Source organism: Streptomyces thermospinosisporus (assembly GCF_039526425.1).
GTDB classification, from domain to species: Bacteria; Actinomycetota; Actinomycetes; order Streptomycetales; family Streptomycetaceae; genus Streptomyces; species Streptomyces thermocarboxydovorans.
Map to the genome: position 1 here is coordinate 16,268 of NZ_BAAAIZ010000032.1, position 44,353 is coordinate 60,620.

Annotated in this window: 41 protein-coding genes and 2 pseudogenes; 28 read left to right on the forward strand and 15 right to left on the reverse strand. The window is 71.9% G+C overall.

The window, feature by feature from the left end:
* Positions 1-61: 61 nt before the first annotated feature.
* On the reverse strand, positions 62-919 hold the full coding sequence (locus tag ABD207_RS12310; protein ID WP_344012455.1) for a thermonuclease family protein: 858 nt from the start codon (positions 917-919) through the stop codon (positions 62-64).
* Positions 920-1,239: 320 nt separating this feature from the next.
* Between ABD207_RS12310 and ABD207_RS12315 the strand changes: the two genes are divergently transcribed.
* From ABD207_RS12315 to ABD207_RS12330, 4 genes and pseudogenes are all read left to right on the forward strand, one after another.
* On the forward strand, positions 1,240-2,106 hold the full coding sequence (locus ABD207_RS12315) for a peptidoglycan-binding protein (RefSeq protein WP_344012457.1): 867 nt from the start codon (positions 1,240-1,242) through the stop codon (positions 2,104-2,106).
* A gap of 566 nt (positions 2,107-2,672) precedes the next feature.
* A pseudogene (locus tag ABD207_RS12320) lies at positions 2,673-3,059 on the forward strand (restriction endonuclease); the annotation flags it as partial.
* 209 nt (positions 3,060-3,268) lie between these two features.
* A complete protein-coding gene (locus tag ABD207_RS12325) occupies positions 3,269-5,014 on the forward strand; it encodes a hydroxysqualene dehydroxylase (protein ID WP_425580699.1) in 1,746 nt (581 codons plus the stop codon).
* A gap of 115 nt (positions 5,015-5,129) precedes the next feature.
* A complete protein-coding gene (locus ABD207_RS12330; RefSeq protein ID WP_344012462.1) occupies positions 5,130-6,545 on the forward strand; it encodes an FAD-binding oxidoreductase in 1,416 nt (471 codons plus the stop codon).
* Positions 6,546-6,570: 25 nt separating this feature from the next.
* Here ABD207_RS12330 and ABD207_RS12335 read toward each other — a convergent pair whose 3' ends face one another.
* Complete coding sequence (locus ABD207_RS12335) at positions 6,571-7,323, reverse strand: AfsR/SARP family transcriptional regulator (RefSeq protein ID WP_344012463.1); 753 nt, start codon at positions 7,321-7,323, stop codon at positions 6,571-6,573.
* 370 nt (positions 7,324-7,693) lie between these two features.
* On the opposite strand from ABD207_RS12335, the gene ABD207_RS12340 reads away from it, so the two are divergent.
* From ABD207_RS12340 to ABD207_RS12375, 8 genes are all read left to right on the forward strand, one after another.
* Entirely contained in the window at positions 7,694-8,383 is a 690-nt protein-coding gene (locus ABD207_RS12340; RefSeq protein WP_344012464.1) for a hypothetical protein, read from the forward strand.
* Positions 8,384-8,487: 104 nt separating this feature from the next.
* Entirely contained in the window at positions 8,488-9,204 is a 717-nt protein-coding gene (locus ABD207_RS12345; protein ID WP_344012466.1) for a peptidoglycan-binding protein, read from the forward strand.
* Positions 9,205-9,213: 9 nt separating this feature from the next.
* Positions 9,214-9,909, forward strand: a complete 696-nt coding sequence (locus ABD207_RS12350) for a peptidoglycan DD-metalloendopeptidase family protein (protein ID WP_344012469.1) — start codon at positions 9,214-9,216, stop codon at positions 9,907-9,909.
* Positions 9,910-9,916: 7 nt separating this feature from the next.
* On the forward strand, positions 9,917-11,881 hold the full coding sequence (locus ABD207_RS12355; RefSeq protein ID WP_344012472.1) for a DUF6603 domain-containing protein: 1,965 nt from the start codon (positions 9,917-9,919) through the stop codon (positions 11,879-11,881).
* Complete coding sequence (locus ABD207_RS12360) at positions 11,881-14,778, forward strand: hypothetical protein (protein ID WP_344012473.1); 2,898 nt, start codon at positions 11,881-11,883, stop codon at positions 14,776-14,778. The genes ABD207_RS12355 and ABD207_RS12360 overlap by 1 nt, the downstream gene beginning before the upstream one ends.
* A gap of 1 nt (position 14,779) precedes the next feature.
* Positions 14,780-19,609 (forward strand): hypothetical protein, encoded by a 4,830-nt coding sequence (locus tag ABD207_RS12365; RefSeq protein ID WP_344012474.1) that lies wholly within the window; start codon positions 14,780-14,782, stop codon positions 19,607-19,609.
* Between the two features lie 15 nt (positions 19,610-19,624).
* On the forward strand, positions 19,625-21,325 hold the full coding sequence (locus ABD207_RS12370) for a hypothetical protein (protein ID WP_344012476.1): 1,701 nt from the start codon (positions 19,625-19,627) through the stop codon (positions 21,323-21,325).
* Positions 21,326-21,335: 10 nt separating this feature from the next.
* The gene (locus ABD207_RS12375) at positions 21,336-22,037 is read left to right on the forward strand and encodes a hypothetical protein (RefSeq protein ID WP_344012477.1); all 702 of its coding nucleotides are present in this window, start codon (positions 21,336-21,338) and stop codon (positions 22,035-22,037) included.
* Between the two features lie 8 nt (positions 22,038-22,045).
* Here ABD207_RS12375 and ABD207_RS12380 read toward each other — a convergent pair whose 3' ends face one another.
* Both ABD207_RS12380 and ABD207_RS12385 read right to left on the reverse strand, forming a co-directional pair.
* On the reverse strand, positions 22,046-22,483 hold the full coding sequence (locus tag ABD207_RS12380; protein ID WP_344012478.1) for a hypothetical protein: 438 nt from the start codon (positions 22,481-22,483) through the stop codon (positions 22,046-22,048).
* 59 nt (positions 22,484-22,542) lie between these two features.
* Positions 22,543-23,274, reverse strand: a pseudogene (locus ABD207_RS12385) (DMT family transporter); the annotation flags it as partial.
* A 193-nt stretch (positions 23,275-23,467) separates the two neighbouring features.
* Here ABD207_RS12385 and ABD207_RS12390 point away from each other — a divergent pair.
* Complete coding sequence (locus tag ABD207_RS12390) at positions 23,468-23,893, forward strand: Hsp20/alpha crystallin family protein (RefSeq protein WP_344012480.1); 426 nt, start codon at positions 23,468-23,470, stop codon at positions 23,891-23,893.
* Between the two features lie 104 nt (positions 23,894-23,997).
* A complete protein-coding gene (locus ABD207_RS12395) occupies positions 23,998-24,159 on the forward strand; it encodes a hypothetical protein (RefSeq protein WP_344001819.1) in 162 nt (53 codons plus the stop codon).
* A gap of 103 nt (positions 24,160-24,262) precedes the next feature.
* On the opposite strand, the gene ABD207_RS12400 is transcribed toward ABD207_RS12395, so the two are convergent.
* The 10 genes from ABD207_RS12400 to ABD207_RS12445 all read right to left on the reverse strand — a co-directional run bounded on the left by ABD207_RS12400 (position 24,263) and on the right by ABD207_RS12445 (position 30,559).
* The gene (locus ABD207_RS12400) at positions 24,263-25,234 is read right to left on the reverse strand and encodes a hypothetical protein (protein ID WP_344012481.1); all 972 of its coding nucleotides are present in this window, start codon (positions 25,232-25,234) and stop codon (positions 24,263-24,265) included.
* 8 nt (positions 25,235-25,242) lie between these two features.
* Entirely contained in the window at positions 25,243-25,395 is a 153-nt protein-coding gene (locus ABD207_RS12405) for a hypothetical protein (protein WP_344012482.1), read from the reverse strand.
* A gap of 121 nt (positions 25,396-25,516) precedes the next feature.
* Positions 25,517-25,885, reverse strand: coding sequence for a gas vesicle structural protein GvpA (locus ABD207_RS12410; RefSeq protein WP_344012484.1), 369 nt, complete (start codon positions 25,883-25,885; stop codon positions 25,517-25,519).
* Positions 25,886-26,041: 156 nt separating this feature from the next.
* Positions 26,042-26,584 (reverse strand): putative immunity protein, encoded by a 543-nt coding sequence (locus ABD207_RS12415; protein ID WP_344012486.1) that lies wholly within the window; start codon positions 26,582-26,584, stop codon positions 26,042-26,044.
* Positions 26,585-26,633: 49 nt separating this feature from the next.
* Positions 26,634-27,455, reverse strand: coding sequence for a DUF8189 domain-containing protein (locus ABD207_RS12420; RefSeq protein WP_344012487.1), 822 nt, complete (start codon positions 27,453-27,455; stop codon positions 26,634-26,636).
* Between the two features lie 172 nt (positions 27,456-27,627).
* Positions 27,628-28,023 (reverse strand): hypothetical protein, encoded by a 396-nt coding sequence (locus tag ABD207_RS12425; protein WP_344012488.1) that lies wholly within the window; start codon positions 28,021-28,023, stop codon positions 27,628-27,630.
* Between the two features lie 211 nt (positions 28,024-28,234).
* Positions 28,235-28,606 (reverse strand): ATP-binding protein, encoded by a 372-nt coding sequence (locus ABD207_RS12430; protein WP_344012491.1) that lies wholly within the window; start codon positions 28,604-28,606, stop codon positions 28,235-28,237.
* A gap of 193 nt (positions 28,607-28,799) precedes the next feature.
* Positions 28,800-29,642: an RNA polymerase sigma factor SigF gene (locus tag ABD207_RS12435; RefSeq protein ID WP_344012492.1), complete on the reverse strand. Its 843-nt coding sequence runs from the start codon at positions 29,640-29,642 to the stop codon at positions 28,800-28,802.
* An 81-nt stretch (positions 29,643-29,723) separates the two neighbouring features.
* Positions 29,724-29,987: a hypothetical protein gene (locus ABD207_RS12440; RefSeq protein WP_344012494.1), complete on the reverse strand. Its 264-nt coding sequence runs from the start codon at positions 29,985-29,987 to the stop codon at positions 29,724-29,726.
* A 221-nt stretch (positions 29,988-30,208) separates the two neighbouring features.
* Positions 30,209-30,559 carry a hypothetical protein gene (locus ABD207_RS12445; RefSeq protein WP_344012496.1) on the reverse strand — a complete coding sequence of 117 codons (351 nt, stop codon included), beginning with the start codon at positions 30,557-30,559 and terminating at the stop codon, positions 30,209-30,211.
* A gap of 179 nt (positions 30,560-30,738) precedes the next feature.
* Between ABD207_RS12445 and ABD207_RS12450 the strand changes: the two genes are divergently transcribed.
* The 4 genes from ABD207_RS12450 to ABD207_RS12465 all read left to right on the forward strand — a co-directional run bounded on the left by ABD207_RS12450 (position 30,739) and on the right by ABD207_RS12465 (position 33,780).
* Positions 30,739-31,233 carry a hemerythrin domain-containing protein gene (locus tag ABD207_RS12450; protein ID WP_344012498.1) on the forward strand — a complete coding sequence of 165 codons (495 nt, stop codon included), beginning with the start codon at positions 30,739-30,741 and terminating at the stop codon, positions 31,231-31,233.
* Between the two features lie 56 nt (positions 31,234-31,289).
* Complete coding sequence (locus ABD207_RS12455) at positions 31,290-31,439, forward strand: hypothetical protein (RefSeq protein WP_344012500.1); 150 nt, start codon at positions 31,290-31,292, stop codon at positions 31,437-31,439.
* A gap of 257 nt (positions 31,440-31,696) precedes the next feature.
* The gene (gene ctaD, locus ABD207_RS12460) at positions 31,697-33,409 is read left to right on the forward strand and encodes an aa3-type cytochrome oxidase subunit I (RefSeq protein ID WP_344012501.1); all 1,713 of its coding nucleotides are present in this window, start codon (positions 31,697-31,699) and stop codon (positions 33,407-33,409) included.
* Positions 33,406-33,780: a hypothetical protein gene (locus tag ABD207_RS12465; protein ID WP_344012503.1), complete on the forward strand. Its 375-nt coding sequence runs from the start codon at positions 33,406-33,408 to the stop codon at positions 33,778-33,780. The genes ctaD and ABD207_RS12465 overlap by 4 nt, the downstream gene beginning before the upstream one ends.
* Positions 33,781-33,829: 49 nt before the next feature.
* Here the strand turns inward: ABD207_RS12465 and ABD207_RS12470 are convergent, their stop codons facing one another.
* On the reverse strand, positions 33,830-34,081 hold the full coding sequence (locus ABD207_RS12470) for a hypothetical protein (RefSeq protein ID WP_344012504.1): 252 nt from the start codon (positions 34,079-34,081) through the stop codon (positions 33,830-33,832).
* A 371-nt stretch (positions 34,082-34,452) separates the two neighbouring features.
* On the opposite strand from ABD207_RS12470, the gene ABD207_RS12475 reads away from it, so the two are divergent.
* The 10 genes from ABD207_RS12475 to ABD207_RS12520 form a co-directional block, all read left to right on the forward strand.
* Entirely contained in the window at positions 34,453-35,601 is a 1,149-nt protein-coding gene (locus ABD207_RS12475; protein ID WP_344012505.1) for a hemerythrin domain-containing protein, read from the forward strand.
* Positions 35,602-35,681: 80 nt separating this feature from the next.
* Positions 35,682-36,230, forward strand: coding sequence for a GNAT family N-acetyltransferase (locus ABD207_RS12480; protein ID WP_344012522.1), 549 nt, complete (start codon positions 35,682-35,684; stop codon positions 36,228-36,230).
* A 649-nt stretch (positions 36,231-36,879) separates the two neighbouring features.
* Positions 36,880-38,367, forward strand: a complete 1,488-nt coding sequence (locus ABD207_RS12485; protein ID WP_344012507.1) for an ATP-binding protein — start codon at positions 36,880-36,882, stop codon at positions 38,365-38,367.
* A gap of 2 nt (positions 38,368-38,369) precedes the next feature.
* The gene (locus ABD207_RS12490) at positions 38,370-38,792 is read left to right on the forward strand and encodes a roadblock/LC7 domain-containing protein (protein ID WP_344012508.1); all 423 of its coding nucleotides are present in this window, start codon (positions 38,370-38,372) and stop codon (positions 38,790-38,792) included.
* Positions 38,789-39,142, forward strand: coding sequence for a DUF742 domain-containing protein (locus ABD207_RS12495; protein ID WP_344012510.1), 354 nt, complete (start codon positions 38,789-38,791; stop codon positions 39,140-39,142). The genes ABD207_RS12490 and ABD207_RS12495 overlap by 4 nt, the downstream gene beginning before the upstream one ends.
* The gene (locus ABD207_RS12500; protein WP_344012512.1) at positions 39,120-39,740 is read left to right on the forward strand and encodes a GTP-binding protein; all 621 of its coding nucleotides are present in this window, start codon (positions 39,120-39,122) and stop codon (positions 39,738-39,740) included. Before ABD207_RS12495 ends, ABD207_RS12500 begins: the two co-directional genes overlap by 23 nt.
* A complete protein-coding gene (locus ABD207_RS12505; RefSeq protein ID WP_344012513.1) occupies positions 39,737-40,972 on the forward strand; it encodes a cytochrome P450 in 1,236 nt (411 codons plus the stop codon). Before ABD207_RS12500 ends, ABD207_RS12505 begins: the two co-directional genes overlap by 4 nt.
* Positions 40,969-42,186, forward strand: a complete 1,218-nt coding sequence (locus ABD207_RS12510; RefSeq protein ID WP_344012515.1) for a cytochrome P450 family protein — start codon at positions 40,969-40,971, stop codon at positions 42,184-42,186. Before ABD207_RS12505 ends, ABD207_RS12510 begins: the two co-directional genes overlap by 4 nt.
* A gap of 276 nt (positions 42,187-42,462) precedes the next feature.
* Positions 42,463-43,530: a fatty acid desaturase family protein gene (locus ABD207_RS12515; RefSeq protein ID WP_344012517.1), complete on the forward strand. Its 1,068-nt coding sequence runs from the start codon at positions 42,463-42,465 to the stop codon at positions 43,528-43,530.
* Positions 43,531-43,641: 111 nt separating this feature from the next.
* The coding region (locus ABD207_RS12520; RefSeq protein ID WP_344012518.1) for a hypothetical protein at positions 43,642-44,353 on the forward strand (712 nt) is incomplete at its 3' end.

Here is a 44,353-nt window from a genome sequence, read left to right on the forward strand (position 1 = left end):
CACCGGGGGTCCGACCGCGCGGGCACCGGGCGGTCGCTGAGCCGCCGTCAGGATGCGGCTGTCACGCGTCTTCGAAGAGGTAGTCCTCCGGCGGGTGTGTCATGCGTACCGTGTGGCCGTTCAGGACCTCGACGACGTGGTGCAGGCCGGGGCGCCGTTCGCCCGAGGAGAGGATGGAGAACTTGTCACCGCCACCGGCGAGATAGGCGCGGAAGCAGGACAGGGGCATCTCCAGGGGCAGGTAGTCCGCCAGGCGGCGGAAGAGTTTGGGCAGGATCACGACGTCGTCGGTGAGGGAGGTGAGACCGGTGATCTTCGCTCCGGTGGTGGTCACATCGGCCTGCCACAGGCCCCGGCCGGCCTCCCGTGCCGCCACGGCCGCGGCGGTCATCTCCACGCGCAGGCTGGTGAACAGGCTGCGGTAGAAGGTCGGGTACGCCAACCCCTCGGCGACCAGGTGGTGGTTGACCGTCGTGCGGAGCATGGCGGTGTCCACGTCGATCTCCAGCCCGCTGGGCCCGGGTGGGGTGCCGCGTCCGGCCAGCGCTATGCAGCGGCCGTTTATGTCGGCACCACGGGTGAGAATGAAGCCGGGGACCGTCTCCGGGGTGGTGGCGTCCACGGTCTCGTCCTCGCCGTGCTGGACCTCCGTGAATCCGAGCCAGTTCAGCAGCTCGTCCCGCGCGGCGTGCGCGAACTGCAGCGGCTGGTGGACCTTCTTCGGACCGTAGTGCGTCTCGAGCGCGTCGACCGCGTCGAGGCGTATGCTCGCTCGGCCCTGACTGTGCTTGACGGCGCGCCCGCGTCCGCCGCCGACGAGATCCCACTCGGTCGGGTTCTCGGCGATGAACGGGACCGTGTCCCCGTCGGGCGCGGAGCCCTTCACTCTGTAGACGCCCTTGATGAGCAGCATGGGCATGATGGCACCTCGGCTGTGGGAGAGCTTGATCGGATCCGGGGCCGTGAAAGGTGCGGCAGTACGCCGGATGCCCCGGCCGCCCCCTCCTCCATGGTGCTCTCGCGCGGGGCTTCCTGCACCTTTGCGCCTCTGCACGCGGCTTGGAGCGCCGGCTCCCGCTCCCGATTGCCGGGGGCGTGCACGCGGCGCATCCTGGACATGGAGGGCGAGTCCGTCTCCGGTCTCCGTCGTCGAACGTCCTTCCTCCGCCACACATCTGCCCGGCAACGATCGGTCACGCGCCGGTGAATGGGAGGAGCACGACGATGCCGAATTCCTGGATGCCTCAGGCTGTCAAGACGGATGTCGGGGACCATGCGCCGTGCGACTCCGGAATCCCCGCGAAGGCGGTCGCCCACATCACGGCGGACAGGCGCGCCACGGCCGAGGCCCCTCTCGATCTGGTGCCCTTCGCCAACCTCAAGTCCTTCTTCACGGGCGGCGGGATCGGCAGCGCCCCGCACATCCTCTGGGACCCCTTCACGGGGTCGTTCGCCCAGTTCTTCCCGGCGACGTCGCGCAGCAAGGCTCTGGCCGACGCACCGGGTGGTGTGCGGACGAACCGGGCCGGCAAGGTCGTCATCCAGATCGAGGCGCTGTTCTTCCCCCACTGCCGCGTCGACGGCAAGGTATTCGCGAGGCTCGTGGACACTCCTTGCAAGGGGTGGAGCGAACTCAACGCGTGGGTCAAGTCCTGGGGTGTGCCCGATGTGTGGCCCATGGGCCGCCCGACCGCCCTGTCCCGCAATACGTCTCCGGCCGGCGTGTGGACTTCTCGGGGCGGGTGGTACGCCCACGCCCACGTCCCGGAGAACGATCATGTCGACCCCGGTTCCTGGCCGCAGTTCGTCGCGCCGGGGCCCGACGGGGATCTGCCGGAACCGTCTCCCGGCGAGGGGCGATTCGTTCCCTTCCCCGGCCCCGCCTTCTTCGTGGCCGGCCGCAGGTCACCGGTGATCGCGGCGATGCATCAGCGGCTCGTCGCCGAGGACTGCGACCGTTACACGTCCAGTAGCGGCATCGACGTGTGGGGTCCGGGCGATGTCCGGTCCTACGCCGCCTGGCAGCAGAAGCTGGGGTTCACGGGCAGCGCGGCCGACGGAATGCCCGGCCGGGGCAGCTGGGACCGGCTGCGCGTGCCCGCCTGACCGACCCGGCCACGGGAGATCAGCGTCAGCCTTTCCGTCAGTCGTCCGGGATCAACTCACGGACTCGATCGAGGTCTTCGGCGGTGCGTCCACTGATCAGGACGCATCGTCGTCGTCTCGCAGGAGCACGTCCTCGCCGAGGAACCACCGCGGTCCGCCGCTCCGGCTGGTGGGGTACGCGGGGAAGGGCAGCCGGGTGCGGTGCGACTCCAGCAGCTCGATGCTGTCCTCGTCCGGGGTGAGGAAGTCGCCTAGAGCCTCATCCGCTTGCAGGGACTCGGAGAGATGCCGCAGCCCGGGGCCCCGGGTGAAGTGCGTGATCTCGGGCAGATGGTGGGGGTGAGGGTTCGTGCTGGTCGCGGTGGGGCTCGCAGGGGGTGATGGGACGGGGGCGTCGGGTGCGGGTGGCCAGGGCTGCCCGGCGGGCCGCTGCGGCGCTCGACGAGGCGGCGAGGGAGGCGGCCGGTGAGCTGGAGGGCCTGGGGAATCCGGCTCAGCGAACGGTCGTGGAGCACGGTGGCGGTCAGTTGGTCGAAGAGGTCGAGCAACATGCCGTCCACTGCGGCGAACTGACGCCCGATGAGTTCGAGCAGGCCATCGCCGGTCTGTGTGAGCGGGACGGGTGTTCCGGTGTCGAGGTGGTGGGCGGGGCCGGGGATCTGGGGGCGGATGTGGTGGCCGAGGTTCCCGATGGGCGCCGGATGGTGATCCAGTGCAAGCGGTACGGGGACTCCCACCGGGTCGGCTCACAGGATCTGCAGCGGTTCGGCGGGACGTGTTTCAGCGTGCATGAGGCCGATGTCGCCATGCGGGTCACCACGAGCGACTTCACCGCGTCGGCCGGCGCATACGCGGATCAGTGCGGGATCGTGTGCGTGGACGGGGAGTCGCTGCGGGCGTGGGTGGAGGGCACCGGACCGTGTCCTTGGGAGGGTGCGCCGGAAGGTTTCTGAGGCGGGGGGCGGTGAGGTGCGGGCCGCCGGTTCGTGATCGGCGAAGTCTGCTGCCGTGGGTGCCGATTCCGGCCATCGGTGAAATGGGTCCACGCGTGGCTTCCGGGTCCTGGGGGTTGTCCGTATCCTCCTGCGGCGGACGGGTTGGTTACCTGCGGTAAGAGGGGGAACGGATGGGCGGCGGGCCGGGTACCTCACGGCGCATCTTCATGGCGGGGTCCGCGGCGGCCGGTGGTGCGGCCGCGCTGGGCACCGCCCGTACGGCGCGGGCCGCGGACCACTCCCCCGCGGCGCGTGGCTCCGGGTCGGTCGCCGTGCTGGGCGGTGGGGTGGCCGGGCTGACCGCGGCGCATGAACTCGCCGAGCGCGGGTTCCGCGTCACCGTGTACGAGCGGCGGGCGCTCGGCGGCAAGGCGCGCAGCATGGGGGTGCCGGGCAGTGCCCGTGGCGGGCGGCGGGAGTTACCCGCGGAGCACGGCTTCCGCTTCATCCCCGGCATCTATCACAACCTGCCCGACACGATGCGGCGCATCCCGTTCCCGGGCAATCGCAACGGTGTGTGGGACAACCTGGTGGCCCCCTCCGAGATGTCCTTCGCCCGCACCGGCCGTGAGGATCTGCGGCTGCCGCTCCCCTGGCCCGGGCACCGGCCGCCCGACCTCACCTTCGACGACGTCCGCCGGGCGCTGACCGCGGTGCTGGAGTCGGTGCGCGGGATCCCCCCGCACGAGGCGGCGTACTTCGTGAACCGTGTGCTGGTCTTCATGACCAGCTGCGACGAGCGGCGCAACGACACCTGGGAGGCCACGCCCTGGTGGGACTTCATCAGGGCCGGCCGGATGAGCCGTGACTATCAGCGGCTGCTGGCGATCGGGGTCACCCGCAACATCGTCGCCACCAGGGCGGAGGAGGCCAGTACGCGCACGGTGGCGAGCCTGCTGGAGGCGTTCCTGTTCAACGGGACGGGGCGCGGCGCGGACGGGCCGCTCGACCGCATTCTGAACGCGCCGACGAACGAGGCGTGGATCGATCCGTGGGTGGCTCATCTGGAGTCGCTGGGTGTGGCGTTCGAGATCGGGCGGACGGTGCGGGAGGTGCTGTACGAGGGGGGACGGGTCACCGGGGTGAGGGTCGCCGACCCGAGCGGGCGGACGCGGACGGTGACCGCCGATCACTATGTGTGTGCGATGCCGGTCCAGCATGCGCGTCGTACGTGGGGGCCTGCCCTGCGGGCGGCCGAGCCGCAGCTGGCGCGCTGCGACCGGCTGCAGACGGACTGGATGACCGGTATCCAGTTCTATCTGACGGAGTCGGCTCCGCTGCTGGACGGGCATCTCAACTGCGTCGACTCGCCCTGGGCGCTGACGGCCATTCAGCAGGCCCGGCACTGGGAGCAGCATGACTTCCCCTCCGACTACGGCGACGGCAGCGTCGTGGACTGTCTCTCGGTCGACATCTCCGAGTGGGACAAGCCCGGGATCCTGTACGGCAGAACGGCGAAGCAGTGCACCCGGGCCGAGGTCGCCAAGGAGGTGTGGGAGCAGCTGAAGGCGGCGCTGAACGACACGGGCAGGACGGTGCTGCGGGACGGTGCGCTGCACTCGTGGTTCCTGGACCCCGGCGTCGACGGCATCGGCACCCCGCATCCGGTGAACGAGGACGAGCTGCTGATCCACCCCGTGGGGACGTTCCACAACCGGCCGACGGCGGCGACGAGGATCCCGAACTTCTTCCTGGCGGGCGACTACGTGGCCGTGGACATCGATCTGGCGACCATGGAGGGTGCCAACGCGTCCGCGCGTGCCGCGGTGAACGCGCTGCTGGACAGGGTGGGTTCGGATGCACCGCGCTGCCCGATCACGCGGCTGTACCGGGCCCCGGAGTTCGAGGTGCTCAAGCGTCACGACCGGAACCGCTATCGCTGGGGCCTGCCGAACGCCCTGGACCTGGGCTAGCGGACGCCCCGGGCGGGGCCGTCCACCACGGACATGCGAGCCCGGTGCCCCCGGACTAGCGTGGACCGTGGACAGGTGTGGCAGCCAGCAGCGCATGCGGGGAAGGTGACGCCCCATGCCGGACGACAAGGGGACCGTTCTGACAACCGCCGACGAGCGGGCCATGGCGGACGAGCTCCGCTCCCGCTTGAACGGCGAAGTGATCGACAGGGCGCATCCCGCGTACGACGGAGCGCGGGCCGTGTGGAACGGGCTGATCGATCGCCGTCCCGCGGTCATCGCCCGGTGCTCCGGCACGGCGGACGTGGTGGAGACGGTGAAGGCCGCGCGCAAGTACCGTCCCGTGGTCAGCATCCGCGGAGGCGGGCATCAGGTGGCCGGCAGCGCGGTGTGCGACGACGGTCTGGTGATCGACCTGTCGGGCATGAAGGGGGTGCACGTGGATCCCTCCGCGCGGATCGCGCGGGCCCAGGGCGGGGTGACCTGGGGGGAACTGGACCGTGAGACCCAGCTGCACGCGCTGGCCACGCCGGGCGGGGAGATCTCGGCGACGGGCATCGCCGGACTGACCCTGGGCGGCGGCTTCGGCTTCGTGATGCGAACGTTCGGGCTGAGCTGCGACGGGCTGAGGTCGATCGCGGTCGTCACCGCGGACGGTTCGGTGCGGGTGGCGAGCCGGGAGGAGGAGCAGGAGCTGTTCTGGGCGGCGCGCGGCGGCGGCAGGGGCATCGGGGTGGTCACCTCCTTCGACTACGACCTGCAGTCGCTGGGCCCCGAGGTGGACGCCGCACTGGTGATCCATCCGTTCGACCGTGCCGAGGAGGTGCTGCGGGCCTGGCGGGACGCCACGGAGTCGGCACCGGACACGGTCACGCCGGAGCTGCTGCTGTGGACCGTCCCCGCCGACCCCGAGGTGCCGCCGGAGCTGCACAACGTGAACTGCGTGATGGTCAGCGCCGTGTACGGGGGACCGTCGGGGGCGGAGGCGAAGTCGGCGCTGGCGCCGCAGCGTGATTTCGGTCCCGCGCTGCTCGACCTGAGCGGGACGCTGTCGTACGTCGAGCTGCAGAGCGCCAACACCTGGCGGTTCCCGGACGGTGACCGCTACTTCATGAAGTCGCACTTCATGGACGAGCTGAACGACGAGGCCATCTCGGTCCTGGTGGACTGGTACTCGCGGCGGCCGACTCCGGACTGTCTGATCGTGGTGCGGACCCTGGGCGGTGCCGTGGCGCGGGTCGGGCCGGACGACAGTGCGTTCGCGCACCGGTCGGCCCGGTTCAATGTGAGCATCGACGCGGGCTGGCAGGATCCGGCGCTGGACGACACGGCGATCGGGTGGGCCCGGTCGGCGTGGGACGCGATCAAGCGGTTCTCCAGCGGGGGCTCGTACATCAACTTCGCCGGGCTCGGGGAGGACGCCAGCGAGCTGAGGAGCGCCGTGTACGGCTCGCACGAGGAGCGTCTGGAGCGGGTCCGTGCCGCCTACGACCCGGAGGGGCTCTTCGCGCCGGCCGCACGCCGGCCGTGAGCGTCGACGGCCGGAGAACGGACGATCACCACAACCGCCCTCGCCGGGCGTCGCCGCCCGACGGGGTGTTGCGCAGGCGGGGGCGCACGGGCAGCATGCGGGTGAGCTGCGGGGACGGTTCCACGCCCAGTTCCTCCTTCAGGAGCTTGCGGAACGCGTCGTAGTGGCGCACCGCTTCGCCGACGTTGCCCTCCGCGAGGTGCGCCGCGATGACGGCCCGGTGTGCGCTCTCGCGCAGGGGCTCGGCGCGGACGCTCGCCCAGGCCGCCTCCATCGCGAGCGCCCGCTTCCCCTCCCGTGTCAGGGCCTCGGCCAGCGCGTCGAGGGCGTGCAGGCGCAGCTGTCGCAGGCGTTCGCGTTCCACCAGGACCCAGTCCTCGTCCCACCCCGGCAGCAGGTCCTCTCCGGTGAGCAGGCCGAGCGGTGGCTCGCCGTGGGACGGTGGCCCGCTGCTGCTGTCGACCATGCCGAGTGCGGCGTGGGTGAGATCGTGGACGTCCACGTGCAGGGCCGGGGTGATCAGCAGGGTGTCTCCGCGGCTCTTGATCAGGGGCGGCTCCTCGCGTGGCAGCTTCCACAAGGTGGTCCGCAGGCTGCCCCTGGCGTGCTCCTCGGTGACCTCCGGCCACAGCGTGCCGGCGACGACCGTACGGCACACTCGCCGCCGCAGCGCCAGGAAGGCCAGAACCCGCTGGCCGTTGCGGCACAATTCGACGGTGCCGGCTGGGAGTTCGAGCCGGAACTGGCCGAGCAGCCACAACCGGGAATGACCAGACACCACCCTTGATCGCCTCACTCACCGACCTTCGCGCGAGCGCGCGCTGAAGGCTGCCGGCCTCACCGACGGCGCGTCACTGCTCGTGCTGTTCCTCGACTCCGCAGGCGTGCCGCGTTCTCCGAGTCCGAGGAGGCTGTTGTCATCAGTTTCAGCCCCCCGCGCGAGCTGTGCAACTCCTCCGGGCGCAGGTCGGGGGGCGTACCTCGGCGGGGCGGCGGGAGGGCCGGTGACGAGAGGGTGACGCCGCGCTGACGGCCGGTTTGTAGGTTCGGGACGTGGCGGAGACAGGGGGGCGCCATCACGGCCACGGAGACGGCCGTGGCGGTCGCCCCCCACCCGCACTTCGGTCCCGAACTCCTGGGAGGCCTCCATGTCCTGGCGAGTCGCCAACAGCCTGGAGACGCTGCGCCGTCAGCTCGACACACGCTTCCCGGGCCGCAGCACCGCCGCCGACGGAAGCATCGGTGATGAGGCCCATCAACGGCGCGGGAGCGCCAGCGACCACAATCCATGGTTCGGGCCAGGCATCGTCACCGCCCGCGACTTCACCCATGATCCGGCGCACGGTCTCGACATCGGGCTGGTGGCCGGGCAGCTCCTCGACAGCCGTGATCCGCGGATCAAGTACGTCATCGCCAACCGCCGCATCGGCACCAATCGCAGCTGGCGGTGGGAGCCGTACGACGGCGCGAACCCGCACGAGGCGCATTTCCATCTGTCGGTGGTGGCGGATGCGCGCTGCGACGAGGCGGACGACTGGGTGCTGCCCGTTCTGGGTGAGGCGCCGGACGGGGGTGGCGGCCCTACCGGGGAGGGCACGTTCGTCACCTGGGGCACCCGGGTCAACGTGCGGGCGGAGCCCCGTCTTGACGCTCCGGTCGTGGCGGTGCTGGCCGGGCCGACGCGGGTGACGGTGCAGTGCCAGACGCGGGGCGACACGGTCAGCACGGCGGGCCATGTCAACGACGCCTGGAGCTTCGTGCCCGAGCTGGGCGGATATGTCTCCAACATCTTCATCGATCACCCGGCGGCCTGGCTTCCGGGCGTCGGTGAGTGCTGACGCGGGCGGGCGGCGCAGGTCCGTGTGCCCGCGGCCGCCGGTGGCCCGGTCGTCCCGGAAGTGCACGGGGGCCGGCGTCCCGGCGGTGAGGAAGCGAGGTCGTCATGGTGGCTTTGTCCAACGTCCGGTTCGGGGTGAGGAACGAGGACGTCCGCACCGTGCAGAAGGCGCTGATCGCACGGGGGCGGAGCATTCCCGACGGGGCCACCGGATTCTTCGGTGAGCAGACCAAGGCCGCCTACAAGGCCGAGCAACTCGCCCAGGGGTTCGAGGGGGAGGACGCCGACGGCATCCCCGGCTGCGCCTCGCTGACCGCCCTCGGCCGTCACGCCGGCTTCCCGGTGGACTGCCGGGGCGCTGCCTCGCGCAACGGCGGGCGGCTCGATCCGAGCGCGGTGACCTATGCCGACCCCGACGACGACACCGGTGAGGCCGCGATGCGGCGTTACGCCTCCAGGGCCTGTGAGCTGACCGGCATGGACCCGGAGTTCGGTGTTCCGGCGCTGGTCACCATCACCCGGCGGGAGTCCGCGTACAACCACCCGAGGTTCCGCGTCAATCGCACGGACTCCAACGCCCGCGGCCCGAGGGCGCCCGACGGCCACCCCTTGAACTGTTCGCGTGGGGCGACGCAGTGCATTCCCCACACGTTCGCCACCTATCACCAGGCCGGTACCGCCACCACGCCCTACGACGTGGTCGCGGACATGTGCGCGACGATCAACTTCGTGCGCGACCGCTATCAGGTGAACCGGTCCGGTTCGAACTTCGCCGCACGAGTGCAGCAGGCGGATCCCCACCGTCCTGCGCGCGGATATTAGGAGCTGATCATGGTCGCTTTGTCCAACGTCCGGTTCGGAGCGAAGAACGAGGACGTCCGCACCGTACAGAAGGCACTGATCGCACGGGGCCGGAAGATCCCCGACGGGGCCACCGGACTCTTCGGCGAGCAGACCAAGGCCGCCTACAAGGCCGAGCAACTCGCCCAGGGGTTCAAGGGCAAGGACGCCGACGGCATCCCCGGCTGCGCCTCGCTGACCACCCTCGGCCGTCACGCCGGGTTCAGCGTGAACTGCAAGGGCGCCGCGGCGTCCGGCGCCGGGGGAGGCGGCACCGGCAGCAAGGGACATGTCGCGACGCCCGTGCCCGGGAGCAGGATCACCCGCCAGTTCTACGCCCTCGGTCCGTATGCGTGGAAGCCGGACGGGAGGGGCCGGCACACCGGGGTGGACTTCGGCGCTCCCAGCGGCGCCCCGGTCCTCGCCGTGCGCAGCGGATCGATCGCCTGGTCGAACGGCAAGGGCGGTGCGTACGGCCAGTGGATCGGGCTGCGCGCCGACAACGGCCACATCTACACCTACTGCCACCTGTCCCAGCGTGAGGTGAGGACGGGTCAGAAGGTCAAGGCCGGCCAGCGCCTCGGCAAGGTCGGCAGCACGGGCAACTCCACCGGACCGCATCTGCACTTCGAGATGTCGAAGGGCTCCTCGTGGTCGTACGGCAACGTGGCGAAGCCGACCTGGTGAGTGCGCCATGAGTGCCATCCCCGGACTGGACCTGGAGCGTTTCGCCGCCGGTCAGATCCCCGAGACGGTGGACGTCGACGCGCCGCTGCCGCCGGTGCGGCTGCGCGGGCGGCTCGAGCGGAGCAGCGACTCCAGCCGGCTGTCCGGCGTGCTGAGCGCCTCGCTGCCCGTGGCCACGGCCACGGCGTTCGGGGAGGCGCGGCTCAAGGGGCAGGACAGTCCTTCCTTCCTGGTGCTGCTCGGTGCGACCTTCCCGGAGCCGGGCCTGCAGATCGGTTTCGGGTTCGCGCTGAGCGGCATCGGCGGGGTCGTCGGCGTCAACCGGCGGGTCGACCGGGAGGCGCTGATCGCCGCCATCGCGGACGGCTCCGCGGGCGAGCTGCTGTTCCCGCCGGACGCGGCCCGGGCGGCACAGCGGGTGCTGCCCCGGCTGCCGGCGCTGTTCCCGGTCGCCCGGGGGCGGCTCGTGGTCGGGCCGATGTTCAAGCTGTCCTGGGGCGGGCGGATGGTGTCGCTGTCGGCGGCGGTGGTCGCCGAACTGCCCGACCCGGTACGGCTGTCGGTGCTCGGGGTGCTGAGGGTGGCCGTACCGGACCCGGCGGTGCCGCTGATCGAGCTCAATGCCACCTTCGCCGGTCAGTACGACAGTGCCGAGCCGAGCGCGTTCCTGATGGCCAGCCTGAACGGGTCGCACATGGCGGGCATCCCGCTGAACGGTGACGTGCTGGTGCTGAGCCGGGGCGGGCGGGACGCGACGTTCGTGCTGAGCGCGGGCGGTTTCCATCCGGCGTTCACCGTCCCGCGGGGTGTGCCGCGGCTGCGCCGGCTGAGCATGAACCTCTCGCCGGTGCCGTGGATGCAGATACGCTGCGAGGCCTACTTCGCGATCACCAGCAACACCGTGCAGTTCGGCGCGCAGCTGTTCCTGGTCGCGGAGATCGCGGGGTGCGGGCTGCGCGGTCAGTTCGGCCTGGACGTGCTGGTGTACTTCGAGCCGGAGCTGAGGTTCACGGCCGCGATGCGGGGCTCGCTCGCGGTGCGGGTGCTCGGCAGGACCCTGCTGGGCATCGGATTCTCGCTGACGCTGGAGGGTCCCGCGCCCTGGCACGCGGTGGGCCGCGGCAGCATCGACCTGTTCCTGTTCGAGGCGTCGTTCGACTTCGAGGAGACGTGGGGCAGCCGTCCGCCGCCGCTGCCGGCCGCGCCCGCCGACCTGGAGGGGGAGCTGCGCAAGGCGTTCCGGCAGCAGAGTGCCTGGACGGTGCTGCCGCCGGGTGAGACGCGTTCCCCGGTCCGGCTGTCACCGGCCGCGAACCGGTTGCTGGCGTCCGGCGGCCGCGTCCACCCCCACGGCCGGCTGGTGGCCCGGCAGAAGGTGCTGCCGTTCGGTGTGGACGTGCAGCGGTTCGGACGGACCCCGGTCGAGCCGGCCCAGCGCTGGGACATCGCCGTCGCCCAGCTCGGGGAGGACACCGCGAAGGGCGGCAACACCGTCGACTCGTTCGCTCCCGGCCTGTTCCGCTCGCTGAGCGAGGAGGAACAGCTCAGCAGTCCCGCGTTCCAGGACTTCCGCTCGGGCGTGCGGTTCGTCACCGACACCGGGGCGCCCGACGACGGCATGTTCGTCACCGCGACGCTCGCCTTGGAGACCCGGGTGGTCGAGGAGGGCCGCCTGAAGGTGCTGCGGCGGGCGACCCGGCTGCTGGAGCTGATCGACGTCGAGCTGGTCGCGATGGCGCCGTCCGTGCGCAGTCAGCAGTGGTGGCAGCCGCCGCAACAGCCGATGAAGGTCACCGAGCGGCCGCATCTGGCGATCATGTCGACCTGGTCGATGACCCCGGTCCCGCCCGAGGAGGCGGGTCTCGCCCCGGCGGGCGAGGCGGCCGGAGCGCCGGTGGACGCCGAACTGCGGCTGCAGATGGGCTCCCGCAGGGGCCTGAGGGCCGTGGAGAGCTGGGAGGTGCAGGGCTGATGGCGCAGGAGCTGCAGTTCGCCCCGTACATGCAGAGTTCGATCGGTGCGGCGGTCGCCTCCACCGCTCCCGATCTGCTGCCCACGCTCAGCCCGCGTCTGGTCCTCTCCGGTCCGGAGGGCCGGCAGGTGCCGGTGGATCCGCCCGAGACCGGGCTGCAGATGCTGGGGCCGGAGGGCGTCATCGGTATCGATCCGCGGCACATCCTGCGCATGGAGCCGGCGCCCGGCAGCACCGACACGGAGCCGAACTACCTCGCCTGCATCGAGTTCGACGCGCCGGAGCTGCCGTGGCTGTTCACCCCCGCCCGCGCCGATCGTGGCCGGCTGCGCCCCTGGCTCGCCCTCGTCGTCCTCGAGCGGGCGGAGCACCAGGTGCAGCCGGGCCGGCCGCTGCCGTTCGTCGACGCGGACCCGGTCCGGCTGCCGGACCCGGCCTCGTCCTGGGCCTGGGCCCATGTGCAGCGGCCGGCGGGGCGCACCGGCCCGCTGATCTCCCGCCTGCTGTGCCCGAGAAGGCTGGCGGCCGGCACCCCGTACGTCGCGTGTCTGGTGCCGGCCTTCGAGGGCGGGCGGGTGGCCGGCCTGACCGACGGCGGCCAGATCGTGGACGCGCGCGGCGACGCCTGGGCGGTGGGCGGCGGCGTGGTACGGCTGCCGGTGTACCACCACTGGGAGTTCACGACGGGCACGGCGGGCGATTTCGAGCAGCTCGCCAGTGCGGTCGTCCCGCTGAAGGCGGAGGAGGTCGCGGCGCTGGGCGGTGTCACCGTCGACGTGACCGAGCCGTGGCGCCACGGCGAACCGCTGCGCACGTCCGACGGCTCGTCCGGGCGGCAGACGATCGTCGTCCAGGGTGTGCTGTCGCTGCACACGCCACCCGAGGACACCGTGGACCCTGCGGCCGTGCAGGACTTCATGAGCCGGGTCGCCGCGCAGATCGACCGCGGCGCCGAGGACGACGTGACCCTGCCCCTGTACGGCGGGCACCACTTGGTGAAGCGGACGATCGACCCGTCCGAGTCCGGCTGGCCCGCCGACCTCAATCTGTGGCCGGAGCGGCGGATCCCGGCCGCGCTGGGAGCCGAGTGGGTGCGTGAGAACCAGGAATTCCTGATGGCCCGCGCCTGGGAGCAGGTGGGGTCGGTGCGGGAGGCCAACCGCCTGCGGTCACGGGCGGCCTTCTGCAGCGAGGTGGCCTCCTCGGTGCACCGCCGTGATGTCGGCACGCTGTCGCCGGCCGAGCTGGTGAGGCTCGCGGCCAGTGCCGACGACCGGATCAGGACGAGCAGCGGTCTGCCGCTGCGGACCGAGATCGCGGTGAGCCCGGCCCCGACGGCACTCGCCGAACCGGCCCTGCACCGGCAGGTGCTGCGCTCCCGGGGTCCGGTCGCCCGGCGGACGGGGGCACGGCCCGGCACCTATGTGGCGCGGTCGCTGGGTGGTGAGCTGGTTCCGCCCGTGCCCACGCCGCTGCTCACCGCCCCCGAGACGACCGAGCCGCTGGCCGGTGAGGACAGCGACGACCTGGCCGCCCGGGTGGGGTCCGCGCTGCGCGGCGACGACGCCCGGAGGGCGGGACGGCTGCTGCGCGTCCTGTCGGCGGTGGCGGTGTCCGCGGAGGCGAACGGCTTCGCGGACCAGGCGCGGACGCTGACCTCGGTGGTGGCCGGCCCGGTGCTGCGGATGGTGGCCGGGCAGGGCGAGGAGACGGCGGACGGCACCGCGGCCGAAGCGATGCCGACGGCCCGTCTGCTCACCCTGGAGCGGGCCTTCACCCCGGACAATGTCGCGCCGCTGACCGGGGAACTCGCCCAGCGGTTCGGGGAGATGGTGCAGGGCGGCATGCTCACCATGCCGGCGCTGCACCAGGTGCTGCCCCAGGACGCGGTGGCGGACGATCCCGGCAGCCGGCTTCTGGAAGCGGGCGTGCCCGTCGACCAGGCGGCGCTGGGCGAACGGCTGGCGGCCGCGCTCGAACCGGGCCCGCTGCTCGCGGCACGGCTGAGGCACCTGGCGGAACCGGCGCCCGGCTTCCTGGCCGCCGAGACCACGGCACCGACCGACCCGGTGATGGCGGGCCCCGCGTTCCCCGCGCCGCTCGCCCTCGCCCTCAAGGAGCGCTGGCCCGACTGGTTCCTGCCCGGCTCGGCCACCATCCCGGACAACCGTGCCGTGCTGCTCAAGGCCAACCCGGAGTTCATCGCCGCCTTCATGGTGGGCGTCAACGACGAGTTCAACCGGGAGATGCGCTGGCGGGAGTACCCCACCGACCTCAGGGGGACGTCGTTCACGCAGTTCTGGCCGCGCACCGACGGTGTGGCCGACACTCCTCCCATTCACACCTGGGCGCCGGACGGCGCGCTCGGCTCCCACCTGGCGGCCGGGGCGGGCGGCCTGGACGTGCTGCTGATCCGGGGGCCGCTGGTTCGGCGCTACCCCGACATGACCGTGGCCGCGCTGCCGCCCGAGGCCCGGCGCCAGCCGGATCTCGCCGAGAGCACGTGGAAGCGGCCCGTGATGGTGCTCGGTCTCGACGAGCAGACCGCCGCCTACGCCTTCGAGCTGCCCGAGAGCGACGTGCACGACTGGTGGTTCGTCCTCGCCGAGAACGCCCAGCGGGTGCGGTTCGGCTTCGACACCCCCGAGACCCAGGCCGCGCAGGCCGAGGAGGGAACCTTCGTGGAGCAGCCGGCGCCGCCGTGGAGCGACCTGAACTGGAGCGTCGTGGACGCGGGCCGCGGCTTCGCCGAGATCGACGGGCGTGTCCTTCCCGCGGCCGGCACACCCGCACCGGTGATCGCCGGGCAGTGGAACGCGGCCGAGGTGGCCAACATGGCCCTGCAACGGCCGTTCCGCGTCGTCCGTTCCGCCCGCAGTCTGATCGGAGACCCCTGACGTGGACACCCGTATCGCGAAGGCACACCGGGACGTCGCCGACGCCCGGATCGCACTGAACTGGTCCAGGGCCAATCTCGCCGGGCTGGAGAAGCGCGTCCTGGCCGAGCCGCCCGACCCGAACGTGCAGCAGGAGATGCTCGACCAGCGTCAGGAGGCCGAGGCGGCCGAGACCCGGCTGCAGCAGGCCCGGGAGGTCTACCGGGAGGTCGCGGGCGAGGCTCCCCCGCTGTGGCCGGACGGCCCGAAGGACCCGGTGGTGCTGCTGCCGCTCCGCCTGGAGACCGTGTTCCGGACCGCGGAGCGGCCGGAGCTGTGGATCCGCGCCTACCCGGACGAGATCCATGTCGACTCCCACGAGAGGGGCCTCACCGCCGCCGAACGCGCCGCCACCGAGGCCTACTGGAAGGCCGTCTGGGCCGCAGGCGCCGACCAGGCCCGTCTGACCGCCGCGTGGAACGGGCTGGTGACGCTGATCGGCCCGGGGCGGGCCACCTGGGCGACGAAGGTGTACCACCCGCAGGGCGAGCCGCCACAGGCCGCGGCACCCGACGGCGCCGCACCGCCCGACCCGGGGCCGTTCACCGCCGAGCCGGAGGCACGCGAGAGCGCCTGGACCCGCGCGGCCCACACCTACGTCCTCCCCGACCGGCTGGTGTTCTCCGGCTATCAGGTCACCGGGGACGGGCAGATCGTGCTCGTGTGGCGGCAGGAGGGCGAGCCCGTCCCCGCCACGCTGGACGTCGGCCTGGCGCCCTCCGCCACCGAACCGCCGCTGTGGCTCACCGATTTCGACGAGGCCGTCAAGGTGGGCATGGGCGTGCGGGTGCCCCTGACCGAGGACCTTCCGCAGCGGTTCGACCTGATCACGGTCGCCGGCGTCCGGGGAGGCCCGGCACAGGACACGGCGAACCTGGTGGGCACCTTGCTGGAGGCCCATCGCTGCACCGACGGGCTGAGCGTGCTGCCGACCGGTACCGCCACCAACAACACCGCGCAGAAGAGGTCCGCCTGGCACTCCCGGAGCCCCCAGGCGGCCCCGGAACGGCTCGCCGCACAGCGGGCCGCGTTCCAGCCCGGCAGCCCTCAGGCGGCGGCCCGCATCGCCCATGCGCTCGGCCCGGCCGCCGGGGAGGTGCTCAAGGACGTCCCCGACGGCCTGAACGAGGACGATCACGAGCTGCTGCTGCATCTGCGGGCCGCCCTCGGCGCCCTGGCCGCCGCCTCCTCCAACTGGCGGCCCGTCGACCCCGAGGGCGAGCGGACACCCCTGCCGGATCTGCTGTTCCTGGTCTCCCACTACGTCGACCATGTGAACGGACGCGGCCCGCTGCCCAGCCTGCGCGTGGGCCGGCAGCCCTATGGCGTCCTGCCCGTGACCTCGCTGGACCTGTGGCACGGAACCGAGGTCGATCTGCGGATCCTGAACCACATCTCGGGCTTCCGCACCTTCGTCGAGTCCCAGGGCTGGCGCGCCCCGAGCGTCGCCGCGGGCGGCGATCCCGACGCAGTGATCAACGATCTGCTGCACCGGCTGCCCGCCTCCCGCCGTCTGAGGTACCTCCTCCAGACGCCCAAGACCCCGCCCTTCGCCCCGCCTCCCGACACCCCGACCGGCTCGATCCCGCACCGCAGCGGCTTCGCCTGGGCCGAGCCGCCCGGCCTGGAGGAGGTGCCGCCGGCCACGCCCCAGGAGTTCTTCGTCGCGCAGGAGACGAGCCCGGAGCTGCGCGAACTGGTGAACCAGGCCCCCCTGCGCGGGATGTGGGACTGGTGGCAGGAGACCGCCCCGCTCATGGCCGACCAGCACGAGATGACACCGGAACGCGCGGAACGCCTGCGCGCCTTCGAGGTGATGATCAACGGAGCGGCCGGCGGCAAGCTCGGGCTCTTCTACCACGTCGCCATGACGGTGCTGCGGATGCACCGGGAGGCGCTGCGGCTGCAACTGGAGGGCGAGAGCAGGCGGGTGGAGCCCGGGGTGCGCCTGATCGACGGCCGGCTCGCGGCCGAGGCCGGCTTCGCCCCGGACGCCTACGACTGGATCTGCCTGGCCCTCGGCCAGCTGGCCGAGGCGGAGGACCGGGCGGGAGGAGACCTCGCCCATGTGGAGCGGCTGCTGTGCGAGGTGCTCGACACGCAGACGCACCGGCTCGACGCGTGGATGACCTCGGTGGCCTCGGCCAGGCTGGACCGGCTGCGCACGGACAGCCCGGCGGGCACGCACATCGGGGCGTACGGGTGGGTCACCGGTGTCGCACCGCGGGAAGCGGCGATGGCGGACGGGGCGGATGCGGACGCCACTGAGGAGGTGGACGCGGCAGGCGGGTCCGGCGACACCACGGACGCGGGCGCAACCGACGGGACGAGCGAGACCGGGGGCGCGGGCGCAGCGAACGGGACGAGCGAGACCACGGACGCGGCCGGCGAGGCGAGCGCAACCGGAGACGCGGGCGCAACCGACGGGACGAGCACGACCGGAGACGCAGCCCCGACCGACGAGGCCAGCACAACCGGAGACCCAGCCCCAACCGACGAGGCCAGCACAACCGGAGACCCAGCCCCAACCGACGAGGCCAGCACAACCGGAGACCCAGCCCCAACCGACGAGGCCAGCACAACCGGAGACGCGGCCGCGGCCGCGGAGGTCACGGATGCGGGCGCAGCAGACGAGGCGGCCGGGTCCGGGGAGGTGGACGCCGCCGGGGAGGACGGCGGAACGGGCGCCGAAGGCGACTCGGAGGACTCGGAGGACTCGGTGAACCCTGAGATCCACGACGGCTACCTCGTCGCCCCCTCCATGCACCACGCGACCACACTGGCCGTGCTGCGCTCGGGCTGGCTCAGCCACTCCGACCGTCAGGCCTTCGGCATCAACCTCTCCTCCGGCCGGGTGCGCCGGGCCCTGGCCACCATCGACGGCGTCCGCTCGGGCCAGACCCTGCGCGCCCTCCTTGGCTACCGTCTCGAACGCGCCCTGCACGACGCCCAGTTGGACACGCTGATCCGCCCCCTGCGGCTCGCCTTTCCGATGCCGGACCTGGTCGACAAGGCCACGGAGGGCAGCGAGGCGGCCCGCACGGCGATGGCCGAACGGTCCGTGGTGGACGGTCAGGCTTTGCTCGACGACTGGCTCGTGCACGGCCGGACGCTGGCCGACCTGGGCCTGGATGTCACGGAGGCCGAGCTGCCGCTGCTCGGCCAGGCCGACGCGCTCATGACGGACCTGGAGACGACGGTCGACGCGGTCGGCGACCTGCTGCTCGCGGAGAGCGTCCATCAGCTCGTCGGGGGCAACCCGGTCCGGTCGGGAGCGGCCGCGGACGGCATCGCCCGGGGCGACAGCCTGCCCCAGGACTTCGATGTGATCCGCACTCCCCGGGCCGCGGTGGCGGTCACGCACCGGCTCGGTGTCGTCGCCCCGGCGGGCGGCACGGCCGGCTGGGCCGCCGGGCGTCCGCTCGCCGCCCTCGAACCCGGACTGGAACGCTGGTGCCAGGCCCGCCTGGGCGACGCCTCGGCCTGGCGCTTCGACTTCGGCGATCCTGCGGCACCCGTCACGGTCTCCCTGTCCGACCTCGGGATCTGCGCCCTCGACGCCGTACTCGGCTCCGCCCTCACCGATGACCGGACCGACGGCTCCCCGGCGGCCCGGGACAATCCGCTGGCCCGGCGGCTGCTGCGGCACACGGCGGCGCTCTCGGCCGGTGCCGGGTCGGCCCCGCCCCAGGTCACGCCGGCCTCGGCGGCCCGTTTCGCCGAACTCCAGCAGCTGTGCCGGTCGTTGGGTGCGGTGCTCCGCGACGCCCGCCCGCTGCTCGGCTCGGACCTGGACGACACCGTGGCGGACGGCTGGGCCGGCGCCGATCTGCGGGAGCTGTGGACGCGGGTGACGACCTGGCTGAACGGCGTCACCTCCAACCTGGCCCGGCTGCGGGAGCAGGTGAAGCTGCTCCCCGACGGCGCGGACGCCCTCGCCCAGCATCTCGACGCGCTCGCCGACCACGGTGTGCACGCCGCGTACACCCTGGGGGCGCCGGGCGACGAGGCGGGGCTGGAGGCCCTGCGGGATCAGGCCTGTTCCGTTCTCGACCGCTTCGACGCCTCCCCCGTCGCCGCCCTGCCAGAACCACCGCAGGACCCGGCGGCCGTGCTCGAATGGGCGACCGCGGTCCGCACGGCCGTGGCGTGCGTGCTCGGTGAGTCGCTCCCGGTACTGCCGGTGCTGAACCTGACCGGGACACCGCCGGGCGGTGCCCTGACCGCCGCACGCCCCGAGGGCGCGGACGACGACGCGGTCGCCGACTGGCTGACGGAGATGGAGCGGATCAGGCCCCGGGTCCGCGCCCTCGGTGACGCGCTGGCCGCGTCCGAGGTCCTCGCGTCGGCCGCGCCCGGCGGCGTCCACGTCGCCCAAGTGCCCGCCGGGCGGAGCTGGATCGCCCGCGGACCGGTGCCCGTGCCCTCCCGCAGCGAGCCCGCGCCGCTGCACTGCGCGGTGCTCAGGACGGACGGCGCTCCCCCGGACGTCGCACGAGTGGCGGGCATCGTGGTGGACGCGTGGAGCGAGACGGCGCCCGAACCGGTGGACGAGGAGATGGGAGCTCTGGCCTTCCACTACAACCAGCCGGACGCGCGCGCCCCGCAGGCGTGGCTGCTCGCCGTGCCGCCCGATCCGTCGCGCGGCTGGTGCATGGAGGACGTGCACGCCGTGGTGGAGGAGGCGTTCGCCCTGGCCCGGGTCCGCGGGATGGACCTCAACGATGTCACCGAGCTGCGCGGAGTGCTGCCCGTGCAATGCGCCGAACCCCCCACCGGGGGCATTCACTAGACCCGTGGAGTAGTCATGGCGATGTTCCGCTATGAGCCGGTGCCGCGCGACACCGGCATCGAGGAGGCGCTGGCCGCGGTGGTGCACGACGCGGCGTGGTTCCTCGCCCGGCAGTACGCGTTCGGCGAGTTCACGGGGGACGACGCGGCCTCGCCCGTGCATGTGTCGGTCGCCCAGGAGCGGCATCTGCTGGACGGCTGGCGCGCCGGGCAGGACGACCCGGAGGCCTGGCAGCCGTACGATCCCTCGGCCATGGTGCTGGAGGAGCTGGTCGAGGAGGAGGCGAGCGACGGTCCCGATCCCCGGCTGGTGCTGGCCGGAGGACTGCGGTGGCGGCGCGCGCTGGCGGCGGCCGGTCTGCTCCCGCTGCTGCCCGCCTTCGCCCGGACGTGTGCCTTCGGCCCGTCCGGCGCCCTGGCACCGGACGCCTCCGCCGCGACCGTGCGGGAGCGGCTGCCCGACCCGGTCGCCCTGGTGCCTTGGCTGGAGCGGCTGGCCGCACGAGATGCGGAGGCCGCCGCACAGTTCGGGGCGGCGGAGGAGAGCCGTGAGGCCCTCGCGACGGCCGCCGCGCAGTGGCTGGCCTGGTGGACCGCCCGCGCACCGGCGCAGCCCCGGGGTCCGGCGCGCACCTGGGACCCGCACCGCATGGAGTACTCCTTCGCGGTGCGCGCCTCCAGCGTGCCGGACGTGCCGTTGCAGGCGGCCGAGTATCACGGAGGGCATCTCGACTGGTGGGCCTTCGACGCGGCACCCGCCCGGGCACCGGTGGCCGAGGCCGCCGTCGTCCGCGACGCGCGCACGACCGTCCCCACACCCGCCCGTTACGGCGGCATGCCCGTCTCCCGCTTCTGGGAGCTGGAGGACGCGCGTGTCGACCTCGGCTCGGTCGACGCCTCCCCCGCCGATCTGGGGCGGCTGCTGCTCGTCGCGTTCGCCACCGTCTACGAGAACGACTGGTTCTGCGCCCCCTTGCCGGCCCTGCCCGGCTCGCTGTCCCGGGTCGTCGAGTGCACCGTCACCGATGTGTTCGGCGGGGTGACCACGCTGGCGCCCGCGGCGGCCGAGGACCCCGAGTGGAACGTCTACACGCTGAGCGAGCCGCAGGGCGCGGCCGCCGGGGACACCGAGGGCGCCGGGACGACGCCGCCGCCCTCGCCGTGGTTCTACCGGCCCGCCTCGCTGCCCGAGGGCCTGGAGAGCCCGCCGGTGGAGTCCGTGCTGTTCCTGCGGGACGAAGGGGCCAATCTGGCCTGGGCCGTCGAGGAGAAGGTCGCCGACCGGGCCGGCGAGCCCATCGACCGCTACGCCCGCTGGATCGCCGCGGGCCGCCCGGCGGCGACGGAGGCGGGGCCCGACGGCGCCGCGTCCGGCAGTCCGCCGCGCTACCGGGTGGCCACGACCGTGCCCGCGCACTGGTACCCGCTGGTGCCGCAGCTGCTCGACGGGCAGCCCGATCAGGATCAGTACCGGCTCCGGCTGGTCCGGCTGGTCAGGGACGCGTCCGAGCCGCCGAGTCCCCTCGGCCGGCTGCTCAACGAGACCGACTGGCTGCACGAGGAGGAGGTGCCGCGCTCCGGCGTCCGTGTCGAACGCAGCCGCCAGTACAGCCGCTGGCGCAACGGCAGTGCCCACGCCTGGGCCACCCGCCGCAAGCGCAGCGGGACCGGCAGCGGCTCGAGCGGACTGCGATTCGACGTTCTCGAGACGAGCTAGGAGGCATACCATGCCCCAGCACAATCCGTATGCGGTTCCGGACGAGCCCGGGCGCTTCGTGCCCGTCGAGGTCAGGGGCTGGCAGGACGGCTACGACGCCGGCATCAGCTCCCCGCCCCGCGTTCCCCCGACGCCGAGTAGGCGGGACCCCGGTTACATGGACGGCTGGACCAGGGGCGCGCAGGCGGGCAACGCCGACGGGCGGGCCGAGGGGTGGCGGTGGGCCTACTTCGACGGCGCCGTCCGGCCCGACCCCGGCGACGCGGGCGGGCGTTACGAGCACCGGGACAGCGGCGAGCAGGCGGCCGGGTCCGGCCAGGCCTTCACCCAGTGCTGGCCGGGTGTCGGTGAGCGGCCGCTGCTGGTGATGCTGGCGGCGTTCGCCCCCGGAGAGCACGGCGGGGAGGGTCTCACCGGCAGGGTGCTCGCCCGGGCGTGCGCGGACAAGGGCGTCACCCAGCTGTATCTGCCGGTGAGCCTTCAGCCCTCCCGGGCCCCGGACGAGGGGACCGGCGATCCCCTCACCAGCGCGGGCTACTGGCACGGCGCGGTCCACGAGTCCCTGGACGAGGCGGCGCCGGAGGCGATCGACCATGTGCTCGTGCGCGTCGTCCGCTTCGCGGCGCTCGTGCGGTACCGGCCCGCGGCCGAGCACGACTTCTTCGACCTGCTGCCGGTGCACGACATGATGCCGCCCGGCCGCCTGCCCTGACCCGGGGGTCAGCGGCGCCTGCGCCTCAGCCCCTCGGCCAGGAGGGAGAGGCCGATGCCCAGGATCCACACGTCCTTGGCGAGGGGAATGCCCTGCTCGGTGGGGAGCACGCTGCCTTCCCGCCGCATGCCGGGAGTCCTCAGGTAGAGCCCCAGTGTGCCGGCGGAGAACGCGGTCACCGCCGTGCCCGCGACCGCGGCGGGGACGACCGGCAGCAGCAGGGCGGCGGCGATGGCGACCTCTCCCGCGGAGAGCAGCCGTACGAACCGCTGGGCGTCCAGCTTGTTGAGGAACGGGTAGGTGCCGGCGGCGAACTGGTGAAGTTGCTCGGCCGTGGCGTCGTCCGCGCCGCGTTTGGACAGTCCGGAGTTCAGGAAGAATGCGCCGACCGTGAGTCTGAGCGGGAGCTGCCGTGCTGCGGAGCGCCATCCTCGTCGAACTGCCATGCCAGGTCTCCTTACGCCGTTCACCCCCGTCCTCCAGGCTGACACCGGCTGGGCACATGTCAAACGGAGGCGATCGGCCGGTCGCGGGAGCCGGCGGGCGCTTCTCCCGTGGCGGGACCGCCCGGGGGTCCCGGACCGCCGGAGGCGGGGGCTCCGCGGTACACCATGATCACTGCCACCAGACCGAGGGCCAGACCGGCGGCGGTCTGCGGGCCGAGCGGCTCGGCGAACATCAGGGCTCCCCAGACTGCCGTGACCGGCGCCATGAGGAACATCAGCGTGTTGACCTTGGTGACTCCGGAGCGCTTCAGGATGAGCCAGTACAGCCCGTATCCGCCGAAGGTCGGCAGGACGACGAGCCAGGTGATCGCGGTCCAGAACGCCGGCCGGGCGGGCGGCGCCGCGGCGCCCGCGGTCACCGCGAGTGCGGAGAAGACCGCCGCGCTCGTCACGCAGTGAACGGTCATCGAGACGACGGGATCGACCGACGTGCGGGAGCGGCCCTCGAAGAAGGTCGCCGCCACCAGCGAGAGCATGCCGAGGAAGGGGACGAGGTAGGCCCATGAGGGTGCTCCGGTACCGGCCGTGGCGTCGGCCAGGGTGACCACGAGGGCGCCGCTCACGCCCAGGCAGAGTCCGAGCCACTGCCTGGCTGAGACGTACTGGCGCAGCAGGGGTCCGGCGAGGGCGCCGGCGACCAGGGGCTGGACACCGTCGATCAGGGCCGTGGTGCCGCTGGAGACGCCGAGCTGGATCGCGTAGGAGACGGTGAGCAGGTAGCCGCTCTGCGACTGCATGAGTTGTGTCGTTTCATCGATGGGTCGACTCGTCCTCCGCGAACCAGCGGCAGGTGCCTGACCCAGCCCTCGAGTTGAGTCTCTTCCTGTCAACTTCAGCCAGTAGCCACTTGTCAATTTTCTTGCCGTTGGCTATATGGATGGACTGGTGCATCCGTTCAGGGACTTGGAGGGTGAGAACGTGGTCATGCCTGCGCGGACCGGCGCTCTGGGCGATCTCGACCGGCTCGTGCGACAGCTCGCGCACACCGTCGCCGACTCGGCCGGCACCGTCATACCGGCGGACGCCTGGCGGGACGACGAGGCGCTGTACCTGCAGTTCGACCTGCCGGGCATGGACCGCTCCAGCATCGAACTGACGACGGAGCAGAACACGCTCACTCTCACCGCGGAGCGGCCCTCACCGGTCCCTGCCGGTGCCCGGGCGCTGCTCACCGAGCGGCCGACGGGACGGTTCACCCGCCGCCTGCCGCTCTCGGAGAGTGTGGACGTCGAGGCCGCCGAGGCGGTCTACGACAACGGGGTCCTCACCCTGCGCATCCCGCTGGCCGCGCATGCGAAGCCCCGGAAGATCGCCATCTCCGGCGGCTCGCCCAAACAGCTCACGTCCTGACGGGACCCGAACAGCTCACGTCCCGGAGGAAGCTCACGTCCCGAAGGAAGCAGTCCGGACGCACGTCAACGGAGAAGTCGAGAAGTCTGGAAGGAGGTTGCACGGTGAGCGCCCTGCTGTGGCTGCTCATTCCCCTGATCACCGGTATTGCCGCCAGTATCTGGGCCTGGAGCGCCGGACGCCTCGATCCCGGCCCGCCCGATCACGACACCTGGGAGGACCTGGACCGCTACCAGCGGATGCGGACCGTCCTCGGGCATCACTGATCACGCATCACTGATCACGCATCACTGATCACGCATCACTGACCACGCATGACTGATCACTGATCACGCGCGGTGGACGGCGGCCGCGACCGGGCGAGGGGGCTCAGCCGAACCGCAGGATGCGCCGAACGACGGAGTTCTCCGGCCCGTTGGCGCGGCCGACCGACCACACCGCCTCCGTGCCCGGCACCGGTGCCAGCCGCAGCGTGCGGGACTGCCCCTCCCCCGCCACCGCCGGTTCGTCGTGCCCGGTGAACGACTGGCCGTTCCAGGAGAGGAAGTCCGGGCCGGGAATCAGCGGCGGGCTGCTGCCGGGCGGCCGCGGCCCCCACTTCTGGGAGCCGTCCACCGAGACCCAGGCCGGCGCACCGGACCCGTCGGCGGCCAGGGAGCTGATCGAGCCGAAGTCGGTCGGCACGGTCACCCTGCTCCAGGTCTCCCCGTCCCAGCGGACCAGCAGGGGCGGAATGGGCCGGCCCGGCGGGCCTCCGACGAACCCGGCCGTGCCGCCGGCCCACACCTCCGTCGGCGAGACCGCCGGCACGCTGCCCACGGCCGAGCGGGGTCCGCCGTACACGATCGTCTGCTGCCACGCCTGCCCGTCCCAGTGGGGCACGGCCGCTCCCGCCGCGGTGGCGCCCGCCGCCCAGACGTCGTCGGCGGCCCGGACATGGAGCCCGTACACCGAGCCCGGCGGCACGGGCAGCTCCTGCCAGCAGCTCCGGTCCCGGCGCAGCAGGGCCTGCTCCCCGTCCCGGGTACCGATCAGACAGGTCTCACCTCCGCCGGAGACCACCTTGGACAGCTGCACGCCCGGTGGCGGCGGGCACTCGTGCCAGGCGGCGCCGTCGCGGCGGAGCAGCCGGGTGCCGCCGGAGGCGTCGCGGCCCACGGCCCAGACCTTCTCGGGTGAGGTCCCGGCGATGGACAGCAGCTCTCCCTGCCAGCCGGTGCCGGGCAGGGTCTGGCGCTGCCAGGCAGCCCCGTCCCAGCGCAGCATCAGCAGGGAGCCGGGCGTGTTGCGGGCGGCGCCCTCGGTGCCGACCGCCCATCCCCGGTCCGGGCCGAAGGCCACGGCCTCGTTCAGCCCTGCTTCCGGGCGCACTTCCGCCGGGACCGGGACGTGCTGCCAGGAGGGACGTGCTGCCAGGAGGAGGGCTGTGCCGCGGCCGAGGTCATGGCGGCCGCGACGGTCATGGCGATAGCGAGCACCGCGATGAGAAGCCGGCGTGCCATGGTCAGCCTCCCAGTACTCGCTCATCACGGGATCCGCGGAACTGGCGTGGGCGCACAAGGCATTGGCGTTCGGCCGCCGTGAACAGTCGTCATTCGGCCGAAGCGAAGCAGCCGCCCGCGTTCAGCGCTTCGGTTCCTCGTCGCGGGTCTGCTGGAAGGCGTCCGAGATCGCCTCCACGGCTCCGGACAGGACGCCCTTGGTCTTGCCGTAGGCCCCGGACTCGGTCATCCGGCCCGGGAGTTCGGTCAGTCCGGCCGGCTTGCGCGGTCCCGACTCGAGGTCGAGCCGGTTGCAGGCCTCGGCGAAGCGCAGGTAGGTGTCGACGCTGGCCACCACGACCCGGACGTCGATCTTGAGTACCTCGATGCCGATGAGGGAGACCCGCACGAAGGCGTCGATCACCAGCCCTCGGTCGAGGATCAGCTCCAGTACGTCGTAGAGGCCGCTGGAGCCTCCTCCGCCGCCGCCCTGCCGTGCGACCGTGGTCATCCTGTCCGCCCTTTCCCGTGCCGCGCCCTGGCGTTCGAGGTCCGGGGGCTCGATGCGGGGGTCACCCGCTCTGCTGACGCGGTCTCATGGCGCGTCCCGGTGCGGGGTTCGCCTCAGCGGCCCTCGGGACACTCCGGCTACCCCCGCTCGGGCGTGTCACGCAGGCGGTGTGCGCAGCGAGGCGTCCAGGTCTGCCATGAGCTGCGCGGTACGGCTTCTGCCGCGGGGCGCCGGAGGGTACCGCTCGAGGATGCCCCTGAGGGCGGGTGTGGCACGTGCGCGGGCCTCTTCGAGGGCCTTGTCGCAGGCAGCGGGGTCCTCGCCCGCGCGGATCTCGGCGATGCGTGCCGCGTTGGCGGCGGCCCGCAGGATGTGGCCCACCTGGTGGGCCTTGGCGATCGGATGCAGATAGGCGGCGGACGCGGCGTCTCCGGCGGCCTGGGCGGCGAGCCGGGCAGTCTCGGTGGCCGCCTCCTGCGCCGCCCGGTGGGCGTCCATCGAGGCGACCCGCTGAAGTCCCGTTCTGGGGGCACCGTCGATGAACTCCCGTGCCGCGTCGACGGCCGCTCGTGGCCGGCCGTCGTCCGGATGCGCCTCCTCGAACAGCGGCAGCAGTTCCTGCGCCGTGTCGGCGACATAGCGCGCCACGACACGCAGTTCGCCCATGGTCAGCTCGAAGTCCCCGTGCACGCTCGTCACGAGTGTGATCGTCGCACAGGCGGCACAGGGCAGGGACAGCTACTGCCCCTCACGTGTCCAGACGATTGCGGTAGAACCGGTTGTCGGTCCCGCGCACGAACAGGTGCACCGCGCCGTTGAACACCACGGGAGCGGGCCTCGAGAGGGTCATGCCGCTGCCTTCGACCTCAACCCATGGGGCACCGAAGTGGTCGCCGTCGCCGGTATTGCGGTAGATCCGGTTGTCGGTCCCGCGTACGAACAGGTGCACCGAACCGTTGAACGCAACAGGGGCCGGCCCCGAGCTCGTCAGTCCGCCGCCCTCGACCTCGGCCCAGCCGCTGAACGGCTGTCCTCGAGGTGCGCGGTTGTGATAGATGCGGTCGTCGGTCCCGCGCACGTACAGATGCAGAACGTCTCCGACCATGACGGCGCCCGGCTCCGAGCTCGTCAGTCCGGCGCCCTCGACCTCGACCCATGTACCGAACGGCGTGTCGGACCGGGCTTGGTTGTGGTAGATGCGGTCGTCGGTCCCGCGCACGAACAGGTGCAGATCGGGACCGTCGCCGAGGGCAGCCGGCGCCGAACCCGTCAGCCCTCCGCCTTCGACTTCCACGAAATCCGGTGTGCCGGCACCCCCGTTGTAGATCCGGTCGTCCATGCCGCGGACAAACAGAACACCCGCGTCGTGAAAGAGGCTGTAGGCCGGTTCGGATGCACTGAATCCATCCAGGTTGTTCTCCCAGGTGCCGAACGGCCCTCCATCGGACACGTTGATGTAGACGCGATTGTCGAACCCTCTGGCTGCGAGACGTATCCTGTCTCTGCTCACAATGCCGGCGGGCCCGGACGGCGTCGCTCCGCCGCCCTCGATTTCGGTCCAGGCGCCCATCTGACTTCTCCTCATGCGTCGGTGCTCGGCGATCCTGATGCCCTTGATCCACTTCGACGGTCGGGCGTTGTCCCGGCCATGCCCGGGGCATGGAGCCGGTAGCGACCCAGCGGAGACAGTCGCGTTGATCGGGGCCCGGCAGGCGATGCAGTCGTTGGTGAACTGGCGTTTCTCACCTGCGTGTGCAAGTCCCGCGAGCCGGCCGGCGGCCACGTCGGCGACACCGGCAGGGACGGCTCGGGTGGCGTTCATCTCCCATTATCAGCGTGTCCGGCAAGGCCCGCGCGGCGAGCAGCCCGGCGCGAGACAGTCCGCCCATCATGCGCCTGAGCCGGTTCGGATGGCCCGTCGCGGTCAGGCGTCGGCGCCCGCGGCGGCGGGGTGCGGCCACGTTGTCGTGCAGGGCGGACCTGCCCGCCGTGAGGATGCGCAGCGCGCGGGGGAAGTCGTGCAGTTGCTCGGCGAGGATGTCCAGGCCGGTGACCAGGGAGGCGGCGGGCACCTTGCGGGCCTGAAGCAGGTGGGCGGTCCAGGTGAGGAAGGTGATGAAGACCTCGGCGTCGTCCACGTAGAGGGCGGTGGAGTGCGGCTGCGCGGACGGGGCCGTGGGAGGCGTCTGCCGGTGGCGGTGAGACGCCGCAGGGCCGGGCGGCCGCGGCGGCGGTGAGAGGCCGGGGGTCCCGGCGGCCCGGGCGCCGGTGGGATGACGAAAGGCCGGGCGGCCGCGGGAGGCGGCGGTCCGGCCTGCATTCACCTCGCGATGAGGACGCTTCGTCGCTTCAGAGCGCGATGCGGGCGGTGACTCGCTTGCCGTTGGGTTCGCCCTGGATGTCGATGTCCTGACTCAGTGCGGCGACGATCTCCAGTCCGTGCTGGCCCACCCGGGTCGGATCGGCCGCGCGCTGGGTGGGCATGACACGCTCGCCGTCCCGGACGGTGATGGACAGCATGCCCTGGGCCACGGTCAGCGACAGCTCCACCGGAGGGGATCCGTACTTGATCGCGTTGGTGACCAGCTCGCTCACCACGAGCTGCACCGCCTCGGCCGTCCGGGGCGGCACGGGCGGGCCGGACGCGGGCAGGCCGGCGAGGAAGCGGAGGGCGAAGCGGCGCGCCTCCGCCACGGGGAAGTCCGCGTGTTCGAAGGTCACGGACACGCCGGTCCCGCCCACGCCCCGCTGGGCCCGGGCCCCGTTCAGTACCTTGTCGCCGTCCGGCACAACCTTCGCGCCCCCGTGAGCACGGAACACCTGCGCCTTCCGTGCGGTCAGAACACTTCTCGCCCCTGAGACAGTACCCACCGCCATGCGGCCGCCGCGGCGGGGTCGCGGCCGGCGGGCCGGGTCAGGGGGCGGCCAGCATACCGTCCCGCAGACGGGCCAGAAGGCGGGAGATCAGCCGGGAGACATGCATCTGGGAGACGCCGAGGCGTTCGCCGATGTCCTTCTGGGTGAGCTCCTCCACGAAGCGCCAGTGCAGGATCTGCCGGTCGCGTTCGCCCAGCCCGGCGATCATCGGCGCCAGGGCGTGGAAGTCCTCGACCAGTTCCAGGGCGGCGTCGTCGGAGCCGATGAAGTCCGCCAGGGCGGCCTCGCCGTCCTCGCTGCCGTGGATGGTCGCGTCGAGGGATGCGGAGTTGTAGCCGTTGGACGCCAGCCGGGCCTCGACGACCTCCTCCTCCGAGAGGCTCATCAGCTCGGAGAGTTCCTTGGTCGTGGGGTTGCGGCCGAGCCGGCTGCGCAGCTCCTCCGTGGCGCGGGCCAGCTGCACCCGGGCCTCCTGCAGACGCCGGGGCACGTGCACGGCCCAGGAGGTGTCGCGGAAGAAGCGCTTGATCTCCCCCACGATGTACGGGACGGCGAAGGAGGTGAACTCCACCTCGCGGGTCAGCTCGAACCGGTCGATGGCCTTGATCAGACCGATCATGCCGACCTGGACGATGTCCTCCATCTCCTCCGGGCCGCGGCTGCGGAACCGGGAGGCCGCGAAGCGGACGAGAGACATGTTCATCTCGATCAGCGTGTTGCGCGCGTACTGGTACTCGGGGGTCCCCTCCTCCAGTACGGCGAGCTGGTCGAAGAACAGCCTGGACAGCTCCCGCGCGTCCCTGGGCGCCACCTTCGACGGTTCGGTCATCTCAGGCATCTCGGTGGAGCGCCCGGCGGTGGTCCGCACGGTCGTCTGCATGTGGTCCCTCCCGGTGTTCGGCCGCCGGACGGTACCCGGCGGCCAGAGCTGTCCGTATACCCCCGCTTCGGGGGTGCATGCCTAGCGGTTTCGCTCCGGTGCAGATGCAGCCGAAAGGGACGCGGGAACACCGTCGGACGCCGCGCGGGGCGGGCCCGCCTCCCAGAGGCACCAGGTCGACCACAGCAACAGTACGAGAAGGGCGACGAGCAGCCCGAGCAGGGTGAGCGTCTGCCGTGCCGTTCCGCCGCCCTGGAGCACCGTCAGCAGCAGACAGAAGGTCCAGGCGGCCACACCGCCCGCGTACAGCGCCCTGAGCTGCCGCAGCTGACCCGTCGACTTCATTTCCCCACCTACCGAGCGCCGGGTGCCGGATGCGAGTGCCGAGCACCGAAGTGCCGGAGTACCGAAGTGCCGGGACGTTCGGTTTGCCGGGGCGTTCGGTGATCGCCGCCGTCCCGGTACCCCGTCCGCTCGGTTTCATGGCGGCCGGGGCGACGGGGCCGCGGTGCCGGGGCGGCAGAGCCGCGGTGCCGGGGCGGCCGGGCCGTGGATGAGGGGCGGGCTCAGGCGGCCGCGGTGTACGCCGTCGTCGCGATGGCGGTGTCGGTGCGGGCGTGGACGACGAGGCGGATGCCGCTGGTGTCGGCGTCCTCCTCGAGCCTGCGGCGGGCCAGGGCGCTGTGCGTGGCCACGGACATCATGATGCCGAGGCTGCTGCACAGCCGGTGGGCCCGCAGGACGACGCCGAGTGCGGTGCGGTTCGCGGCCGGATCGGCCAGGATGATCACTACGGGGGCAGGCTTGCAGGCGTGCACCAGATCGGTGATTTCCGTGAGAAGAGCGCCCCGGCCGCCGTCCACCACGTCGTGGATCGAGAGGACGAGCACGCCTTGTTCCAGTGCATGTGAAAGCATGATTCGCTTCACCGTTTCCTGCTGGGCCTTGCTTCACGCATGCATCCCCGCATGCCCCGGGAGTCGTCGGTCACACCGCCGGACCCGGAACGAAATGGACGGAACGGGAAGTACTCGATGCGCTTCGACGGGGCAGACGGTAGGGGCCAGATTCCCCCGCACCCGAGGAGTACCGCCTCATGCCCCAGACGCAGGACGTCGTCGAGCTCATCCTCCAGGACCACCGTCGCATGGAGGATCTGTTCCGGCAGATGCGAAGTGTCGAGGCCGACCGCGCGGCCGCGCTGCGCGAGTTCTCGGCCCTGCTGATCGCCCACGCGGTGGCCGAGGAGAAAGAGGTCTACCCGGCGCTGAAGCGCTACAAGGACATCGACGACGAAGAGGTGGAGCACGGCGAGCACGAGCACGACGAGGGCAACGAGGCGCTGCTCGGGCTTCTCGAGGTCGAGGAGGCCGGGTCCGAGGAGTGGGACTCGAAGCTGGAGGAGCTGGTGGAGGCCGTCACGCACCACACGGACGAGGAGGAGCGCACGATCCTCAACGGGGCGCGGGAGAACGTGGCGATGTCGCGCCGGGAGGAACTGGGCGCGGCGTTCCGGGACGAGCGCGAGCGTCAGCTGAAGGCCGACTGCGGGCGCGTGGAGAACGTACGGCGCATCGTGCACTCGTCCTGACGTCCGTCAGTGCCCGTGACGTAGAGCCGTAGGGCGGGCTCGGTGGTGAGACGGGTGTGTCCGCCGTGGCCGCCGAGATGGAGTGCGACGAGATCGGCGGCGGGGAAGCGCCGGGCGATGCGGGCACGGCGCCCGAACGTGACGAGGTGCCCCGGACGACCCCGTCGCAGGCGGAGGGCGAGGACACGGAGCAGGGCGAGACGTAGGCGGGCGCCGGACGGGCGGACGGCTGGTCCGGCGCCGAAAGTCCTACCATCCGCTCTGACGGCCGCACGCCACCCGGACGAATGGTCTCTGCGTCCAATGGGGTCACGGACAGCGCGCAGCGGAAGCGGCCGGGGCGGAAGCGCGGCTACCTTGCGCTGGGCTGATCCCCGCTGACGGGACAGTCCTTCGCGGGAGGTGCCCGAGGCCCGCCCCGCTGCTGATGCCGTTCATGCGCTGCTGCCGATAGAGGTATCCGATGGCGACCCAGACCGAGCCCGTTGCTCCAGTTCCGGTGGCCGAGCGCCATGGCCGCGGCCGCGTGATCATCTCCTGGCTGAGTACGACCGATCACAAGAAGATCGGCCATCTCTACCTGATCACGTCGTTCGCGTTCTTCCTGATCGGGGGGGTCCTGGCCATGGCCCTCCGGGCGGAGCTGGCCCGCCCGGGAACGCAGCTGCTGTCGAACGAGCAGTACAACCAGGCGTTCACCATGCATGGCACGGTGATGCTGCTGCTGTTCGCCACTCCGACCTTCGCCGGGTTCGCCAACGCGGTCATGCCGCTGCAGATCGGTTCCCCGGATGTGGCCTTCCCCCGGCTGAACATGTTCTCGTACTGGCTGTTCCTCTTCGGAGGGCTCATCGCGATCAGCAGCCTGATGGTTCCCGACGGCGCGGCCGACTTCGGCTGGACCGCGTACACCCCGCTGAGCGGAGGCGAGCGGACCCCTCAGCTCGGCGGTGATCTGTGGATCATGGGGCTGGCCCTGGCCGGGTTCGGCACCATCCTCGGTGCCGTCAACTTCATCACCACGATCATCTGCATGCGGGCCCCGGGCATGACGATGTTCCGGATGCCGATCTTCACCTGGAACGTGCTGCTGACCTCGGTGCTGGTCCTGCTGGCCTTCCCGGTCCTCGCGGCCGCGCTGTTCGCCCTGGAGGCGGACCGGAAGTTCGGTGCGCACATCTACGATCCGCAGAACGGCGGGGCGCTGCTGTGGCAGCACCTGTTCTGGTTCTTCGGCCATCCCGAGGTCTACATCCTCGCCCTGCCCTTCTTCGGCGTGGTCACCGAGATCCTTCCCGTCTTCTGCCGGAAGCCGATCTTCGGCTACATGGGTCTGGTCGGTGCCACCATCGCCATCACCGGTCTGTCCGTGTCCGTGTGGGCGCACCACATGTTCGCCACGCAGGCGGTGCTGCTGCCGTTCTTCTCCTTCATGAGCTTCCTGATCGCCGTCCCCACCGGAGTGAAGTTCTTCAACTGGGCCGGCACGATGTGGAAGGGCTCGCTCTCCTTCGAGCCGCCCATGCTGTGGGCGGTGGGCTTCCTCGTCACCTTCCTCTTCGGCGGTCTGACCGGTGTGCTGCTCGCCTCGCCGCCGCTGGACTTCCACGTCACCGACAGCTACTTCGTGGTGGCGCACTTCCACTACGTGCTGTTCGGCACGATCGTCTTCGCGATGTTCGGCGGCTTCAGTTTCTGGTGGCCGAAGATGACCGGGACCATGCTCGACATGCGGCTGGAGAAGGTGCACTTCTGGACGCTGTTCGTCGGGTTCCACACGACGTTCCTGGTGCAGCACTGGCTCGGTGCCGAGGGCATGCCGCGCCGCTACGCGGACTACCTGGCCGCCGACGGCTTCACCGCCCTCAACACCGTCTCCAGCATCGGCGCCTTCCTCCTCGGCCTGTCCACGCTGCCCTTCCTGTACAACGTGTGGAAGACCGCTCAGCACGGCAAGCGGGTCGAGGTGGACGATCCCTGGGGCTACGGCCGTTCTCTGGAGTGGGCGACGTCGTGCCCGCCGCCCCGCCACAACTTCGTCACTCTGCCGCGCATCCGGTCCGAGTCCCCGGCCTTCGATCTGCACCACCCGCACCTGGCGGAGCTGGACGAGTCGGAGAACCTCGGCAAGCGCGACGCCGTGCCCGCCGACAGCCACAAGGGCGAGTCGCGATGAGACGCGGCGAGCGAGAGACGCCGCCGGACGGGCTCGGAAGCGCCCTGGCCGTGCGGGTCGAGGGGTATCTCCTGGCCCACACGCACCACGAGCAGGCCCATCGGGAGGCCGAGAGCCTGTGCGCCCGGCTGCCCTGGCTGACCACCGCTCAAGCGGAGGACGTCACTCGTCAGTACGTGCGTCAGCGCATCGAGCTGACCCGGCGGATGCTGCAGATGACGCTTGAGCGGGCCGATCAGCTGCGGGGCGAGTACGAGGCGCGGTACGCGGTGCTGCGGCGCGATCTGCTCCGGCGGCACACCGCATTCGCGTGCGCCGTCGTCGTCTGCTCGGCGGCACTGAGCACGGCGGTCTGTCTTCTCGGCCGTTAGCCGCGTCCTCGAGGTGGGGCTGCCGCTGCCCGCAAGACGGGACGGGCGCTCAGCGGCCGAAGGCGTCCGCGCGGCGCACCGGGGCGGCGGCCGGGTGACGGCCGGCCCGGAGTCCGGCGTGCCGTAGCCCGGGGCCTGGGCCGCCGCGCGCGGCCACGGCATCGTCGCCGATGCCGTGGCGAAGGCGTAGACGGTCTTGTGGCAGCACGTCCACGACGAGTTCGCGGCGGGGCCAGGTGGAGGGCGGGGCACCGACGCCGGTCGCGTTCTCCAGAATCTGGTCGCTGGTGAGCCAGGACACGGGCCGGTACAGGGGAGTCGGGACGGCTGGTGATCACCTGCTCGTACTTCTCGCCGAGGGTCATCGCGACGCTCCGGCCGCGCCGGCGGCCAGGCCCTGCCAGAGTGCTCGTCCGATCATGGCGGGCGGGTATCCGTGACGCCGCTGCTCACCCACTCCCCTGCCCCGCTGACGCGCCGACCGGCGGCGAGGGGCGCCGTCAGCGGCGAGGGGGCGTTGCCGTCATGGGCACGGCCGGGTCCCCCGCCGGTTACCGGCCGCACACGAGCATCGCGGCGGCCGCGAGGGGTACCTGGCCCGTGCTCGCGTGGGCGACCCACCACGCGTGGGACCACGGCGACGGCGGGTCCGTGAGCGGAGAGGAGCGACCCGTGACTGTGAGCATCGAGGAGCAGACGGTCGAGCAACTGGGCGGTCCGGCCAGCGTGCTGGCCCGGCAACGACGCGATCATGCGGAGATGGACCGGCTGATGGACCGCTGGGGCGCTCTGGCCGACGGTGAGGAGCGTGAGCGGGTCCTGAAGGAGATCGTGCAGCTGGTCTTCAGCCATGCCTTCGCCGAGGAGACCGTGCTGTGGCCGGCCGTACGGCGGTCGGTCCAGGGAGGGGACGAGCTGACGTCCCTGGTCGAGGAGGAGCACCAGGAGATCAACGATCTCGTCGCGAGGATCGAACGCCTGAGCCCGGGGTCGTCCGAGCGGGAGGAGAAGGTGCGCCGGGTCTTCGCCCTGATCCGGCAGGACATCCGCGACGAGGAGGATGTGGTCCTGCCGCGGCTGCAGGAGTCCCTCCCCGCCGCGCAGCTGCGCCGGCTCGGCACGGCGTGGGACACGGTGCGGCGGAGTGCGCCCACGCATCCCCACCCTGTCATCCCGAGGCGCCCGCCCGGCAATGCGCTCCTGGGGGTGCCGCTCAGTGCCTACGACCGGATCCGGGACGCGGTCGGAGCGGGCAAGGCCCGGAGCCGGTCGAGCGGGACGGCGGGCGGCACCGGCGACGCCGAGACGCGGCAGAGGAGGCAGAAGAGGCTCGAGATCTTCCTCAACGATCACCTGGCCGGGGCGGCGGCCGCCGCGGAGCTGGCCCGGCGGATGGTGCAGGAGCACGGTGACGGCCGGTACGGCGACACGCTGAGGGACATCGCGAGGCAGTGCGGGCAGGACCGGCTGGCGCTGCAGCGGCAGCTCGGCGAGCTGGGCATCCCGGTCAAGCACTACAAGGTGTACGGGGCCTGGCTGGGCGAGAAGGCCGGACGGCTGAAGCCCAACGGCCGGCTGCTGCGCGGTTCCGGGCTCTCGCTGCTGGTCGAGCTGGGTGTGCTGCGGCTGGCGGCGCAGGGCAAAGCACTGTGCTGGCGCGCCCTGCTCGCCGCGGCACGGCGGGACACCCGGCTGGATGCGGCCCGCCTGGAGGAGCTGCTGCGCAGGGCGGAGCGGCAGATGGAGACGCTGGATGCGCTGCACGACGAGGCCGCGGGGGCGTTGCTGGCCGATGCGGCAGCGGCAGGGCACGGCGCGTGAGCAGCCTGCTGTGACGGTGGCGAGGCGCCCGGCTCGCGATCTCGGCCTGCCGCATGGCGGTCTGCGGTACGTTGCGCGCCATGACCGGACTCGGAGCCGCTGCCTGGCCGCCTGAACCGATACGGACCGAACGGCTCGTGCTGCGCGCGTCGCAGGCCGGGGACCGTGCGGCGTTCGTCGAGCTGTTCGCGTCCCCGGAGGTGCGCGCGTACCTCGGGGGCTCTCGTCCGCGTGACGAGCTGGAGCGGGCGATGCCGCCGGTGCCCGGGCGACGGCCGGGGGTGTTCGTGGTCGAGCTCGACGCCGCGATGATCGGCACGGTCACGATCGAGCGGCGGGACGCGGAGCGGCCGGGGCACATCCGTCCCGAGGGCGGTGAGGCCGAAATCGGCTACATGTTGCTGCCGCAGGCGTGGGGTCAGGGCTATGCGGCCGAGGCGTGCTCGGCCGTTCTCGAATGGTTCTTCGGCGTCTGCCCCGGCGAACCGGTGCTGCTGTGCACGCAGTCCGCCAACGAACGCTCGGTGCGTCTCGCCGGAAAACTGGCATTCACCGAGGTCCGGCGCTTCGAGGAGTGGGGTGCCGAGCAGTGGCTGGGTGTCCGGTTCCCGGCTGAGGGTCCCTGCTGAGCATGCCCCGGGGCGCCGACGTATTCTTCGGGTTTCAACCGCTTGCCGGATGAGCAGCACGGCCCATTACCAGGATCCGGCGCGGAGCGCCAACTCTTTGTTCAGCCAAAGCGAGTTGACCGCCAAGTGGCATTTTCCGCCCATACCGTCAGCGGTGTCCGGCCGGCGCCGTCACCGGGCTGCCACGAGGCGTGAGCAGGAGCGGTATGGTCCCTGCCGAATGCCACCAGCACATGCGCAAGCCGCAGGTCGGTGGCGGCACAACCGTGCTGCCTCGAACCCGCGCGTCGCCGCTTCCTCGCTCATGCACGCCCTCGTCCGGGACCAGGAGATCCATGTCGCGCGCCCTCGCCGCTGTCCGCCCAGCTGAGTCGTCGGTCTCCGCGTGCCCGGCGGGGAAACGGTCCCGGGCGACGCTGCGTTAGGGCGGCCCGAAGGTGACCGGCCGTGGCAGGACGTCCGCTCCACCGCCGCCGCAGACGGGCGGCGCCGGTGTCGCATCCGCCGGAGGCGGGCCGGTCGGTTCCGTGCGCCGGGTTCGTCCGGCCGCGCGGGGCCGCGGCCGGCTTCCGCTCTTCCCCAGGCCACCGGCCCAGGCCCGCCCACGATCCCCGCACTCCGACGGCTTCCCCCCTCTCGTGAGGACCTGATGATCGAACTCATAGTGACCGCCGCCGCGTTGCCGGCGCTGGCCGGTGCCGGATCCGCCTGGCACTTTTGGCGCAAAAGCGATCGCGCCGAGCGTCAGGCCGAGCTATTGCGCGGCCACAACGACCGGCTCACCCAGCAACTCGTCGCCGCCGAGCAGTGCGTGGGGCACTTGGCGGCCACGGTGGTTCCGGCGGCCGTGAGCGACGGTCAGTCCCGTGGCGGGCATGGCGGCGGGCTCGTCGTACCGCCGCATCTCGACGGCACTCCGCTCGCCGATCATCTGCGCGCCCTGCCGGGTGCGGTGACCGCCGCGGTGCAGGAGGTCCGGGCGCAGGAGCGTGCGGCCGCCGCCCGTGCCGCCGAGGAGGTCCGGCAGGAGGCCGCGCGCCAGGTCGAGCAGGTGCGGCAGGAGTCGGTGGGTGTGGCGCGGGCCGCGGTGCGCGGCTTCGCCAACAATGTGGTGGCTCGTGCGGCGCGGCTCGGCCGGGCCGTCAGCCAAGGTGTGCGGCGGCACGTCTCGGACGAGGCGTACGCGACGCTGGTGGAGATCGACCATCTGGCGCAGCAGATGCTGCTGACCGCCTCGGGGTACGCCGTGCTGGCCGGTGACAAGCTCTCCCGGCGCTGGCCCGCCACGACGCTGACCGACATCGTGCAGGCGGCGATGGGCCGGATCGAGGGGTACGAGCGGATCAAGCACCCGGATATGGGGTCCGTCGCGGTCGAGGGGCGCGCGGTGGAGGCGGTGGTGCACACCCTCGCCGTGCTGCTGGACAACGCGCTGCGCTACTCGCCGCCGTCGGCGAGTGTGCATGTCTCCCTGGAGCAGGGGCACCACGCCTGTTTCCTGATCGTCGACGACGCCGGGCTGCGCATGGACGACGAGCGCCTGCTGTGGGCGAGCGATGTGATGTCCGGCAAGCAGCGCGACGACATCACCCGTCTGGGCGCCCACCCCCAGACCGGGCTGCGGGTGGCGTCCGTGCTGGCGGAGGACTACGGGTTCCGGGTCGAGCTGACCGCGCCGAACATCTATCAGGGCACGCGCGCCATGCTCGTCCTGCCGAAGCAGCTGCTGACCTCTCCGGCTCCGGCGGCTCCGGCCGAGCCCGCCTCCCGCGCGGCCTCCCGCGCGGCCTCCCGGTCCGCCGAGCAGGGTGCCGCCGGCTCCGGCTCTCCGGCGGTCACCGGATCCTCCTCCCCCGCTGCCGCCGGGGCGGACGCCGGTGCCGCCGCACAGCCTGCCTCCGCCGCCAAGTCCGAGCCGGTCGCGGCCCCGCCGGCCAGGACGGCCAGCGGGCTGACCGTGCGCAAGCGCGCCAAGGCCTCCGCGGTGCCGCGGAGCACGTCGGCCGAACCTCCCGCCGCCGGGCCGGGCCGTCCCGCGATCGCCGCGGCGTGGGCCGAGGGGACCCGCCGCGGCCGTATGGACGACACCTCCCAGACGCCCGCCGGACACGACGCCGCACACGACGAAGGAAACTGACCGTGCAAGACACACACTCCAACAGCCTGGGCTGGCTGCTCGACCAGGAACTCGGCACCGTCGAGGGCGTCCGCTACGCGGTACTGATGAGCAGCGACGGGCTGCTGAAGGCCCGGACCGAGACGATCAGTCAGGACGACGGGGAGAAGTTCGCCGCGCTCACGGCGGCGCTGCGGGCCGCGGGCAAGGCCTGGGACGAGTTCACCGGCGGTCAGGGCATGCGCCAGCTGCTCATCGAGTCGGTCGGCTGCATCGGCCTGACGACCACCGCGGCGAAGAACACCATGCTGTCGGTGTGCACCACCGGACCGGACGCCGATGTGGGGCTGATCTCCCATCACATGGTGCGGCTCGCCACCCGGGTGGGGCACGAGCTGGGCGTCGCCGACCGGGTGCCGGCCACGGACGGCGGCTCACCGGCATGACGGGGCCGCGGCGTGACCCCGACATGGTCAGGCCCTATGTCCGCACCGGCGGTCAGGTCCGTGCCCGTGACGACGTCCGACTGGAGAGCGTGCTCGTCGCCGCCAACGCGCCCACCGAGGGCCTGAGTCCGGACGCCCGCCGGGTGATGCGGCTGTTCGCCGGGGCGGGCGGCGGCCTGGCCGTCGCCGACATCGCCGCCGCGCTGGAGCTGCCGCCGTCGACGGTGCGCATCCTCGTCTCCTCGCTGATGGACTCCGGCCACCTGACCGCCCCGGTCGCGGCGGCCGGCCATCAGCCCGACTTCGACCTGCTGCAGGAGGTGCTCCGTGGACTCCGCTCCATGGTCTGACCCGCCCGTCACCTACGTCCCGTCCACGGTGACGCGGTCGGCCAAGATCGTCGTCGCGGGCGGCTTCGGCGTCGGCAAGACCACGCTCATCGGCAGCGTGTCGGAGGTGAAGCCGCTGCGGATGGAGGAACCCATCACCCAGGCCAGCGTCGGGGTGGACGATCTGCGCGGCACTCCGGAGAAGACCACGACCACCGTGGCGATGGACTTCGGCCGCATCCACATGGCCGGCGGCCGGCTCGCGCTGTATCTGTTCGGGCTGCCCGGGCAGGCGCGCTTCCAGCCGCTGTGGGAGGACCTGACCGAGGGCGCGCTGGGCTGTCTGGTCCTGGCCGACACCCGCGACCTCGACGCCTCCCACGACGCGCTGGGCCTGCTGGAGAGCTGCGGCGTGCCGTACGCGGTCGCCATCAACGCCTTCCCGGACGCACCGAGTTACCCCGAGGCCGAGCTGCGTGAGGCCCTCGCCCTCGACCCCGGCACTCCCCTGACGGTCTGCGACGCCCGCGACCGCACCTCGTCCCTGCACGCCCTGATCACGCTCACCGAGTATCTCTCCGAGCGTCGCTCGGCCGCCCTTCTGGAGTCCCGACGATGACGATGCCTTCCGCCGAGTCCGCGCCGGCCGGTGAACCGGAGCGGATCGCCCTGTACTCCCCGGAGTTCGCCGCCGATCCGCACGCCATGTACCGGCGCATGCGCATCAGCCACGGCCCGCTCGTCCCGGTGGATCTAGCTCCCGGGGTGCCGGCGACCCTGGTGATCGGCTACTACCAGGCGCGCCGCATCCTCAACGATCCGCTGCACTTCCCCGCCGACCCGCGGGCCTGGGAGAAGCTGATACCCAAGTCGTGCCCGGTGCGGCCGATGATGGAGTGGCGTCCCAACGCGCTGCGCTCCAGCGGCGCCGAGCACGCCCGCTACCGGGCGGCGAACACCTCCGCCATCGACGCGGTCGACCAGCACCAGCTGCGGGCCCTGGTGGAGAAGGTCGCCTCGGGTGCCATCGCCGACTTCCGCGCGGCGGGCGAGGCGGATCTGCTGACGCAGTACTCGTTCCCCATCGCCTTCCGGGTGCTGAGCGCGCTCCTTGGCTGCCCGGACGAGATCGGCCGGCGCATCGCCGACGGCATGGCGAGGATCTTCGAGACCACGGACGCCGAACGCGGCAACCAGATCCTGAGCCAGGCCGTCCTGGACCTGGTGACCCTGCGCCGGCGGGAGCCCGGAGACGACATCACCTCCCGGCTGATCTCGCACTCCGCGCGGCTGGACGACGAGGAGATGGGCCATCAGCTGGTCACCCTCTACGGCGCGGGCATCGAGCCGCTGACCAATCTGATCAGCAACACCATCCTGAAGATCCTCACCGACGAGGACTTCTCCGCCGATCTGCACGCCGGGCTGTCCACGGTGCGCGACGCCCTCGACGCCGTCCTGTACACCGACCCGCCGATGGCGAACTACTGCATCTCCTATCCGCCGTATCCGATCGACGTGGACGGGGTGCTGCTGCCGGCCGATCAGCCGGTGGTGATCTCCATGGCGGCCGCCAACAACGACCCGGCCCTCACCGCGGGCGTGCCGGAGGGCCGGCTGACCGGCAACCGGGCCCATCTCGCCTGGAGCGCCGGCCCGCACACCTGTCCCGCGCGTTCGCACGCCTACCTCATCGCGGAGACCGCGATCACCTATCTGCTCGACGCGCTGCCCGAGACCGATCTCGCCTGCCCGGCCGGCGAACTCACCTGGCGCCCGGGCCCGTTCCACCGGGCTCTGGAGTCCCTGCCCGTCACCTTTCCCGCCGCACGCACAGGAGTGCCGTCATGACCAAGCAGCCCCCGCTCGTCCTCGACCCCGCCGGTGCCGACCACTACGCCGAACACCGCGCCCTGCATGCCCGCGGCCCCGCCACCCGAGTGGACGTACTCGGCGTCGAGGCCTGGTCGGTGAGCGATCCGGCGCTGCTCAAACAGCTGCTGACCAGCCCGGACGTGTCCAAGGACGCCCGCGCGCACTGGCCCGCCTTCGAACAGGCGGTCGCCACCTGGCCGCTGGCGCTGTGGGTGGCGGTGGAGAACATGTTCACCGCGTACGGTCCCGACCACCGCAGGCTGCGCCGGCTGGTGGCGCCCGCCTTCAGCTCCCGCCGGATCGACGCCATGCGGCCGGCCGTCGAGAAGATGGTGACGGACCTCGTGGACCGGCTGGCGTCGCTGCCGGAGCAGGAGCCGGTCGATCTGCGCCAGGAGCTGGCCTACCCGCTGCCCATCGGGGTGATCGGACATCTGATGGGCGTGCCGGAGAGCCGCCGGGGCGACTTCCGCGCCGTCGTGGACGGTGTCTTCGACACCACGCTGAGCCAGGAGGAGGCGCAGGCCAACACGGCCCGCCTGTACGCGCATCTGGACGAGCTGATCGCCGCCAGGCGCAGCGAGCCGGGGGACGACATGACGTCCCTGCTGATCGCCGCGCGGGACGACGAGAGCGACGGTGCCCGCCTGTCGCCGACCGAGCTGCGCGACACCCTGCTGCTGATGATCAGCGCCGGCTACGAGACCACGGTCAATGTCATCGACCAGGCGGTCTGCACCCTGCTGACCCGCCCCGACCAACTGGAGCTGGTCCGCAAGGGCACGGTCACCTGGAACGACGTGGTGGAGGAGACGCTGCGGCACGAGCCGGCCGTCAAACACCTGCCGCTCAGGTACGCGGTCAACGACATCCCGCTGCCCGACGGGCAGACCATCGCGCGCGGCGAGGCGATCCTCGCCTCCTACGCCGCCGCCAACCGTCACCCCGACTGGCACGACGACCCGGACAGCTTCGATGCGACCCGCACGGTCAAGGACCACCTGGCGTTCGGCCACGGCGTGCACTTCTGCCTCGGCGCTCCGCTCGCCCGCCTGGAGGTCGCCCTGGTGCTGGAGCACCTCTTCGACCGCTTCCCGGACATCCGCCTCGCCGTGCCGGCCGAGGAGCTGCAGCCCCTTGGCTCCCTCATCAGCAACGGGCACCAGAGTCTTCCGGTGCATCTGCGCTGAGCAGCGACCGCCGAGACCAGCACGCGCCGCCGCCCGCCGACCGGGTGGCGGCGCGTGCTCGTTGCGCTCCTGGTCGTCCCGCCTCGACCTGCGGATACCCCCACCACCGGCGTGCGGCTCACCCCCCGGGCTTCCGGGTGGTGACTGCACGATCACCCGGGTGGTGGCTCCATGGTCCGGCAACTCCACCGGTCCGTACGGTCGTTCAGGCCGGGCGGTGCGGCAGGGCGCTGCACTCCGCATCGCCGCCGTCCACCGACCTCACGGAGTGCCTGCATGTCGTTGACCGCCGAGACCGGGCCGCCCCGCCCGGAGAGCGCCGCCGCACCTCTTCCACCGGAACGGGGCAGCGAGTTCACGCCCCTGCTGCGCGACATCAAGGAGCGGGGGCTGCTGGGCCGACGCACCGGCTGGTACGCGCGCACCATCCTGGTCAACGCGCTCTGCCTGGCCGCCGTCGTCACCGGCATGGCGCTCCTCGGCGGTTCGTGGTGGGTGCTCGCGCTGGCCCCCGTGCTCTCCGTCCTGTGCGCCCGTACGGCCTTCATCGGCCATGACGCCGGCCACGCGCAGATCAGCGACAGCCGCGCCGCCGGCCGCCGCATCGGGCTCGTCCACGGCAATCTGCTGCTCGGCATGAGCTACGCCTGGTGGAACGACAAGCACAACCGGCACCACGCCAACCCGAACCACATCGACAAGGACCCGGACGTCGCCGCCGACGTGCTGGTCTTCACCGGTGAGCAGGCCGCCGGCCGGACGGGTTTCCGGGGCTGGCTCGCCCGGCACCAGGCCTGGCTGTTCTTCCCGCTCACGCTCCTCGAGGGCCTGGCGCTGAAGGCTTCCGGCGTGCGGCACCTGCGCCGGATGCGGGGCCGTGAGCGCCTGGTGGAGGGCGCGCTGCTGGGCGCGCATGCCGTCCTGTACCTCACCCTGCTCCTGACCACGATGCCGCTCGCGCAGGCGCTCCTCTTCGCCGCGCTCCACCAGGCCCTGTTCGGGCTGCACCTGGGCATGGCCTTCGCGCCCAACCACAAGGGCATGGAGATGCCCGACCCGGAGGGTGAGAAGTGGGGGCATCTGCGCCGCCAGGTCCTCACCTCGCGCAACATCCGGGGCGGCGCCCTCACCGACTGGTTCCTCGGCGGTCTGAACTACCAGATCGAGCATCACCTGTTCCCCAGCATGCCCCGCCCGCATCTCCGGCTCGCCCAGTCCCGGGTGAAGGCGCACTGCCGGGACCTGGGCATCCCCTACGCCGAGACCGGTCTGATCGACTCCTACCGTCAGGCGCTGCGCCACATGCACGAGGTGGGTGAACCGCTGCGGGCCAGCACTCGCTGAACTGCTGTGTCTCCGACCAGAGTTGCCGTGATGAGCGCGAGGCATGCTTCCGGGAAGTGCGGTACAGGGGTTGCTTCTTGACGCCGCCCGGTGGCGGGCGGAGCATGGCTCATGCTGTTTCGCTCCCCGGTGACGCAGAACAAGGCTGTCGCGAGGCGCATGCGTGGCTTCTTCCGGCGGCTGCCGTCCGGGCTCGACGACCCCCGTGCGGTCGCCAAGGAGTACGGGCAGTATCTGTGGGATGCCGGGCCCCACCGGCTGGTCGATCAGAAGAAGCTCTCCCGGTCCCGCTTCTATGTGGGGCTGTCCGTCGAGGAGACGGGCCTTGCGGAACTCACCAAGCGCGCCACGCTCATCTCCGACACGCTGCTGCTGACGCATCACCGGCAGTCCCCGTATCACGAGCTCGGCCATGGCGCCTCGCACCCGGTCACCTTCGACATGGCCGACGCCGTATCTCCCCTCGCGACCAACCCTTACACCGTCCACTACGGGATGAACTGCCCCAGCCTCGAATCGCTGGGCCGGTGGATCCTGGCCTCCGAGCCGCTCCTCACGGCGGGGCTGGCCTGGTACCTGCCGAGCTTCACCACCAAGGTGAGCAGAGGGCCGGAACCGCCCCGGCGGGTTGAGGCGGTGGACTATCTGATCAGGGACGGCCGGGTCGTCGACGCCTCGGGGGCCGAGCCGATCAAGGGGCGGCTGGTGCGGCCGGTCTGCCGGATGGACCTGCCGTTCCTCGACGGCGTCGGTCTGGCGGACTTCAGAGGCTGTTGTCGTTCCGATCTTGAGGGATGCGTTTCGAACGGGAGTCTCGATCGGG

Coding starts and splice junctions, on each gene's coding strand:
- ABD207_RS12310 (WP_344012455.1), bottom strand. CDS start 919: ATGCCCATGCTGCTCATCAAGGGCGTCTACAGAGTGAAGGGCTCCGCG.
- ABD207_RS12315 (WP_344012457.1), top strand. CDS start 1,240: ATGCCTCAGGCTGTCAAGACGGATGTCGGGGACCATGCGCCGTGCGAC.
- ABD207_RS12325 (WP_425580699.1), top strand. CDS start 3,269: ATGGCGGGGTCCGCGGCGGCCGGTGGTGCGGCCGCGCTGGGCACCGCC.
- ABD207_RS12330 (WP_344012462.1), top strand. CDS start 5,130: ATGCCGGACGACAAGGGGACCGTTCTGACAACCGCCGACGAGCGGGCC.
- ABD207_RS12340 (WP_344012464.1), top strand. CDS start 7,694: ATGTCCTGGCGAGTCGCCAACAGCCTGGAGACGCTGCGCCGTCAGCTC.
- ABD207_RS12345 (WP_344012466.1), top strand. CDS start 8,488: ATGGTGGCTTTGTCCAACGTCCGGTTCGGGGTGAGGAACGAGGACGTC.
- ABD207_RS12350 (WP_344012469.1), top strand. CDS start 9,214: ATGGTCGCTTTGTCCAACGTCCGGTTCGGAGCGAAGAACGAGGACGTC.
- ABD207_RS12355 (WP_344012472.1), top strand. CDS start 9,917: ATGAGTGCCATCCCCGGACTGGACCTGGAGCGTTTCGCCGCCGGTCAG.
- ABD207_RS12360 (WP_344012473.1), top strand. CDS start 11,881: ATGGCGCAGGAGCTGCAGTTCGCCCCGTACATGCAGAGTTCGATCGGT.
- ABD207_RS12370 (WP_344012476.1), top strand. CDS start 19,625: ATGGCGATGTTCCGCTATGAGCCGGTGCCGCGCGACACCGGCATCGAG.
- ABD207_RS12375 (WP_344012477.1), top strand. CDS start 21,336: ATGCCCCAGCACAATCCGTATGCGGTTCCGGACGAGCCCGGGCGCTTC.
- ABD207_RS12380 (WP_344012478.1), bottom strand. CDS start 22,483: ATGGCAGTTCGACGAGGATGGCGCTCCGCAGCACGGCAGCTCCCGCTC.
- ABD207_RS12390 (WP_344012480.1), top strand. CDS start 23,468: ATGCCTGCGCGGACCGGCGCTCTGGGCGATCTCGACCGGCTCGTGCGA.
- ABD207_RS12405 (WP_344012482.1), bottom strand. CDS start 25,395: ATGGCACGCCGGCTTCTCATCGCGGTGCTCGCTATCGCCATGACCGTC.
- ABD207_RS12410 (WP_344012484.1), bottom strand. CDS start 25,885: ATGACCACGGTCGCACGGCAGGGCGGCGGCGGAGGAGGCTCCAGCGGC.
- ABD207_RS12420 (WP_344012487.1), bottom strand. CDS start 27,455: ATGGGCGCCTGGACCGAAATCGAGGGCGGCGGAGCGACGCCGTCCGGG.
- ABD207_RS12435 (WP_344012492.1), bottom strand. CDS start 29,642: ATGCAGACGACCGTGCGGACCACCGCCGGGCGCTCCACCGAGATGCCT.
- ABD207_RS12440 (WP_344012494.1), bottom strand. CDS start 29,987: ATGAAGTCGACGGGTCAGCTGCGGCAGCTCAGGGCGCTGTACGCGGGC.
- ABD207_RS12445 (WP_344012496.1), bottom strand. CDS start 30,559: ATGCTTTCACATGCACTGGAACAAGGCGTGCTCGTCCTCTCGATCCAC.
- ABD207_RS12450 (WP_344012498.1), top strand. CDS start 30,739: ATGCCCCAGACGCAGGACGTCGTCGAGCTCATCCTCCAGGACCACCGT.
- ctaD (WP_344012501.1), top strand. CDS start 31,697: ATGGCGACCCAGACCGAGCCCGTTGCTCCAGTTCCGGTGGCCGAGCGC.
- ABD207_RS12465 (WP_344012503.1), top strand. CDS start 33,406: ATGAGACGCGGCGAGCGAGAGACGCCGCCGGACGGGCTCGGAAGCGCC.
- ABD207_RS12480 (WP_344012522.1), top strand. CDS start 35,682: ATGACCGGACTCGGAGCCGCTGCCTGGCCGCCTGAACCGATACGGACC.
- ABD207_RS12485 (WP_344012507.1), top strand. CDS start 36,880: ATGATCGAACTCATAGTGACCGCCGCCGCGTTGCCGGCGCTGGCCGGT.
- ABD207_RS12495 (WP_344012510.1), top strand. CDS start 38,789: ATGACGGGGCCGCGGCGTGACCCCGACATGGTCAGGCCCTATGTCCGC.
- ABD207_RS12505 (WP_344012513.1), top strand. CDS start 39,737: ATGACGATGCCTTCCGCCGAGTCCGCGCCGGCCGGTGAACCGGAGCGG.
- ABD207_RS12510 (WP_344012515.1), top strand. CDS start 40,969: ATGACCAAGCAGCCCCCGCTCGTCCTCGACCCCGCCGGTGCCGACCAC.
- ABD207_RS12515 (WP_344012517.1), top strand. CDS start 42,463: ATGTCGTTGACCGCCGAGACCGGGCCGCCCCGCCCGGAGAGCGCCGCC.